The sequence below is a fragment of the Aliiglaciecola sp. 2_MG-2023 genome (assembly GCF_030548145.1).
Classification (GTDB): domain Bacteria; phylum Pseudomonadota; class Gammaproteobacteria; order Enterobacterales; family Alteromonadaceae; genus Aliiglaciecola; species Aliiglaciecola lipolytica_A.
The window spans coordinates 1-57,671 of record NZ_JAUORY010000008.1 but is presented as its reverse complement, the minus strand read 5'-3'; the positions used below and the strand labels follow the sequence as shown (position 1 = coordinate 57,671).

55 protein-coding genes (1 of these 55 running past the window's edge) are annotated in these 57,671 nt (G+C 42.1%); 17 read left to right on the top strand and 38 right to left on the bottom strand.

The genetic code is table 11. From position 1 onward, the window contains the following. Window positions 1-916: the 3' end of a Tex family protein gene (locus Q4567_RS10180; RefSeq protein WP_303500283.1), read on the top strand. Its footprint begins 1,433 nt before the window's first position; 916 of the gene's 2,349 nt are visible here — the last part of the coding sequence; its start codon lies off the left edge, out of view; it ends in the stop codon at window positions 914-916. 168 nt (window positions 917-1,084) lie between these two features. Here Q4567_RS10180 and Q4567_RS10175 read toward each other — a convergent pair whose 3' ends face one another. From Q4567_RS10175 to bioH, 3 genes are read right to left on the bottom strand one after another with little or no spacing between them, the layout of a single operon-like run. Next, window positions 1,085-2,059, bottom strand: coding sequence for a putative metalloprotease CJM1_0395 family protein (locus tag Q4567_RS10175; RefSeq protein WP_216047795.1), 975 nt, complete (start codon window positions 2,057-2,059; stop codon window positions 1,085-1,087). Window positions 2,060-2,077: 18 nt separating this feature from the next. Beyond that, window positions 2,078-2,398 carry a hypothetical protein gene (locus tag Q4567_RS10170; RefSeq protein ID WP_216047794.1) on the bottom strand — a complete coding sequence of 107 codons (321 nt, stop codon included), beginning with the start codon at window positions 2,396-2,398 and terminating at the stop codon, window positions 2,078-2,080. Between the two features lie 54 nt (window positions 2,399-2,452). Next, on the bottom strand, window positions 2,453-3,232 hold the full coding sequence (gene bioH, locus Q4567_RS10165) for a pimeloyl-ACP methyl ester esterase BioH (RefSeq protein WP_216047793.1): 780 nt from the start codon (window positions 3,230-3,232) through the stop codon (window positions 2,453-2,455). Window positions 3,233-3,258: 26 nt separating this feature from the next. Between bioH and Q4567_RS10160 the strand changes: the two genes are divergently transcribed. After that, window positions 3,259-4,011 carry a ComF family protein gene (locus tag Q4567_RS10160; RefSeq protein ID WP_216047792.1) on the top strand — a complete coding sequence of 251 codons (753 nt, stop codon included), beginning with the start codon at window positions 3,259-3,261 and terminating at the stop codon, window positions 4,009-4,011. 7 nt (window positions 4,012-4,018) lie between these two features. On the opposite strand, the gene Q4567_RS10155 is transcribed toward Q4567_RS10160, so the two are convergent. After that, a complete protein-coding gene (locus tag Q4567_RS10155; protein ID WP_216047791.1) occupies window positions 4,019-6,574 on the bottom strand; it encodes a M14 family metallopeptidase in 2,556 nt (851 codons plus the stop codon). A gap of 222 nt (window positions 6,575-6,796) precedes the next feature. Between Q4567_RS10155 and nfuA the strand changes: the two genes are divergently transcribed. Together nfuA and Q4567_RS10145 are read left to right on the top strand one after the other, a co-directional pair. Further along, a complete protein-coding gene (gene nfuA, locus Q4567_RS10150) occupies window positions 6,797-7,375 on the top strand; it encodes a Fe-S biogenesis protein NfuA (RefSeq protein ID WP_216047790.1) in 579 nt (192 codons plus the stop codon). Between the two features lie 31 nt (window positions 7,376-7,406). Beyond that, entirely contained in the window at window positions 7,407-7,685 is a 279-nt protein-coding gene (locus tag Q4567_RS10145) for a hypothetical protein (protein ID WP_303500280.1), read from the top strand. Here Q4567_RS10145 and Q4567_RS10140 read toward each other — a convergent pair. Beyond that, the gene (locus Q4567_RS10140) at window positions 7,630-8,976 is read right to left on the bottom strand and encodes an MATE family efflux transporter (RefSeq protein WP_252728974.1); all 1,347 of its coding nucleotides are present in this window, start codon (window positions 8,974-8,976) and stop codon (window positions 7,630-7,632) included. The genes Q4567_RS10145 and Q4567_RS10140 overlap by 56 nt on opposite strands. Between Q4567_RS10140 and Q4567_RS10135 the strand changes: the two genes are divergently transcribed. Together Q4567_RS10135 and Q4567_RS10130 are read left to right on the top strand one after the other, a co-directional pair. After that, entirely contained in the window at window positions 8,976-10,061 is a 1,086-nt protein-coding gene (locus tag Q4567_RS10135) for a polysaccharide deacetylase family protein (protein WP_303500278.1), read from the top strand. The two genes, Q4567_RS10140 and Q4567_RS10135, sit on opposite strands and share 1 nt — an antisense overlap. 27 nt (window positions 10,062-10,088) lie before the next feature. Next, a complete protein-coding gene (locus Q4567_RS10130; protein ID WP_216047787.1) occupies window positions 10,089-10,574 on the top strand; it encodes a GNAT family N-acetyltransferase in 486 nt (161 codons plus the stop codon). On the opposite strand, the gene Q4567_RS10125 is transcribed toward Q4567_RS10130, so the two are convergent. The 7 genes from Q4567_RS10125 to Q4567_RS10095 all read right to left on the bottom strand — a co-directional run bounded on the left by Q4567_RS10125 (window position 10,571) and on the right by Q4567_RS10095 (window position 15,990). Further along, window positions 10,571-11,458 carry a dienelactone hydrolase family protein gene (locus tag Q4567_RS10125; RefSeq protein WP_303500276.1) on the bottom strand — a complete coding sequence of 296 codons (888 nt, stop codon included), beginning with the start codon at window positions 11,456-11,458 and terminating at the stop codon, window positions 10,571-10,573. The two genes, Q4567_RS10130 and Q4567_RS10125, sit on opposite strands and share 4 nt — an antisense overlap. 46 nt (window positions 11,459-11,504) lie before the next feature. Further along, on the bottom strand, window positions 11,505-12,068 hold the full coding sequence (locus Q4567_RS10120; protein WP_216047785.1) for an N-acetyltransferase: 564 nt from the start codon (window positions 12,066-12,068) through the stop codon (window positions 11,505-11,507). A gap of 88 nt (window positions 12,069-12,156) precedes the next feature. After that, the gene (locus Q4567_RS10115; protein WP_303500274.1) at window positions 12,157-12,798 is read right to left on the bottom strand and encodes an SCO family protein; all 642 of its coding nucleotides are present in this window, start codon (window positions 12,796-12,798) and stop codon (window positions 12,157-12,159) included. Next, complete coding sequence (gene cyoE / locus Q4567_RS10110; RefSeq protein ID WP_216047783.1) at window positions 12,795-13,709, bottom strand: heme o synthase; 915 nt, start codon at window positions 13,707-13,709, stop codon at window positions 12,795-12,797. The genes Q4567_RS10115 and cyoE overlap by 4 nt, the downstream gene beginning before the upstream one ends. 9 nt (window positions 13,710-13,718) lie before the next feature. Further along, complete coding sequence (locus tag Q4567_RS10105) at window positions 13,719-14,696, bottom strand: heme A synthase (RefSeq protein ID WP_303500273.1); 978 nt, start codon at window positions 14,694-14,696, stop codon at window positions 13,719-13,721. A gap of 12 nt (window positions 14,697-14,708) precedes the next feature. Next, on the bottom strand, window positions 14,709-15,275 hold the full coding sequence (locus Q4567_RS10100) for a hypothetical protein (protein WP_216047781.1): 567 nt from the start codon (window positions 15,273-15,275) through the stop codon (window positions 14,709-14,711). Beyond that, the gene (locus Q4567_RS10095) at window positions 15,268-15,990 is read right to left on the bottom strand and encodes an SURF1 family protein (RefSeq protein ID WP_303500271.1); all 723 of its coding nucleotides are present in this window, start codon (window positions 15,988-15,990) and stop codon (window positions 15,268-15,270) included. Before Q4567_RS10095 ends, Q4567_RS10100 begins: the two co-directional genes overlap by 8 nt. Window positions 15,991-16,011: 21 nt before the next feature. Here Q4567_RS10095 and Q4567_RS10090 point away from each other — a divergent pair, with 21 nt between their 5' ends. Continuing rightward, the gene (locus tag Q4567_RS10090; protein WP_216047779.1) at window positions 16,012-16,221 is read left to right on the top strand and encodes a DUF2909 domain-containing protein; all 210 of its coding nucleotides are present in this window, start codon (window positions 16,012-16,014) and stop codon (window positions 16,219-16,221) included. 25 nt (window positions 16,222-16,246) lie between these two features. Here Q4567_RS10090 and Q4567_RS10085 read toward each other — a convergent pair whose 3' ends face one another. The 5 genes from Q4567_RS10085 to lexA form a co-directional block, all read right to left on the bottom strand. Then, entirely contained in the window at window positions 16,247-17,140 is an 894-nt protein-coding gene (locus Q4567_RS10085) for a cytochrome c oxidase subunit 3 (protein WP_216047778.1), read from the bottom strand. 11 nt (window positions 17,141-17,151) lie between these two features. Beyond that, window positions 17,152-17,721: a cytochrome c oxidase assembly protein gene (locus Q4567_RS10080; RefSeq protein WP_216047777.1), complete on the bottom strand. Its 570-nt coding sequence runs from the start codon at window positions 17,719-17,721 to the stop codon at window positions 17,152-17,154. A gap of 12 nt (window positions 17,722-17,733) precedes the next feature. After that, entirely contained in the window at window positions 17,734-19,323 is a 1,590-nt protein-coding gene (gene ctaD, locus Q4567_RS10075; protein ID WP_216047776.1) for a cytochrome c oxidase subunit I, read from the bottom strand. Window positions 19,324-19,334: 11 nt separating this feature from the next. Beyond that, window positions 19,335-20,480, bottom strand: coding sequence for a cytochrome c oxidase subunit II (gene coxB, locus Q4567_RS10070; protein WP_303500385.1), 1,146 nt, complete (start codon window positions 20,478-20,480; stop codon window positions 19,335-19,337). 495 nt (window positions 20,481-20,975) lie between these two features. Beyond that, window positions 20,976-21,599 carry a transcriptional repressor LexA gene (gene lexA / locus Q4567_RS10065; protein WP_216047774.1) on the bottom strand — a complete coding sequence of 208 codons (624 nt, stop codon included), beginning with the start codon at window positions 21,597-21,599 and terminating at the stop codon, window positions 20,976-20,978. Between the two features lie 467 nt (window positions 21,600-22,066). On the opposite strand from lexA, the gene plsB reads away from it, so the two are divergent. After that, window positions 22,067-24,517, top strand: coding sequence for a glycerol-3-phosphate 1-O-acyltransferase PlsB (plsB, locus tag Q4567_RS10060; RefSeq protein ID WP_303500270.1), 2,451 nt, complete (start codon window positions 22,067-22,069; stop codon window positions 24,515-24,517). A gap of 62 nt (window positions 24,518-24,579) precedes the next feature. Here the strand turns inward: plsB and ilvA are convergent, their stop codons facing one another. Together ilvA and ilvD are read right to left on the bottom strand one after the other, a co-directional pair. Further along, entirely contained in the window at window positions 24,580-26,121 is a 1,542-nt protein-coding gene (gene ilvA, locus Q4567_RS10055; protein ID WP_216047769.1) for a threonine ammonia-lyase, biosynthetic, read from the bottom strand. After that, entirely contained in the window at window positions 26,122-27,969 is a 1,848-nt protein-coding gene (ilvD, locus tag Q4567_RS10050; protein ID WP_303500269.1) for a dihydroxy-acid dehydratase, read from the bottom strand. It abuts the gene before it with no gap. A gap of 434 nt (window positions 27,970-28,403) precedes the next feature. Here ilvD and Q4567_RS10045 point away from each other — a divergent pair, with 434 nt between their 5' ends. Then, window positions 28,404-29,915, top strand: coding sequence for a YifB family Mg chelatase-like AAA ATPase (locus Q4567_RS10045; protein ID WP_303500268.1), 1,512 nt, complete (start codon window positions 28,404-28,406; stop codon window positions 29,913-29,915). On the opposite strand, the gene ilvY is transcribed toward Q4567_RS10045, so the two are convergent. Next, window positions 29,909-30,775, bottom strand: coding sequence for an HTH-type transcriptional activator IlvY (ilvY, locus tag Q4567_RS10040; RefSeq protein WP_216047766.1), 867 nt, complete (start codon window positions 30,773-30,775; stop codon window positions 29,909-29,911). The two genes, Q4567_RS10045 and ilvY, sit on opposite strands and share 7 nt — an antisense overlap. 183 nt (window positions 30,776-30,958) lie before the next feature. Between ilvY and ilvC the strand changes: the two genes are divergently transcribed. Further along, complete coding sequence (gene ilvC, locus Q4567_RS10035; RefSeq protein ID WP_216047765.1) at window positions 30,959-32,443, top strand: ketol-acid reductoisomerase; 1,485 nt, start codon at window positions 30,959-30,961, stop codon at window positions 32,441-32,443. A gap of 652 nt (window positions 32,444-33,095) precedes the next feature. Then, the gene (locus Q4567_RS10030) at window positions 33,096-33,428 is read left to right on the top strand and encodes a hypothetical protein (protein ID WP_008846084.1); all 333 of its coding nucleotides are present in this window, start codon (window positions 33,096-33,098) and stop codon (window positions 33,426-33,428) included. Window positions 33,429-33,484: 56 nt separating this feature from the next. On the opposite strand, the gene Q4567_RS10025 is transcribed toward Q4567_RS10030, so the two are convergent. The 4 genes from Q4567_RS10025 to Q4567_RS10010 form a co-directional block, all read right to left on the bottom strand. After that, the gene (locus tag Q4567_RS10025) at window positions 33,485-34,741 is read right to left on the bottom strand and encodes a multidrug effflux MFS transporter (RefSeq protein WP_303500266.1); all 1,257 of its coding nucleotides are present in this window, start codon (window positions 34,739-34,741) and stop codon (window positions 33,485-33,487) included. Between the two features lie 212 nt (window positions 34,742-34,953). Then, window positions 34,954-35,544, bottom strand: coding sequence for a carbonate dehydratase (gene can / locus Q4567_RS10020; RefSeq protein WP_216047763.1), 591 nt, complete (start codon window positions 35,542-35,544; stop codon window positions 34,954-34,956). Window positions 35,545-35,795: 251 nt separating this feature from the next. Further along, the gene (locus tag Q4567_RS10015) at window positions 35,796-36,377 is read right to left on the bottom strand and encodes a hypothetical protein (RefSeq protein ID WP_216047762.1); all 582 of its coding nucleotides are present in this window, start codon (window positions 36,375-36,377) and stop codon (window positions 35,796-35,798) included. Then, a complete protein-coding gene (locus Q4567_RS10010) occupies window positions 36,370-36,867 on the bottom strand; it encodes an RNA polymerase sigma factor (protein WP_216047761.1) in 498 nt (165 codons plus the stop codon). The genes Q4567_RS10015 and Q4567_RS10010 overlap by 8 nt, the downstream gene beginning before the upstream one ends. A 216-nt stretch (window positions 36,868-37,083) precedes the next feature. Between Q4567_RS10010 and Q4567_RS10005 the strand changes: the two genes are divergently transcribed. Beyond that, window positions 37,084-37,356, top strand: coding sequence for a hypothetical protein (locus Q4567_RS10005; protein ID WP_216047760.1), 273 nt, complete (start codon window positions 37,084-37,086; stop codon window positions 37,354-37,356). 57 nt (window positions 37,357-37,413) lie between these two features. Here Q4567_RS10005 and Q4567_RS10000 read toward each other — a convergent pair whose 3' ends face one another. Further along, entirely contained in the window at window positions 37,414-38,325 is a 912-nt protein-coding gene (locus tag Q4567_RS10000; RefSeq protein ID WP_216047759.1) for a DMT family transporter, read from the bottom strand. A gap of 117 nt (window positions 38,326-38,442) precedes the next feature. Here Q4567_RS10000 and Q4567_RS09995 point away from each other — a divergent pair, with 117 nt between their 5' ends. Further along, window positions 38,443-39,927 (top strand): M20 family peptidase, encoded by a 1,485-nt coding sequence (locus tag Q4567_RS09995; RefSeq protein ID WP_216047758.1) that lies wholly within the window; start codon window positions 38,443-38,445, stop codon window positions 39,925-39,927. A gap of 279 nt (window positions 39,928-40,206) precedes the next feature. Here Q4567_RS09995 and Q4567_RS09990 read toward each other — a convergent pair whose 3' ends face one another. The 10 genes from Q4567_RS09990 to Q4567_RS09945 all read right to left on the bottom strand — a co-directional run bounded on the left by Q4567_RS09990 (window position 40,207) and on the right by Q4567_RS09945 (window position 51,480). Further along, on the bottom strand, window positions 40,207-41,457 hold the full coding sequence (locus tag Q4567_RS09990) for a glutamate-5-semialdehyde dehydrogenase (RefSeq protein ID WP_216047757.1): 1,251 nt from the start codon (window positions 41,455-41,457) through the stop codon (window positions 40,207-40,209). 17 nt (window positions 41,458-41,474) lie between these two features. Next, the gene (gene proB, locus Q4567_RS09985; protein WP_216047756.1) at window positions 41,475-42,572 is read right to left on the bottom strand and encodes a glutamate 5-kinase; all 1,098 of its coding nucleotides are present in this window, start codon (window positions 42,570-42,572) and stop codon (window positions 41,475-41,477) included. A gap of 93 nt (window positions 42,573-42,665) precedes the next feature. Further along, window positions 42,666-43,082, bottom strand: a complete 417-nt coding sequence (locus tag Q4567_RS09980; RefSeq protein WP_216047755.1) for a hypothetical protein — start codon at window positions 43,080-43,082, stop codon at window positions 42,666-42,668. Between the two features lie 112 nt (window positions 43,083-43,194). After that, window positions 43,195-43,569 (bottom strand): TerB family tellurite resistance protein, encoded by a 375-nt coding sequence (locus Q4567_RS09975; RefSeq protein ID WP_303500263.1) that lies wholly within the window; start codon window positions 43,567-43,569, stop codon window positions 43,195-43,197. Between the two features lie 117 nt (window positions 43,570-43,686). Beyond that, window positions 43,687-45,378: a Mur ligase family protein gene (locus Q4567_RS09970; protein WP_216047753.1), complete on the bottom strand. Its 1,692-nt coding sequence runs from the start codon at window positions 45,376-45,378 to the stop codon at window positions 43,687-43,689. Then, window positions 45,378-48,194 (bottom strand): cyanophycin synthetase, encoded by a 2,817-nt coding sequence (gene cphA / locus Q4567_RS09965; RefSeq protein ID WP_303500261.1) that lies wholly within the window; start codon window positions 48,192-48,194, stop codon window positions 45,378-45,380. Before cphA ends, Q4567_RS09970 begins: the two co-directional genes overlap by 1 nt. Before the next feature lie 203 nt (window positions 48,195-48,397). Next, window positions 48,398-49,213, bottom strand: coding sequence for a cyanophycinase (locus Q4567_RS09960; RefSeq protein ID WP_216047751.1), 816 nt, complete (start codon window positions 49,211-49,213; stop codon window positions 48,398-48,400). Window positions 49,214-49,215: 2 nt separating this feature from the next. Continuing rightward, window positions 49,216-50,385 (bottom strand): beta-aspartyl-peptidase, encoded by a 1,170-nt coding sequence (gene iadA / locus Q4567_RS09955; protein WP_303500260.1) that lies wholly within the window; start codon window positions 50,383-50,385, stop codon window positions 49,216-49,218. Between the two features lie 235 nt (window positions 50,386-50,620). Next, a complete protein-coding gene (locus tag Q4567_RS09950; protein WP_216047749.1) occupies window positions 50,621-51,061 on the bottom strand; it encodes a VOC family protein in 441 nt (146 codons plus the stop codon). A gap of 116 nt (window positions 51,062-51,177) precedes the next feature. Further along, window positions 51,178-51,480: a DUF6482 family protein gene (locus tag Q4567_RS09945; protein WP_303500257.1), complete on the bottom strand. Its 303-nt coding sequence runs from the start codon at window positions 51,478-51,480 to the stop codon at window positions 51,178-51,180. Window positions 51,481-51,866: 386 nt separating this feature from the next. Here Q4567_RS09945 and Q4567_RS09940 point away from each other — a divergent pair, with 386 nt between their 5' ends. The 4 genes from Q4567_RS09940 to Q4567_RS09925 all read left to right on the top strand — a co-directional run bounded on the left by Q4567_RS09940 (window position 51,867) and on the right by Q4567_RS09925 (window position 55,573). Beyond that, window positions 51,867-52,712 carry a DUF3014 domain-containing protein gene (locus Q4567_RS09940; protein WP_216047747.1) on the top strand — a complete coding sequence of 282 codons (846 nt, stop codon included), beginning with the start codon at window positions 51,867-51,869 and terminating at the stop codon, window positions 52,710-52,712. Window positions 52,713-52,748: 36 nt separating this feature from the next. Next, window positions 52,749-53,285 (top strand): DUF1285 domain-containing protein, encoded by a 537-nt coding sequence (locus Q4567_RS09935; RefSeq protein ID WP_216047746.1) that lies wholly within the window; start codon window positions 52,749-52,751, stop codon window positions 53,283-53,285. Between the two features lie 95 nt (window positions 53,286-53,380). After that, window positions 53,381-54,688, top strand: coding sequence for an amidohydrolase family protein (locus tag Q4567_RS09930; protein ID WP_303500254.1), 1,308 nt, complete (start codon window positions 53,381-53,383; stop codon window positions 54,686-54,688). Between the two features lie 117 nt (window positions 54,689-54,805). Next, entirely contained in the window at window positions 54,806-55,573 is a 768-nt protein-coding gene (locus tag Q4567_RS09925) for a class I SAM-dependent methyltransferase (protein WP_303500253.1), read from the top strand. A 179-nt stretch (window positions 55,574-55,752) separates the two neighbouring features. On the opposite strand, the gene tusA is transcribed toward Q4567_RS09925, so the two are convergent. The 3 genes from tusA to rph are packed head-to-tail and all read right to left on the bottom strand — an operon-like array spanning window position 55,753 to window position 57,377. Further along, complete coding sequence (gene tusA / locus Q4567_RS09920; RefSeq protein ID WP_303500252.1) at window positions 55,753-56,013, bottom strand: sulfurtransferase TusA; 261 nt, start codon at window positions 56,011-56,013, stop codon at window positions 55,753-55,755. Continuing rightward, window positions 56,003-56,644: an orotate phosphoribosyltransferase gene (gene pyrE, locus Q4567_RS09915; RefSeq protein WP_216047742.1), complete on the bottom strand. Its 642-nt coding sequence runs from the start codon at window positions 56,642-56,644 to the stop codon at window positions 56,003-56,005. The genes tusA and pyrE overlap by 11 nt, the downstream gene beginning before the upstream one ends. Before the next feature lie 19 nt (window positions 56,645-56,663). Beyond that, on the bottom strand, window positions 56,664-57,377 hold the full coding sequence (rph, locus tag Q4567_RS09910) for a ribonuclease PH (protein WP_216047741.1): 714 nt from the start codon (window positions 57,375-57,377) through the stop codon (window positions 56,664-56,666). Window positions 57,378-57,671: the final 294 nt, after the last annotated feature.

The following is a 57,671-nucleotide window of genomic DNA, read 5'->3' as shown; positions in this document are numbered from 1 at the left end:
TAAATCTCTAGAGCATGTTATTGAAGATTGTGTAAATGCGGTAGGCGTCGATGTGAACACCGCATCTCCCGCACTTTTATCTCATGTATCTGGTTTGAACCGGACGTTAGCGCAAAATATAGTGATGTTTCGTGATCAACATGGCGCGTTTACCCAACGAAAAGATTTATTGAATGTTGAAAGATTGGGCCCAAAGGCCTATGAGCAGGCAGCTGGATTCTTAAGAATCGTTAACGGCAGCAATCCATTAGATGCCTCAGCGGTGCACCCTGAAGCTTACCCTGTGGTGAATGAAATCGTGGATAGAACAGCTTGCGCAGTGAACGACCTGATTGGCAACAAAGAAGTTCTTAAAGCGTTATCTCCCGAGACCTATACCAACGAGAATTTCGGTTTACCCACAGTCACCGATATAATCGCCGAACTTGAGAAGCCCGGTCGCGATCCCCGTCCTGAGTTTAAAACCGCTGCATTCAAAGAGGGGGTTGAAAAAATATCTGACTTGAAAGAAGGCATGATTTTAGAGGGTGTAGTCAGCAATGTTGCTAATTTCGGTGCATTTGTCGATGTAGGTGTGCATCAAGATGGTTTGGTACACATCTCCGCTATGACTAACAAGTTTATTTCTGATCCCAGAGAAGTGGTAAAAGCTGGTGACATCGTTAAGGTCAAAGTCATTGAAGTGGATGAGCAGCGTAAGCGAATTGCTTTCACCATGAAGTTAGATGACAACACTGCCAAACCTCAAGGGGCTAGAGACAATCATTCAAAAGCCGACAATAGAGGCACCCATAAACACGCCAAGCCGATTAAAAACCAAGGCCGAGATAATCATCGCAAAAAATCCCCCGCCCAAGGTAATGCTGCCATGGGTAACGCCTTTGCGGATGCGTTTGCTAAAGCGAAACAAAAGTAAGGTTTTTGATCTTAATTGCTAATTGTTAAGGTTGTCCTCACACATAGGGTGATACTTGTGTGCGAGGAAACTGACAACAAAAGTATTGTATGGATCAGTAGCCGGATATTGTGAGGTTAGATAAACAAAGAATATAAAAGTAAGTGAACACTTACTTTTTCAAAAAGACTAGGCGCTAAATTGCAATTGTGAAGATCGAGGTTCAGATACTTTCTGATAAAAATTTTCAATAACCGATACCCGCTGTAAAATTCCGCTATCTCTATTTTCAAGACGTTCACGGTTTTGCTCTAAGCTAGCAACATCGGCACTTTGGTCCAGCGAGCGAGTGGGTGGTTCAGCTGCAAACCCATCCACAATTTCATCTAAATTTGGGGTGTTTGCGGCAATAGGGTTTTCCGCAGACTCAATACCCTGTGAATTTAACGAGTCGCCTAGCTGTTGTTCTATATTGTTAGTGACGGCTTGTTTAGCACTCTCTGCTTTTTCTCGCGCAATATCAGAACGTGCTTCCGTCGCTATCTTAGTTGCTTCACTAGCAACTCGTAAATCTTGTGCGGAAGGATCAGCTGGAGCCAGCGCAGCAGCCCGTACTTGCTGCATTTTGCGGATGGTTTCTTCTGGGGTATCTTCCTCAGAAATGTCGATAGACACTTCCCCCCCAACAGCATATTGATTGCCATCAGGTCCATTTTCATATTCATAGGTAGGTGATGCAGCATATTGCCCACCCACTGCCGCATGTGCTTGTTCATGTGAACGTACTTCGGCATCACGGCTTTTAAGTTCTTCTATCTCTTGTTGATCTGCTAATTGTTGTTGTTGCTGTTTGCTTTCAGCATCTTCTTTGCCCGCACTAGGATCTTCAGCATTATCTTTGTCAGCTAAATTTTCTTGTGTGCGGTCATTTTGTGTTTGATTATTTTGTTGTGCTTGAGGTCGCTCATAGGTGACCTGAACTTGCTGACTGGGGGTTTTAACACGGTCTGACTCCGAGCCCAATCCACTTTCAGCCGCAGAATTTTCTGCATTACTAGTTTGCGGGATGGTTTCTCGTTGTTGATTGTCGCGCCGAGCAGCATCAGTACTGACATTATTCGTGGGGAATAATATTGCTGTTGGAGTTGGGGTGACAATATTCATCAGAAACGGCCTTGAGCCCTAAGCCAACTCATCAATGATACGACCGACCGTATCATTGGCCACTTCCAATACTTTGCCAGATGCCAAAGCATTGCGACTATTAATTTGAAGGGAAAGTAAGTTATCAGTCAAGGAGTCGCCGCCAGTAGGCAGTAGTTGACTAACTTGGCCTAACTGCTGAGTTGCAGCATTAGCTAACACGTCTTGCGGCGTTTGAGCTTGACTATTGCTTTGCGCAATACTCAGCGAAGCCTCAGTGATACCTTGCTGCGCACGGTTCAACCCAAGCGTCCCAGATATGATCGCTGAATTCACATTATTGCTTACATCAAATGCCATAGATAACCCCCATTACCTGTGCAAATTATAGCCTATTCCAATTAAATTGGAAACCTAGCTCGTTATGTTTAAGCATTTAAACAAAATAGCAATAAACTCATCCGGATGGGAAATGAAAGGCGCATGGGAAGCATGGGGGAAAACATGCGTAAAATCAGACAATTGCGAATTCTCAATGAGAGGGATCGCTTTGGCTGGCACTAAACTATCGAGGCGTCCATACAGGCGAAACGTAGGACACTTAATACCACCTACTTGTGCTCTTAAATCTGTGTTAGCTAGAATACTTAGCCCTGCCCGTAACGCAATATCATCTGGAATCGGATATTGCTGAATATGTGATTTGATTAATTTTATATCCTGTTTAGCAGATTCACTTCCCATCGCTTGAATCGCCATGAATCGGTCGAGTGTTTTACTGAAGTCTTGTTCCAGTTGACGTGTAAATGCCTGTAGAACATTTGCTTTTATTCCGGGCCACCCCTGTGCTTCGGAAAATTTTGGCGAACTAGCCACTAGCACTAAATTTTCGCATTGTTCAGGTCGGCTAATGGCAAGTTGTTGAGCGACTAAACCGCCAAGAGACCAACCGATAAAACTAGACTTGTCCGGGATGCAATCAGCAACCATACTGCAAACTGAATCTAAGTCATATTGAGCCGGTAATACATCTGCATTGCGCCCAAAACCAGGCAAATCAAGCAGAGTGATACGAAAATATTGTTCCAAAATGTGGCTAATAGGTTCCCACACACCGCTGTTGAGCCCCCAACCATGTAGTAAGACTAGATTGGGACCTTGTCCACGAGTTTCAAAAAAAAGGGAGTTGCTCATTGGGCTCTCATTTAATAAGGAATTTTATGGGACTAAGTCACTTTTACTTTACGTCAGCAAATATTAGCAAATGGCGCAATTTTAGTAAAAAAGTAACAACTTGGTTGGAACTAAATCAGCACTGTGTTTTATGTCACCAACCTAGTGGATATTTAATCTGCGATTATTGCGATAGTGATATTACATATTTCGAGCTTGAAAAATACCAATTCGACCTACTAAACAATGTTGCAGTGTGTTTAGGATTATCTTCTGCAAATTTCGACAGTTTAACTGCACTTGCCGAATACCAATGGCCGCTCTCAAACTTAATAACCCAGTTAAAATTTCACAACAAAAGCATCCATGCCAGAGGCTTAGCACAATTATTCTGTGCGCACGCTAGGCCACCACAATCCCAGTTACCACAAGCAATTATTCCTATTCCACTGCACACATCTAGGTTAGCGCAAAGAAAGTATAATCAAGCCGCCATAATTGCGTTAGAAATAGCTAAACAAAGCGGCATCCCCTGTTTAACCGATACCCTAGCGCGACCGAAAAAAACCTTAGCACAAACCGAATTGACAGCGCAGCAACGACAAAAAAACATTAAAGATGCATTTGCGATTAATCAGCCATTAACGAAGCAGGTTAATCATATTGCTTTGTTTGATGATGTTGTAACAACGGGAGCAACCTTGAGTTCTGCTGCCGAAGCTATTCGCAGCGAATATCCGCAAATGCAAATTGACGCGTGGTCAATTTGCATTACTCCGAAAAATAATAAACCTGACTAATCTTAAATTAATCAATAAATCCGGACATGAAAATTGCGTTCCCCATTAGTCGGCTAGTCCCGTACCAAACACCACGGAAATTGGGATTATTCACAAATCCAATGACTCGCCCCTTGCCAAATCGATGAGCAACGATGGCAGCTGAATCGGATATAAGATCTTGCATCTCATCAGAGGCATATCCAGCCATTAATGGCTTTTCGGCGTACTGAGCGACGGTAATAAAGGGTTTGTCGGGCATCATGAGTATGTCAGTAGTATTGCGAAACACCGGTAATAACGCTCGGCTATAACCAAACCCAAGGGGATGACTAATATCTAGTTTAGTTTCGAATACAGCCCCTGCAATACGTTGTTTTGCAGCAAATGCTTCTCTGTCAGCAAAACTAAGATTACTAGCATTGAAGGCATCCTGTATTTCCGATTTTTTCATGAAATTGGCTTTTAACCAGCCATTATCACTTAAAAATTTAGTTCCAGATTGTTGACCAATTAACACTCCGCCTTGATCAACCCATTCGGCGACTTTCTCAATGACATCGTCTGGCAATTTTGAGTATTTTCCACTGACCCATATCATGTGAGTGTAACTAGACATATCTAATCCAGATAGACGGTCCATATCAATAATAGATACAGGCATTCCCACTCGAGTATCTAAATAATGCCAAGTTTCACCTGCTTCATATTGATTGACACCTAAGCCGCCAACAATCATCACTTTAGGCAAGGTAACCGGGGCCATTTTAGAACTTCCTAAATCAATACCTTGGCCTGTTAAACCACTTTCAATTGACCAAACAGGTATATTCAGCTCGGTAGATAAGGATTGAATTTTTGCAAACATATCGTCTGGCTGATTAAGCCCTGTAGGTATGACGATTGAACCTGATGAAAAGCTAATGGTTCCACTACTGGTTTTCGCCGAAAATGCCGTTTCTGCGGCACGGACTTTTATGCCACTTTGCAATAACCGCTGCAGTAATTTAGGCGCCTTGTAATCTTGCCAACTGAAGCCATATGCATAAGCCCCCGATTTCAAGGCTGGTAATTTATCTACTCTCAATTCAGCTTGCTTATCAGCATAAGAGAGTTTTCGGAAGTCGCCTTTGTCTACTTCAGTGTATTGAAGGTTAAAAGCTAAGGGTAAATTCCAATTGGAAACATCGTAAAAGGTATTATCGACAAAACGTTTACGAGTGGAGAATATCGATTTAACCAAACGGTATCTCGGCTGATCCGTTGGCACAAATATGCTGTCCACTGAGTGATAAGTCAGATCATCTATTTCAGCATTTTTGTTTAATGGATAATGTTCAATTTTATGTTGCTGTAGTATTTTCATCAGCTCATTAAAGCGACTTTTGTCATGACTTTCGCTGATTAAATAGCCTTTTACTCGATCATCTTTAATCAATTCTTTGGTTTCTTGATTGAAACTAGACTGATACTCAATAAGCGCTTGTTTATTCGCAAGTGCGCCTTTGAAGGTAGATAACGAAGTAGTGACCTGGTTTTGAATCGTATCTGAGAATGCAAGAGGTCCATTTACGGTATCTTGTAAATGCCCACGACTACTGGCTTGCTCAAATAAAATACCTATAGATCCTAGCGCATCGGGATAAGTTGAACCTTTCCCGTAGTAGAAGTCATCATAGGCTTCTTGAGTGAAATACAACTGTTTGCTGTCATCTAACGCAGCCGCATGGAAATTGGCCAAGGCCTCGGTGAGCTTGACGTTTTGTTCTGGTGTCCAAGGGTTTTTGCGCGACGAAATACCTGGTTGGAAAAAGAAAGTGCTGTTAGATCCCATTTCATGAAAGTCAGTTAATACATGGGGACGCCATTGTTGAAACTGCTTGATACGCGCACGAGATTCAGGATGGGTCAGCAATAACCAATCACGATTCAAATCAAACCAATAGTGATTTACCCTGCCTCTAGGCCAGCGTTGACTTAGCTCTCGACTATTTGGATCAGATACAAGGTTTTGACTTTTATGCATATTCGCCCAATGAGCAAATCGCGCTAAACCATCAGGGTTAATAGATGGGTCTAGCAACACCACATTATTTTCTAATAATTTATCTACTTCAGGCCCTTGTGCTGCCGCCAAGTAGTAAGCGACTAGTAAAGATGCATTGGAACCTGACGATTCGTCACCGTGAACACTGTAACCCATCCAAAGTACCAGCGGGTCGCTACTGTTTGATTTGGCCCCTTGCTCAATCACTTGTAAATGACGTTTCTGGATGTCTTTTATATTTTTTTGGTTATCAGCAGAGGTGATAGTCATTAACAGCAGACGGCGATTTTCATGGGTTCTACCGGTGTCAGTTAAACTAACCCGATCGGACGTTTCAGCCAACACTTCCATATAGCGAACTATTTGATCATGTCTTGCATGCCAAGTTCCTACAGGAGTACCTAAGATATCAGCTGGTTTGGGAATATTCGTGTCATAACTAACGGCTTTTGGAAGATAATCTAAGTCAGTCAAAGCGGAAGCTGAAAACGATAAAAACAAAAAAAGTACAGTGGCGCAATAACGCTTTAAATTCATATAAAACTCTTTAAAGTAGATTTAATTATTATTTTGACTAACCAGTAAGGTTTAAAACTCACTCAGCTTCTACTAAAGTAGTAGAACACCTTGTTTGGTGTACAGTATGCCTCAATTCTTTGATAGTTAAAAATTTCATAACAGAATCACATTACTTGAGTGTTTTACTCAGGTATTTCTGTTAAACTGTTCGCCTAATTTTATAAGCATCAGGAATGATTGATGATTAATATTTCTGAAAGTGCACAAGCTCACTTCACTAAACTGCTTGAAAAACAAGAACCTGATTCAAATATTCGTGTATTCGTAGTCAATCCAGGCACGCCAAGTGCGGAATGTGGTGTTTCTTATTGTCCACCGGATGCCGTCGAAAAAACCGATATATTGCTTACATTTAATGGTTTTGACGCAGTCGTTGATCAAGAAAGTGCACCATTTTTAGAAGAAGCTGAAATTGACTTTGTAACAGACCAGATGGGCTCTCAACTTACCTTGAAAGCACCAAATGCAAAAGCCCGCAAAGTTGACAGTGATGCGCCCTTAGCTGAACGCATCAGTTATATGATTGAAGCGGAAATAAATCCACAATTAGCCAGCCACGGCGGCAAAGTTATGTTGATGGAGATCACTGATAAAGGTGAAGCCATATTGCAATTTGGTGGTGGCTGTAATGGCTGTTCAATGGTTGATGTTACTCTCAAAGATGGCATTGAAAAGCAAATGTTAGAAGCTTTTTCCGGTGAGATAACTGCTGTCAAAGATGCGACTGAGCATACTGCCGGCGAACACTCATATTACTAAAAATAGCACTTCACATTTTTAACGCTGGATAATGCTTAAAAACTGGCTGTATAAAATGGGCAGTAATCCCCACAAAAGTTGGGCTGATTTTAAAATCGGCCTAACTGTTTTTATTGCTGGGGTTATTTGCATTTTCGGCGGCTTAAAACTGTGGATTTGGTTACAGATACCCGGCGTTTTATTAATGGCGTTGGGTCTGATTTTCGCAGCCAAAGGTTACCTAGGCATATTCGCCAACCGTTTCTCGCAAACCCTTAGTCAGTTTGAGAAGGCGAGCGATAAAGCCAAACGAAATACCCAGAAAGACTAATACCTCTGGCTCCTAGAAAAGCAAGCATGGCTATCCATAACGCCCAATTCCCTAGATCTTGCCACAACCACCACACTGGAAAATACACCAATAGCGCACTAATCAACATGCTATCACGCATGGCATTGGCACGGGTCAACCCGACAAATACTCCATCCATTAAAAAGCACCAATGTGCCACTAATGGCAATAACCAGATAATAGGCAAAAACGCTCCCGCCGCCTTTTGCAAGGATTCTAAGTCAGTGAGCAGTTGAATAATATTATTACCCCAGATAACAAACACTAAGGTGTAAAGTATTGCAAAAGCACTCGACCAAAAAAGTCCTAAAGTGACATTTGCTTTCAGCAGTTTATCGTTTGACGCACCTTTGGCTTCACCCACTCTAGCTTCAACAGCAAATGCCACAGCATCCAACCCTAAAGCGATGAGCACAAAAAACTGCATTAACAGCGCATTAATCGCAGCCGTTTGAACCCCTAAACGAATACCTTGAAAGGTCATAAAAACTAAACAGGCTTGCAAAGCTAAGTTTCGAATCAACATTGCACTATTAAGACGGGTCAAAATAGCTAAACTTTTTAATCCTAGCCATTCTCGTTTAGGTAAAACACGGTCGGCTCTAAACACAAAGAACAAACCCATGATAGTAATACAATATTCGGCAATCACCGTAGCCGCTGCGACTCCAGCAACGTGCCAATCAAACACAAAAACAAAGAGTAAGTTCAAACCGATATTCAGTAAATTGGCAAATACTTGGCTGTACATCACCAATTTATTTCGTTGTTGGCCAAGTAACCAACCAATCAACGCCAAATTAGCTAATGCCGCTGGTGCACCCCAAATACGCACATTAAAATACTCAACGATGACTTGAGAAACCAATTCATTGGCATCTGAAAAGTGTAAACCGATAGCTAAAATTGGTTGCTGAAGTAGCAACAATAAAACAGCAATGATGCCAGCACTGAACATGCTTTGATAAAACACTTTGAAACTGGCCTGGGTCGACTTTTGTCCTTTCGCTTGCGCACTTAAGCCAGTGGCAGACATGCGTATAAAACCGCAAATCCAATAAATTTGCGTTAGTATAAGTGAAGCAACGGATGCGCCAGCCAAAACATGGGTTCCATTCATATGCCCAAGTACCGCAATATCTACAAATCCCATCAAAGGCGCGGTAATATTGGCCAATAACATCGGGAAAATTAAAGCAATCATTTCTAGATGCGCTGATTTTTGCCAGAATAGAGGCTTTGAAGCAGATGACGTTGGAAGATCAGACAATGACTGGGTCCAGAGCAAGTAAACAAATAAATTTACAGTATTATTTCATTTTTTTAGTACTGGGAGGGGTTTTATTTTCTGCCTTCAGTAAAGCAGTTAACGCAACGCCGTCTCATGGCGTTGTTCTACTATATCACCATGTCAGTACAGACACGCCAGCGAGCACCTCAATTAGCCCTGAGAAATTCTCTGAGCACATGGCTTATCTGCAAAAAAATCACAATGTAATCGCCCTGCAAACATTGATTGAAAGCATTCAAAATGACTTGCCATTGCCCGAAAATGCCGTTGCTATTACGTTTGACGATGGTTATCAAAATATTGCTGACAACGCACATCCGATTCTGCTGAAATATGGTTTTCCCTATACCATTTTTATTAGCCCCGACTTAATCGGTAAGCAAAATCACCAACTTGATTGGCCACAGATAGCTAAAATGAGTAAACAAGGTGTCAGCTTCGCTAACCATACCCGCATCCACAAACACTTGCTGATTGATAACCAACAACCGGACTGGTTGGATAAAACCATAGAAAATATTGAACAGGCCGAGCAGAGTATCAAGCATCATGCAGGCTTCGATTTGAAGTATGTTGCTTACCCATACGGCGAATACAATCAAGCACTTAGTCAAGCGCTTGTCAAAAAGGGGTTTATCGGATTTGGGCAGCAATCAGGGGCTATTTCTAAAAACAGTGATTTTGGCGCATTGCCGCGTTTCCCAGCTGCGGGGATATACGCAAACCTCGAAACACTGAAAGTCAAAATGAACAGCTTAGATATGCCGATAATCAGTAAGAGTCGAGCAGAACCGCAACTCAGTCTTAGCGAACGAACACCTTCACAAACCATTAAAGTCAAATTGGACGACATGCATACAAGCCAACTATCCTGTTATTTTGGCGGGCAACCAATAGATGTAAAGTGGCAAGACAATTCGTTTACTTATGCAATCGAAAAACCGCTGCCAAAGGGACGCTCACGGGTAAACTGCACGGCACCAAGTATCACTTATTCAGGTAAATATTACTGGTTTTCTCAACCTTGGTTTGTTCCTGATGAAAATGGTAACTGGCTCGATTAAACTCGCTATTGATGGGAATGTTTGTGGATGGAAATTAAATTAGAAAAGCCAATTTCTGCTCAGCTGATTGCGCTTTTAAAAGCACATCATCAAGAAATGTTTGAACATTCACCGCCAGAGAGTGTGCACGCTTTGGATGAATCTAAATTCAATGCCGATGATCTGACATTCTGGGGATTATGGCAGCAAGACGAACTAGCCGGATGTGGCGCATTAAAAGTCTTATCCGCCAAGCACGCAGAGATAAAATCAATGCGCACATCTAAGGCATTTTTACGCCAAGGGATCGCAGCAAAAATTCTCACTCATCTTATACGCGAAGCAAAACAACGAGGTTATCATCGCTTGAGTTTAGAGACTGGTAGCATGGAATTTTTTGCACCTGCCAGAGCCTTATACGCGAAAAACGGATTCATAGAATGTTCGCCGTTTGCCGATTACGTTGAAGACCCCCACAGTGTTTGCATGACCCTAGATATTCGCAGAGTAGACAGCGAACCACACAAAAGTTAGGCTAAAAAGTCCTTAAAAAAAGCCAATGTGCGCTGCCAAGCTAGCTCTGCAGCCTCTTGGTCATAACGGCTCGTTGAGTCATTATGGAAGCCATGGTTAACCCCTTGATAGGTATGAGCAACATAATTTGCATTGTTCGACTCTAGTATTTTTTTATACTCTGGCCAACTACTGTTGACCCGTTTATCCAAGCCAGCAAATTGTATCATTATAGGTCCTTTCACCTTGGCTGCGATCTCGTCTTTCGCTGGTGTCCCGTAGAAAGGAACAGCCGCATCAACTAAGTGAGGCAAAGTACCAGCTAACATGTTGCAAATATATCCGCCAAAACAAAAACCAACTACGCCCAATTTACCATTGCTTTTCGCATGGATCTTTAAGAATCTAGCGGCCGCAATAAAATCCTGCTCAACCTTTCCTTTATCCAAGGAACGTTGCATTTTACGCCCTTCGTCATCATTGCCAGGATAACCGCCAAGGGGAAATAGCGCATCGGGTGCAAATGCGATATACCCTGACTTTGCCAAGCGACGAGCAACATCTTTGATATAAGGGTTAAGACCACGGTTTTCGTGCACCACCAATACGGTTCCGGTCTTTTCATTGAGCTCTTTGGGCACAGCCAAATAACCACGGCCTTTTCCATGCCCTTGGGGGGAATCAAATTCTAAATATGAAGCTGTAATATCAGGATCATTAAATGAAACTTGCTCGGCTTTTGCATAATTAGGAGTTAAAGAAGCAGCAATTGTCGATATCGCCAAGCCTGTAACGGCCAAACTTGATATTCGCGTTAAAAAAGTCCGTCTATCTATATCACCATGGGCGTATTCATCGTACCAATCGAAGGCTTGCTGGGGAATTTTAACCGTATTATCACTCATCAGTTTAACCTCTATATTTGGGCTGCTTATATAATTTAGGATCACTTTACACTAAAGTTTTTTGCATGTGAACGTGGGGTAAAAAACCCAAGTTTGTTCCTTTCTCACTTGGATGAGATGTGGATTTTTGTACAAAGCCAAATTTAACGTATGCCTGAATCGCAGCTTGATTTTCTGCCATTACATCTAAAACTAGCTTTGTCTTGCCTAACTTTGTTGCCGTTTCCGAGCAATGTTCCAAAAGACTGGTTGCAATTCCTTGTCTGCGGCTTGAGGGCTCAACAGCCAAGTGTCCTATACAAAGATCGTGAAAAGTTGGCGCTTTCACTAGATAAGATAGATCTTCACTATTATTTAGAATGGCGGCAGTTTCTAAAGGTCCAAAATGTACAATTAAACTTGCTAAAGTTTGTTGTTTAAACAAATCGGTTATCGGTGCTTGCCAGTAGCTCACGCATCCACATAACAATCCATCTTGTATCGCAACAGTTTGATTTAAAAAACCAAACTGCCCCTCAGGAATTTGTAACGCGGTTTCTAAAAAATCCAAACAAATTTTTTGTTTTTCAGACAAGCTTAACGCTGTGTGATGGCCGGTGAGTAAACTCATTAGGTTGTCCGGACCAGACAAAAAAAGCAATTTGGCAAGAGTTTGATAATGACTTGCTTGGGCCCGCGTAATTAGCATGTTTTTAGAATTACATCATAGTAACGATTTTGGGCATATCTTCTAATATCTGTGAACCTTCACTCACAGGTATTGAACCAGGTTCCATTTTAGGTTTGAAACGGCCAACAACCTCGCCACGGGGATTGATAACAGTGATTGAAGCACTATGGTCGACTAAATAATTGGGATCGTCGGTGTTATCACTCATAGCGTACATCATGCCCATCGCTCTAACCAATGGAAATAATTGTTTATGCTCGCCAGATGTGGCCCAAAAATCAGGATTAAAGAAGTTAACGTATTCTTGCAAACGCTCAGCACTATCACGTTTTGGATCAACTGATAAAAACCAAATTTTGACCGGATTTTCAGTTTTGATCGCCTGTAATTGCGGATAAATCCCTTTCAGTTCTGCCAGTGTAGTCGGGCAAATATCGGGGCAAAAAGTGTATCCAACAAACGCCAAGGTCCAATAACCCTTGAGTTGTTGATTATTAAATACCTCACCATTTTGGTCGTAAAGTTCAAACTCTGGCAGCGCTCGCTCCACCGGATATTTTTGAAGATACTTCACTTCTTCCACTTCCGGTGGCGCAATAACCACCGAAAAGTACAGGCCAGCAGCCAAAGCTACTACCGCGACTATGCCAATTAATAGGTTTTGTTTCATAGTGTGAATTTTAAATAATGGTCAACCAGTAATACTACAAAGAGTACCATTAAGTGAACAATTGAAAAACCAAAGGTTTTCATCGCAGTGTTTTCATTACAAGCATATTTCAATTTCCACGCATAGTACATGAAACCAACATTCAACAGGCCTGAACCTAATAAGTAGATGACCCCAGACATACCCGTTAGATACGGAAGTAAACAAACAATGGTTAATAAAAGGGTATACAGTAAAACCGAGGTTTTAGTGAACTCAACACCATGGGTAACCGGTAACATTGGAATTTCAGCCTTCGCATAATCTTTCACTCGATGTATGGCTAACGCCCAAAAGTGCGGTGGCGTCCAAGTGAAAACAATAAGCACCAGTAGTAGCGCATGAGAATGAATTTCGCCGGTTACAGCCGTCCACCCTAATAATGGTGGAGCAGCTCCAGCCAATCCTCCAATCACAATATTTTGAGGGGTAGCACGTTTAAGATACATAGTATAAATAACCGCATATCCCACCAAACTAGCTAAGGTCAACACAGCGGTTAATCGATTAACCCAAAGCTCAAGGCAGACAAATCCGGCTACACCGAGAACAATTGCAAATATAGTTGCGCGCAGCGGACTAATTTTTCCTTTCGTTACGGGGCGATTAAAGGTTCTCGCCATCTTGCCGTCTATCTTGCGGTCGACAACATGGTTGATAACTGCAGCAGATGACGACAGCAAGCCTATGCCTCCTAGACCAGCAATTAGCACTTGCCAATTCACCCATGTTTCAGTTGCTAAACACATACCAACCAGTGCGGTGAGTAATAACAACATCACCACTTTGGGCTTAGTCAACTCGTAATAATCACGCCAACTAGCTAATTGTGAAGATGATTTTGAATAATTTGCCTGAAGTGTTTTACTCACTTTGGTCTCCTAAGTCTTTCTGTACAGGGTGTAGCAAAGTTTCACCATAACTAACAGCAAACATGCCGCGACTGCATTGTGCAAAACAGCGACAAATAATGGCAGGCTAAATACCACGTTACTCACCCCAAGTATTACTTGTAACCCTAAAATCAATACCATGCTGACTGACAATTTTTTGATCAACTGTGAAGCTGCCGAGCTATATAAACGGATTGCCAACCAACATAAATAAATAAAAGTAACTATCGCACCGAACCTATGGGTCACATGCATAGTCATTCTTTCTGCCCAGTCGTGTACTCCGAACTCATAGTTATCTGCATGAGGAATGCTATACGCTCCGGCAAAATCGAGACGGCTCACCCAGTCACTTTCGCAAAAGGGTAGCTCTGTACAAGCGAGGGCAGCATAATTGGCAGAAGTCCATCCACCTAAGGCGATTTGAGCAACTAAGATCACAATCCCCAATGCGCTGAATTTAGCAAATCGTTTCATGTCCGAGTCGCCACCTGGTATCCGATAAGGCGTAACGCGCAGATACAATAAATACAGGCAGGACAACACCGCAAAACCACCGAGCAAATGGCCCATAACAACTAAAGGCATCAAGTTGAGTGTGACTGTCCACATCCCTAAGGCAGCTTGAAAACAAACTAAACACAGCAAAAAGAAGGGTAATTTTACCGGACTGTGAAACGACCGTTTTACCAAACTAATTAGAAATATAAGCAGTATAAATAGACCCAAGGTACCAGCGGCATAGCGGTGAATCATTTCGTTCCACGCTTTATGGGCTTCAAATGTTCGTTCAGGAAAAGCATCCTGTGCAGCGCTAATATGAGACTCGGTAGCAGGTACGCTTAAATGTCCGTAGCAGCCAGGCCAATCTGGACATCCCAATCCGGCATCAGTTAAACGGGTATAAGCCCCTAACACAATAACCACAATTGCTAGCACCACTGAAGCCAGCACTAATTTTCTCATTGCTATCATTCCTTAACCAATGCGAGACAGCTTTAACAACTTGCGTAAATCGGCCAAAATATCGCGACTTTGTTGAATAGCATCTTCTTGTTGTAATTTTATTGGATACTTTAAAATGACATTTCCTAATGTATCAGCAATGAAAATACCATCTGTCGATGCATCTTTAAACACATTATTTACATTTTGCTCATCTGTACTTAACACTTTAATGTTCGGATGACGCTGCATATCAGTTAATTCAATTTTTTCACTTGTCTGATGGGCCAAAACCAAGGGCTCCACCCGGTCAGATTCCTTACCTAAAGCAACCCATATCTGGTTTAGGCTATAAAGAGCATTTTCACATCCCTGGGCGCATTCTTGCGGCATAACAAATAACAGTCGCCACAGTGGTTCTCTATCGCTAACAACAGAGCTCAAATCAAGGGGCGGCGTGAGCAACTCACCTTTATTTGTGGAACCTTTGTTGAACCAATCGAAAGTTAACGCTAGGTATGCTAAAACCACAGGAAGAACAAACACAATAAACATAATTAATGGCGTTTTAGACTTCTTTTTAACGGCTGCTTCAGACATCTTTTCTGACCTTCCTTTTTCGTAATGCAACAATATAAATAACTGCGCAAGCTATAGCTAAACCAAACCACTGCATTGCATAGGCATAATGTTTTTCGGGCGCCATTACCACAGCAACCCAATTTCGGGTAAATCCAATGGGAAACTCAGGATCTAACTGCAAAACCACGGGTAAAACCTGTGTTCCGGTAAATTTTGCGATCAAGGTTAAATCAATACTTTGCAACAACACTGGCCATTTATCATCCATTTGTGCGGTTTCTGTGACCATTGGGTTCACTGTAGGCACAGAGCTAGTACCATAAAATACTTGTTCATAGGCAGGTAAATCAAAGCGAGGCAATTGATCGCGATATTGACCAGCTTTAACCCAGCCCAAATTAACCATTACATCGCCAAACTCGGTTCTTACAGGTATTAAAACTTGGTAGCCAACCTGTCCATTCTCGATTCGATTATCAAGCAAAAAAACCTTGTTGACTAACAATTTACCTTTAAATTGAAGGGGTAAATCTCGCTTATCTTGACGCGCTAAAAGATCTTCAATATTTAATGGATTGGAGGTTTTACGATGCTCAATTTGTTGTATACGTGCCTCTTTATAGTGAGCTCGTTGCAGTTGCCATACTCCCAGAGAGCATAAGATTATAACTGCCAACAGAATGAAAAATGTGGCAAAGTAAGGATGCTTGGGAATATCCGGTCTATTGGCCATAACTTTGAGGAGTGATCGATTTTGATAGTAAAATTATTAGTCGGCGGTTTATTACTGTTTATGCTCTATAATCTTTTTCGCGCGATGATAATAATGTTAAAAAACGACCCTAACCAGCCTCCTATGAGTAAATTTATTGGCCGCAGGGTGATGACCTCTGCAATTATAGTGATTTTGTTATTATTGGCTGTGGCAACTGGTTTGATAACACCGAATCCGCGCCCCTATTAAGGGACACAGAACCGTGAGCGTAAATCTACAGAATGTATACAAAGAAAAATAACATAACCCAGACTACATCAACGAAGTGCCAATACCAACTGCCGGCTTGGAATGCAAAATGATTCTCTGGCGTAAAGTGACCTTTTAATACCCTTAAAAACAAGACAATTAAAATGATCGTACCCAAAGTAACGTGCATTCCATGGAAGCCAGTTAATAAGAAGAATGTATTGCCGTAAACGCCTGATTGCAGTGTCAGGTTCATTTCACGATATGCGTGCACATATTCTTCAACCTGCAGGGTTAAGAAGAAACAACCCAGTAAGATAGTCCCTCCTAAAAACGCAATTAGCTTGCCGCGCTGTTCCTTCTCTAGCGCCACATGAGCAAAGTGACAGGTGACTGAGGAAATCAACAAAATAATAGTGTTGTACAGAGGTAAGCCCATCCAGCCCATCGCGGTTGTCTCAACGCCACCAGGGGTTTTAGTCAACGGCCAAACTGCTTCAAAATTAGGCCAAAGAACCTCGGCAGTCATGGCATTGTTGCCAGCCCCATCAAGCCAAGGCATAGCGATTACGCGAGCATAAAATAGTGCGCCAAAAAAAGCCGCAAAGAACATGACTTCAGAAAAAATAAACCACGCCATACCTTGTCGATAAGAGCGTCCCAACTGAGCACTGTACATTCCTGACATAGATTCGTGAATCTGGTTTCTGAACCATCCCACTAACATGACCAGCAAAGTTACAATTCCGGCAGCCAGAATCCAGCCACCATAACCACTTTCACCTTTGGTTTGTTCAACCACAAAATTTCCTGCGCCAAAGGCAATCAGAAATAATGCTACCGCGCCGACAATCGGCCAAGGGCTTTGGTCTGGAACATAATATTTTTCGTACACTTGTTGTTGCTGTTGTTGTGCCATTTTGATTCCTTTTATCCTTGATTCATTGCAACGCCTTCGGCACTTGCCGTTACGTCATACAAGGTATACTGAAGGGTAAAAAACTTAATATCTTTTGGAAGCTGCGGATCAACATAAAACTTCATCGGCATTATTGCTTCTTCGCCAGCACCAAGAGGCTGATTATTAAAGCAAAAACACTCGGTTTTATTCATATACAGAGCGGCAGTGCCCGGTGAAACAGAGGGAACAGCTTGTGCCACATAGTCTTTGTTGGTGGTATTTTTAACGTAAAAATCCACCTGATTCATTTCACCTGGATATACTTCCACTTTACGAGTTTGAGCCCTGAATTCCCAAGGCATTCCAGTATTGGTTCGGGTAATAAACTCAATGCTAATCGTGCGAGAACGATCTATCTCGATTGATTCGTATACAGCAGCTGTATCACTGGTTTTACCGTTAATTCCCGTCACCTGACAAAAAACCTCATAAAGAGGGACTAATGCAAATGCGAAACCAAACATACCAATCACAACAACAACCAGCTTTAAAGCCAGTTTGCCGTTGTTAGATTGGTTGTCGTTTGAACGCTCAGTCATGTCAAATCACGCTTACTTAATAACAGGAGGCGTATCAAATGTATGATAAGGAGCTGGAGACGGGATTTCCCATTCCAAACCCTCTGCACCTTCCCACACCTGGTCAGATACAGGCTCACCTTGTTTGCGACATGCTTTAATAAGAAGTGCTAGGAATATCAGTTGCGATAAACCGAATGCAAAACCACCTAAGCTTATCCACTTATTGAAGTCAGCAAACTGCAGTGCATAATCCGGAATACGACGAGGCATGCCAGCTAAACCAACAAAGTGCATGGGGAAAAACAGAACATTAACGGAAATCAATGAACACCAGAAATGCCATTTAGCCAATGTGATATCGAACATCTTCCCAGTCCATTTAGGCAGCCAATAGTAGACCGCTGCCATAATCGAAAATATTGCGCCTGTTACTAATACATAATGGAAGTGAGCGACGACAAAATAGGTATCGTGATATTGGAAATCCACAGGTGTTATCGCCAACATCAAGCCCGAAAGACCACCAATGGTAAATAACACAATAAAGGCTAAGGCAAACAACATTGGCACCTCAAATGACAAGGAACCCCGCCACATAGTGGCTACCCAGTTGAAGACCTTCACCCCTGTGGGCACCGATATCAGCATAGTGGCGAACATAAAGAACAGCTCGGCCCCCACTGGCATCCCCGTGGTAAACATGTGGTGCGCCCAAACGATAAAAGACAACAACGCAATTGACGTAGTTGCATATACCATAGACGCGTAACCAAACAGTTTTTTACGGGAGAAGGTCGGCACAATTGCGGAAATAATACCGAATGCCGGAAGAATCATAATATAAACTTCAGGGTGTCCGAAGAACCAAAATATGTGTTGGAACATAACCGGATCACCGCCACCAGCAGCATTAAAGAAACTAGTGCCGAAGAACTTATCGGTTAGTACCATGGTCACCGCACCCGCTAAAACAGGCATAACGGCGATCAGCAAGAATGCAGTAATTAACCATGTCCACACGAACAACGGCATCTTCATCCAAGTCATGCCAGGGGCTCGCATGTTGAAGATAGTTACAATGACGTTAATCGCTCCCATGATGGATGAAATCCCCATAATATGGACCGAGAAAACGAATAACGCTGTGGTGTCATTACTGTATGTTGTAGACAAGGGCGCATAGAAAGTCCAACCAAATGCTGGACCGCCACCTTCCATAAACAACGAAGCTAACAAAATGGTAAATGCCATTGGCAAAATCCAGAAGCTCCAGTTATTCATTCTTGGTAGAGCCATATCCGGCGCACCAATCATCATCGGAACCAGCCAGTTGGCTAATCCGGTAAATGCAGGCATAACAGCCCCAAATACCATGATAAGTCCATGGACTGTCGTCATCTGATTAAAGAAATTCGGTTCAACTATTTGTAATCCAGGCTGAAATAATTCAGCACGAATTACCATAGCCATGGCACCACCAGTTAAAAACATGATGAATGCAAACCACAGATACAGCGTACCTATGTCTTTATGGTTCGTAGTAAATAACCAACGTTTTATGCCGCTGGGAGCATGATGGTGATGGTCATCGTGATCTAGTTCTGTCGTCGCTGTGCTCATAACCGCTCCTCCTATTGACCTGTAATTACGGCGTTAACATCTTTAGCTTGGACCATGTCACCGGTATTGTTACCCCAAGCATTACGTTCATAAGTGATAACTGCTGCCAGCTCACTCATAGTTAATTGTTTTGCAAAAGCTTGCATGGCAGTACCCGTCTTACCGTTTACAACGATTTCAATGTGCGCAGGCATATCAGCCAGAACCATTTGGCTTCCAGCCAATGCGGGGAAGACCCCTGGCAAACCTTGACCATTTGGCTGGTGACAAGCTGCACAAGCGCGCATATATACTTGCTCACCAGTGCTCATTAGCTCTTCCATGCTCATATTCATGGCCAACAATCTTTGCTCTTCTTCTTTCGCTTTGCGCTGTATTTCTTCTTGCGTGTTTATCCATTCTTCATATTCAGCGGGTTCTTTGGCGACCACAACTATTGGCATGAATCCATGATCTTTCCCGCAAAGCTCTGCACATTGACCGCGGTATACACCAGGTTCAATCACATTTGCCCAGGCTTCATTGATAAAACCGGGATTAGCATCTTTTTTAACGGCAAAGTCAGGAACCCACCAAGAATGAATCACATCATCCGACGTAACCAAGAAACGCACCTTTTTGCCTGTTGGAATAACCAAAGGACGATCAACTTCTAAGAGGTAGTTATGGCCTTTTTCAAACTTGTTGTTTATCTGTTCTTGCTGAGTTGCCATCACAGAATAATATTCAACGTCGTTTTCCATGTACTTGTAATGCCATTTCCATTGAGACCCAGTAACAAGAACAGTTACTTCTGAGTTTTCGGGATCTTCCATTGCAATCAAGGTTTTAGCCGCTGGGAATGCCATTACGACAAGAATGATAAAAGGAATTATTGTCCAAGCGATTTCAACTTTCACACTCTCATGAAAGTTAGCAGGTTTAGCACCGCGAGATTTACGGTGGAAAATCATGCTCCAAAACATGACACCAAACACTAATACTGCAATGACTACACATATGAAAAACATGAGCATGTGCAGATCATAAACTTGTCCACTGATTTCAGTCGCGCCTTTGCGCAAATTCAATTGATACTGATCAGCAGTCGAAGTCGAATCTGCAGATACTGTAAATGCAATTAGACTGGTCAGTATTACCAATATGCCGGACCATATCTTTTTCACTCAACACCTCCTGTTGATTTAAGCCGTTCCCAAAGGAGCAAAGCAGAGTAAACAACCGCAAAAAACTCAGCTATGGTAAATGACTTGGGATCTAAATGTTATGAAGCTGTAAAAACTAGTATAAGAATTACTCAACTAAAGTCTAACGTCTAGTGTTTTTTGTTAAAATTATAAACAACCGGTTGATTTTCAATCAAAATAGGCAAAAAAGTTATTTTTTATATCAATTGCAAATAGCTTTGGTTACTAAAGATATTAAAATCGGTAATTTTCCATCCGCAAAAAACAAAAATGCTCGCTCGGAGAATAACTAGACATTCTGAAATGGATTTTTTAGGATATTTTTTGAACAGAAAATGTATTCACTGGCAGAATACAAAATAGAGAAATCGTGGTTCGCAGTTTTAGAAAACTAACATTCAAAATAATAAAAAAGGTGACCAAATAGGTCACCTTTTTTAAAGAACTTTGCAATCAACCGCGTAATTACATCCAATCAGCGTTGCGAATAACGCCCACAGCAATACCTTCAATATTAAAAGGTTGCGACGCTAGATCCACTTTAATAGGGTTAAATTCATCGTTTTCAGCATGCAGAATCACTTCTCTACCACGCTTTTCAAGACGTTTAACAGTAACGTCTTCATCGACTCTTGCCACAACTACCTGACCATTGTGAACATCGGTTGTACGATGAACTGCCAGCAGGTCACCATCCAAAATGCCGATATCCTTCATACTCATACCGCTTACTCTAAGCAAAAAATCGGCACTGGGTTTAAATAGATCAGGATCGACTTTGTAATGACATTCAACATGCTCTTCCGCCAATATAGGTTCACCCGCAGCAACACGGCCAATCAAAGGTAAGCCAACTTCTTCCAAATCATCTTCTAGGGGAACATTAAGTTTAATCCCTCTAGATGTGCCAGGTAGAATTTCAATGACCCCCTTACGCGCCAGAGCTTTTAAGTGCTCTTCTGCCGCATTAGCTGATTTAAAACCTAATTGTCGCGCAATTTCAGCACGGGTAGGTGGCATACCTGTAGCCAACATAGTGGCTTTAATTAATTCGAGAATTTCGCTTTGTCGTGGAGTTAGTGGACGCATAAACAGCCTGTTTTTCTATACAGTTTAACTGTCAGTATATACAGTTACAAAGATAAAACAAACTTTGTTTTTCATTTACTAAGTAATTTTCAAAGCAGTCTAATATTCCAGCTGAATGTGTGCCTTTTGATTTGTCGGCTTGCGTATTACAGCCAAATGAAGCAAGTCTGCAAAGCTTTTTTGTTGAGATTATTTTGCGTTTATTGGAAACCAATTTAATCTGCTTTTGAACTAGCTAGGAGAATCCGCCTCCAATTACTATCAGAAAATACGAGTCGCGAACTTCAACATTTGTCTGACAGCAGGTTATTCACCTAATTAGGGTGACTTTACATGCGCTAACAATATAAAATAGCAGTACGACTCAAGAGTCGTTAGTCTGCGTGTTTTGGTGTGCAAACATGAACAGAATTCCGTTCTTCATGCTATGCTTTTAACGATTTCGAAACCTCAAGGTGTTATATAATATGGATTGGCTGCATAATTTGCTGCTTTCGATTTTTGCTTTTCCCGTAAAATGGCTGGTCAAAGTCAATAGTATTCCAACAGACATTGAAAGTGAGCTGGGTATAGATAAAAGTAAACCTATAGTTTATTTGCTCAGAACTCACTCTATTACTGACCAACTTGCGCTTAAAATGTCGACTAAGAAAGTGGACTTACCCAGCCCTACCAAGAAAATTCTCATAGGTGGAGAAGAGCACAGCGCCAGTGTATTTCTTGAGCAACCTCAATCTGTTATTGGTAGGAAGATCAAAGGAACCAAAATAGCAGCAGATTTAACCCATTTATTCCAACTTCACAAAGACAACGCAGATCTCGATTTACAAATTGTGCCGGTTACTGTTTTTTGGGGTCGCGCGCCAGGCAGAAAATCCAACGGATTAGCAGATCTGTTAGCCGACAAGGCTTCACCGAGTTGGTTACGCAAATTTTTTATCGTGTTATTTTTAGGTCGCGATAATTTTGTGTCTTATAGTAAAGCTGTATCGTCTAAAGACATGACCAAATTACCTGGTACAGAGTCTGAAATCGCGCACAAATTAATTCGCCTAGCAGGCACCCACTTTCACCGCAAAAGACAAGCATTTAACGGCCCAATGCTGTTAGAAAAACAAGAGTTATACAATTCGATTCTTGGTTCTGTGTCTGTTATCAATGCAATCAACGAAGAATCCAGACAAAAGAAAATTCCTTTGTCTAAAGCCAAAGCAAACGCTAAATCTTATATAAACGAAATTGCTGCAGATTATCGTGAAGGTTTGATCCGCTTTGGAGACAGGGTGTTAACCCGTATTTGGAACAAAATATACGATGGGATCGAAGTTGGCCACGCCGACAAAGTGAGAAAATTGGCACAAAATGGCCATGAAATTATTTACGTTCCCTGCCACCGCAGCCACATGGATTATCTGCTGTTAACCTACGCAATTTACCATCAAGGGTTAGTGACACCGCATATCGCTGCAGGTATTAATCTAAACTTTTGGCCTGTGGGCGGGATTTTCCGACGAGGCGGTGCGTTCTTTCTACGTCGCAGTTTTGCCGGTAATAAACTCTATACTAGCGTGTTCCGTGAATATCTAGAGCTATTATTCAACAAAGGGTATTCAGTTAAATATTATGCCGAAGGCGGACGCAGCCGCACAGGAAGGTTGTTACCACCGAAAACGGGTATGTTGGCCATGACGTTACAAGCGATGATCAAAGGAGTGAATCGTCCAGTGAGTATAGTTCCGGTTTACATTGGATATGAACACGTCATGGAAGTAGGCAGTTATCTAAGTGAGCTAAAGGGCAATACCAAGAAAAAAGAATCTGTTTTTGGACTGTTTTCAGTGGTTAGAAAGTTAAAGAATTACGGCCACGGATTTCTTAATTTTGGCGAACCCATACAGCTCAATAACTTCCTTGATGAACAAGTACCTAATTGGCGTGACGCCCAAAATAGTGAAGTAGATAAAAAACCCAGTTGGCTTACTCCCACTGTCAATATTCTTGCTAACCAAGTGATGGTACGAATCAACCAAACGGCAGCCATTAGTGGTATGTCACTGTGTGCATTGTGTTTGCTCTCTGCCAAGAAAAACGCGATGGGCCAAAAAGAGTTAGAGCAGGCAGTCGACGATTATCTTCACCTCTTAAAGTTATCGCCCTACAGTGAACTGGTTAGCTTACCAGACAAAAACGGCCATGAAATTGTAGAGCAAACCCTGAAACTAGGGAAAATGAATGTATCTGAAGATAGTTTTGGCAAGATTATTTCGTTAGAGCAGCGCAATGCCGTTACCTTAACTTACTATCGCAATAATATTTTGCACCTGTTCGCCATTCCTGGATTAATTGCCGCTATCGTTTTTGCGCACAATGGAATCGAAAAAACTAAGCTGCTTGATCTGATTATGCGTTTGTATCCAATGCTACAACGTGAATGGTTTCTTTACATGTCTCCTGAGCAAGCACAGGAATACGTGGAAGGTCTGATTGAAAGCATGTTGGAAATGGGCATGATAGTCACCGTCGGAGGTAATTTGGCGCCTGCACATCCAACAGCGCAGTCTTTTTATTCGCTGTGGTTGCTAAATCGCTGCGTTCAAGAAACCTTGCAGCGTTATGCGCTAGTGTTATCTTTGTTAGCCAAAGAAAAGAAAATGAGTCGTGCCGCATTAGAACGTCAAAGTGCTAAATTTGCAGAACGATTAGCCGCACTCCATGGTATTAGCTCACCTGAATTTTTCGATAAAAACGTGTTAGCAACCTTTGTTAATGCACTTAAGGAAAATCAACTTTTAGCAGATAGCGAAGACGGGCAATTGCAACATTCAGAAACCAGTGAAAAATTGCGTCAAGATATCATTGCTTTGATTGCGCCAGAGATCGCTCAACGTCTAGAGAAGCTCTACGCATTGCAAAACTAATATGCTAGGCAACAAATAATAAAGGCTCCTACTTAGGAGCCTTTATTTTATACCAAACGCAATTACTTACCTAAATCGGATAAAAAGAACTGATAAGCGGGATTACTTGTCTGTTCATTATATTGGTAGCCAAGTTTATCTAAATGCTGGTCAAAGTCCGCTCTGGCGCCTTCGGGTAAATCAAAGCCCGCAAGCACTAAACCTTCCGCTGCACCATGATTACGATAATGAAACAAGGTAATATTCCATGACTCCCCAAGGGTATTCAAAAATTTCATCAACGCCCCTGGATATTCTGGAAACTCAAATGAGAAAATATGCTCATTGAGTAACGTGGGAGGACGGCCGCCTACCATGTAACGCACATGTAACTTTGCCATTTCATTTTCAGACAAATCAAAACATTGATAACCACTATCTGTAAGCAGCTTTTCTAATTGATGATACTCTTCCCGTCCAAAACGCAATTTTATCCCAACGAAGATATGTGCTTCTCCATCACTGGAATAACGGTAGTTAAACTCGGTAATAGTTCTGCCACCTAGCAACTCACAAAAACGTTTGAACTCACCTTTTTGTTCAGGGATTCTAACCGCAAAAACAGCTTCTTTTTGTTCGCCCAGTTCACATCGCTCAGACACATATCGCAAGGTATGAAAATTGATATTGGCGCCACACAATATGCCACCAATTTTTTTACCGGAAATTGAATGTTGAGAGAGATACTTTCGAATACCAGCCACAGATAACGCACCTGCTGGTTCAGCTATTACCCGAGTATCATCAAAAATGTCTTTGATTGCGGCACAAATTTCATCCGTATTGACAGTGATAACTTCATCAACAAATTGTTGGCATAATCGGAACGGTTCTGTACCTATGGTCTTCACTGCCACGCCATCAGCAAATATACCCACCGATGGCAACGCCACAGGTTCACCAGCTTGCAAAGCAGCCTGTAAACATGCAGATTCATCAGATTCTACCGCAATGATTTTCAAATCAGGTCGTAATTGCTTGAGGTAAACACTGATACCCGCAGCCAAACCTCCACCACCGACAGCAATGAATAGCATATCCAAGTCAGGTAACTGCTCAAGTAGTTCTCTACCAATGGTTCCTTGACCAACAATCACGTCTTCATCATCAAAAGGCGCAACCATAGTGTAACCATTGACTTCAGATAGGCGCAGCGCTTCGGCTTTTGCCTCATCGAAGCTGGTGCCATGCAGCACAACGTGTGCATATTCACCACCAAAACGTCTAACCGCATCCACTTTAATATCTGGTGTGGTTTCCGGCATCACTATTGTGGCTTGTATTTTTTTAATCTTGGCAGAATAAGCCACACCTTGAGCATGATTTCCTGCAGACGCAGCCACTACGCCGGCCTGCAATTGCTGCTGAGTCAAACAAGATAATTTATTGTAAGCACCGCGCAGCTTAAACGACTTCACCGGTTGTTGATCTTCACGCTTCAAGTAAATTTCATTACCTAAAGCAGTAGATAAACTGGTTAACCGATTCAGTTCGCTATTCACTGCCACATCATACACCGGTGACAGTAGAATACGCTTCAAATAATCATTAGCAGATAAACTCATTTAATCTTCCAATTTTGAAGCATCACGTACTCCGCCTTTATCGGCACTGGTGGCTAACAAGGCATATGCTTTAAGTGCCAATGAAACCTTGCGTTGACGGGTTGCCGGCTTCCATGGTTTAGCACTGTTATTCATGTTGTCACGGCGAGTTTGCAATTCAGCGTCACTGATATCTACGCCAATTTTGCGTGCAGGGATATCAATGATGATAGTGTCACCTTCTTCAACCAACCCTATACCACCGCCACTTGCTGCTTCTGGAGCACAGTGACCAATAGATAAACCTGAAGTACCACCAGAGAATCGGCCATCAGTGATTAGTGCACAAGATTTACCTAGGCCTTTAGCTTTAAGATAAGTGGTTGGGTACAACATTTCTTGCATTCCTGGACCACCTTTAGGACCTTCGTAACGAATAATCACAACGTCACCGGCAACTACCTTATCACCCAAAATAGCAGCAACCGCATCATCTTGGCTTTCAAAAATACGCGCACGACCAGTAAATTTATGAATCGACTCATCGACACCTGCGGTTTTTACAATACAACCATCTTCTGCAATATTGCCGAATAAAACCGCTAAGCCACCTTCCTCACTGAAAGCATGCTCACGATTACGAATACAGCCGTCTTCGCGATCTGTGTCGGCGGTAGGCCAACGACAATCTTGGCTAAAAGCTTTTGTTGTGCGGATACCAGCAGGGCCTGCTTTATAAAACTCGATCGCCTTTTCGTTGGCCGGATTTGTAATATCCCACTCAGCGATAACTTCACCAATAGATTTGCCCAACACATGAGGACAGTCATCATGCAATAAACCAGCGCGGTTTATTTCAGCTAAAATTCCCAATACGCCACCGGCACGGTGAACATCTTCCATATGGTATTTAGGTGTAGATGGTGCCACTTTACATAAATGTGGAACTTTACGAGATAGGCGATCGATGTCATCTAGGGTAAATGGAATCTCACCTTCTACCGCGGCTGCCAACAAATGCAAAATGGTATTGGTTGAACCGCCCATGGCGATATCCAAACTCATGGCGTTTTCAAACGCTTTAAAATTAGCAATATTGCGAGGCAAAACAGACTCGTCATCTTCTTTGTAGTAACGACGACAAAGCTCAACAATTTGTCTTCCAGCTTGTTTGAATAAACCTTCTCGGTCCGCGTGCGTTGCTAACATAGAGCCATTGCCTGGCAACGACAAACCTAAGGCTTCAGTCAAACAGTTCATTGAGTTCGCCGTGAACATACCTGAACATGAGCCACAAGTAGGACAAGCGGAACGCTCCACTTCGTTGCTTTCGTCATCAGTTACATTGTCATCCACACCGGCGACCATGGCGTCTACCAAATCCAATTTGATAAGTTGATCTGAAAGCTTGGTTTTACCTGCTTCCATCGGTCCGCCTGAGACAAAGATTACCGGTATATTTAAGCGCATCGACGCCATCAACATTCCTGGGGTGATTTTGTCACAATTAGAAATACACACTATGGCATCGGCACAATGGGCATTGACCATATACTCTACCGAATCAGCGATGATTTCTCGCGACGGCAAGCTGTATAGCATCCCGCTATGACCCATGGCGATACCGTCATCTACGGCGATAGTATTAAATTCTTTAGCAACACCACCGGCTTCTTCGATGCTACGAGCAACCAATTGGCCCATATCTTTTAAATGCACATGTCCCGGAACGAACTGAGTAAATGAGTTAGAAACGGCAATAATGGGTTTGTGAAAATCGCCATCTTTCATGCCAGTGGCACGCCACAAAGCTCTGGCTCCGGCCATATTGCGACCTTGAGTGGTTGTGGATGAACGTAACTTTGGCATGGTAAAACCCTCTAAATTGAAATCATTTCGACTAATTAAATATGTTTTTGTTTAAGCCTTTAAAAACAAAAACCCCCGCGTTTGATTGCGAGGGTTTTGGCAAAACTAAGAATACACCTACCCTCGCTGGGGCAACCCCCACGCGTCAATAATCACAATCAACACTTGCTCGATAGTTGTATAAAACATGGTATTCATATTAATAAGATCGTCACTGTTGTATAGAAATATCATGTAACCCCCCGCAGAATCAAGTTTTCAAAGGGTATATATTATTCTTTAGGCGTCGATTAATCGTTGTAAATGAAAATATTGTGATTAAACCAGCCAAGCATTTCAAAACTAGACTATAAACTGGACCTCGCTTTCTGGCACTTAGTAAAAACTTTCTCTAGTTTAATAACATAAGTTAGGCAGTACGTAGGGAAATGTAAATGTCATTAGCCGTTGTATACTCTCGGGCATCAGTGGGCATAGACGCGCCACTGGTAAGTATTGAGGTGCATCTAGCCAATGGTTTGCCAGCATTTAACTTGGTAGGATTAGCAGATGCTGCGGTACGGGAATCTAAAGAGCGGGTAAGAAGTGCGTTACTCAATTCAGGTTTTGAATTTCCTGCTAAACGAATAACAATAAACTTAGCGCCAGCCGATTTACCCAAGGACGGCGGGCGTTTCGATATCCCCATCGCGATCGGCATTATCGCTGCCAGCGGCTTGATTGCAATTGAACACTTAGAACATTTTGAGTTTGCAGGGGAGCTAGCGCTGACAGGAGACATTCGCCCTATCTCAGGCGCACTGCCGTTTAACTATGCCTGCCATAATGCTAAACGAACAGCTATTTTACCCACCGAAAATGCATCAGAAGCATGCTTAATTCAACATAGTAAAGTTTTAGCTTTTAACACCTTATCGCAACTGTATCTGCATTTATCTGGTCGCCAAACCGTGTCCTTACAACAACCACAAACCACCGCTAACACGCAGCAGTATGATTTTGATATGGCAGATATTAAGGGCCAACAGTTGGCTAAGCGCGGATTAGAAATTGCCGCAGCTGGAAGTCATAACATCCTTTTTGTAGGGCCGCCAGGCACTGGCAAAACCATGCTAGCCCAACGTTTACTGACAATTTTACCGGAAATGTCACAACAACAAGCTTTAGAAACTGCCACCGTCTATTCCATAAGTGGTCACGAAGTTGACCCTAAAACTTGGCGATTGCGTAAATTTCGACAGCCTCACCATACGTCTTCGGCAATTGCCCTTGTAGGTGGAGGCGGCAACCCTAAGCCCGGTGAAATTAGCCTAGCCCATAATGGTGTGCTGTTCTTAGATGAGCTGCCTGAGTACGAGCGCCGCGTATTAGATGTGCTTCGCCAACCGATAGAATCTGGGTTTGTTTCCATTTCTCGCGCGTCAAAACAAGTAAAGTATCCAGCTCAATTTCAACTGGTAGCAGCGATGAATCCCAGTCCAACTGGCAGTTTACGGGATGGAAGAAGCACTTCAGAACAAGTATTGAAGTACATTAATCGAATTTCTGGTCCGTTTTTAGACCGTATTGATTTGCAAGTTGATGTACCAAAATTAGCCAACAATGAGTTGTATTCTTGCGCTCAAAACACCGCTGAGAGCAGCGCTGAAATCAAAACCCGTGTACTTCATGCCAGGCAACAGCAAATGGAACGAACTGGCAAGTGTAATGCTCAGTTAACGAATAATGAAATGGACATTCACTGCTCACTACATCATGAAGACCGTTTATTTTTGCAATCTGCAGTGGAACAATTAGGTTTATCGATGCGCGCGTTTCACCGAGTTATTAAAGTTGCACGCACTATTGCAGATTTAGCTTTAGAGCCGCAAATTACTCGAACTCATTTAGCAGAAGCCCTTGGCTATAGGGCGCTAGACAATATCATCAACGAATTGCGCTACTGAAACTCTGGTTGATTAAAGAACTCTTCAATTAAGGTTTCCGATTGCCGTGACTTTAAACAACATAGTCCAAGTTGATAGGGTTCGATATTGTTAATTTTTATGCGATTAACACGCCGACTCGCTAAGGAATTATCAAGGACCACTTGCGGTACAATGCCCAACCCACAACCCAGCCCAACCATACTAACTATCGCTTCATTGCCACCGACAGTACCATACACTTTAGGTCGAATACCCATTTCCGAAAACCAATGATGAACAATACGCTTTGAAGGTCCACCTTCAGGTAAAACAACTTTGTGATCACGCCAGTCCACCTGTTCAAGACTGGTGATTTGCGAATCTTTAGGGGAAATTAACAGCAGCGGAATAGTATCTATAGGTTGAAACTTGATATCTTTAGGCATGTCAGGTGCAAAAATCGCAATGGCTACATCCACTTCTTTATTGGCGACTTTTGAAACGGATAACCATGGATCCCCAGTAGTCAGCTGTACTTCGACTTGCGGATGTTTCTGTCTAAAAACATTTAAAATAGTGGGCAAATGGCTTTGGCTAGCCGTGACTGAGCAATATAGCTTGATTTCACCGGTTAACATAGGGTTGAGCATATCAAGATCGGCTTTCAAACTATGCCAATTCGATAACACCTCCTGACTAAATGCCAACATTTTCTCTCCAGCCAGAGTCATTTTTACCTTTCGGTTATCCCGTAAAAACAGTTCCGCGCCACACTCTTCTTCTAAGCGCTGGATTGCCCTGCTCAGGGTCGATGGACTGACGAATAGCGCATTAGCGGTTTTACCAAAATGTAAACTCTGAGCGAGATGCTGGAATAATTGTAAAGAGCGAAAATCCATAACGTTTCATTTTTTGCAACACTGTATTGCGAATATATCATTTTATTCAACAGAGCGTAAGCAGTAGACTCTGTTCATCACAAGTCGTCACTGACTCGATAGAAGAATTAAACACATATTTCCGTTCACTAATTATCAACGGTAATGAATATTTTTATAAGTTGAAAAGACAGTAGGTACACAATGGCAAATTACTTCAATACATTATCTCTGCGTCAGCAGTTAGACCAATTAGGTCGTTGTAGATTCATGCAAAAAAGTGAGTTTGCTTCAGGTTGCGACGCGCTTAAAGGACAAAAAATTGTCATCGTTGGATGTGGTGCTCAAGGTTTAAACCAAGGTTTGAACATGCGTGATTCTGGTTTGAACATATCTTATGCATTGCGTCAGGCTGCAATTGATGAAAAACGTGATTCATACCAACGCGCTACCAGTAATGGTTTTGAAGTGGGTACTTATCAGCAATTGATCCCAGAAGCAGATGTTGTTTACAACCTAACACCTGATAAACAGCATTCAAGTGTTGTTGAAGCTGTTATGCCACTTATGAAGGATGGCGCAACACTCGGTTACTCTCACGGATTCAACATTGTTGAAGAAGGTCAACAAATCCGCTCTGATATTACAGTGGTAATGTGTGCACCTAAATGTCCGGGTACTGAGGTACGTGAAGAATATAAGCGTGGTTTTGGTGTACCAACACTGATTGCTGTGCATCCTGAGAACGACCCTCAAAACAAAGGCTGGGATATCGCCAAAGCATTAGCTTCTGCTACAGGTGGAGATCGTGCCGGTGTTCTAGAATCATCTTTTGTTGCCGAAGTTAAATCTGACCTAATGGGTGAGCAAACAATTTTGTGTGGAATGCAGCAAACAGCTGCGATTCTTGCCTATGAAAAAATGACTGCCGACGGTATGGATCCAGCCTACGCTGGTGCACTAATTCAATTCGGATTAGAAACCATTACCGAAGCACTTAAGATTGGTGGTGTAACCAATATGATGGATCGCTTAAGCAATCCAGCTAAGTTGAAAGCATTTGAGTTATCAAATCAATTAACTGCAATGTTACGTCCACTTTTCGAGAAGCACCAAGATGACATCATCAGTGGAGAGTTCTCCAAAACGATGATGGAAGATTGGGCAAATGGAGACGCAAATCTTCTTAAATGGCGCGAAGAAACGGGCCAGAGTGCGTTCGAGAATGCACCTGAGTACTCAGGAAAGATTGATGAGCAAACTTTCTTTGATAAAGGCATCTTTATAGTTGCCATGATCAAATCAGGCGTTGAACTAGCATTTGATGTAATGGTCGAAGCAGGAATACTACCTGAATCAGCTTATTATGAGTCGTTACATGAAACACCGCTTATCTCAAATACAATTGCTCGTAAGCGCTTGTATGAAATGAACGTAGTTATTTCCGATACAGCTGAATACGGTAACTATTTGTTCGCCAATGCTGCAGTTCCACTATTGCGTGAAAAATTGATGTCAACTATCTCATCAGAGTTAGTCGGTAAAGGTTTAAGTAACACTTCAAATAGTGTCGACAACAAAGCATTAGTTGAAGCAAACAAAGCTATTCGTTCAAGTGGAGTTGAAGCCATAGGTGAGACTTTACGTGGATATATGACAGATATGAAAGCAATTGTTGATGTTGCCTAATTCATAGTGTCATAGACAGTACCAGTTTCTGTCGTTAGGTGCTTAAAACTAAGCCCTTTTTGCCCGGTCATTTGACCGGGCTTTTTCTATTTTGAAGAGTCGATATGCTTAGTGTGAGTAATTACCTACTACTGATTAAGAATATATATAATTTAAAAATATGTGATTTCTTTGTTTTATACTTGATGATATTTTAATCTATCGTAATAATGTGAGAAAATTATTATCCTTAAATATTTAAGAATTGTTTTGAACAATAAAAAATCCAGTTTTTTTGGCAAAAATAGTGAAATTAGGCTGGAAAAGTAACTAAAAGTCGTATTAACTCTACGTCTTGATCAAAAAGATCGAACTTCTTTTAGCAATAAAAGCAGATAATAATAAATAGTCGCTAAAGCGATACAATAATAAAAACTAAAGTTAAAATATTTAATTTATTGATTTACATAAAATAAGCCGTAATTTGTAACCTTAAGTTGAATCATAAATTGATTCGAAGACACTTTTTAGTCTCTGATCAGAAACAAAATATTTAATTGAATTTTCCCGAGGCGTTATATATCGGGCTTTTAATCATTGGCCTTTTTTTTGCATTTGATGCAGGAAAATAGCGGTATCATAATAATAAAACATGTTCTAAGTGGAGAGCACTATGAATTCATCAATATCAAGATTCACTCAAATGGGCGACTGGATCTTCGAAGTGAAAATGGTTAGAGCACTTCGCGTAAAAAAGTATGGAGAGCCTTACACTGCTTTAGCGACATTGACAGCGAATGGGGAGTCAATGTACATAGATAGTCAACTTACCCGAGAGAATGATGACTTTTCCCGAAAAGACTTTCTAACATTTTATAAATTCTGCCAAGCCTTAGAAATGAAAAATGTAATTTATGATAAAGTCAAAAACGGCGTAAGACATCCTCGAGTCGTAGATATAGTCGAAAACGTCAAACCCTCTCCAATAGTGCGTCTAGTCAAATAATTCCAACCTATCAAAAGTAACAAAATAGAAAACAGTTAGATTGAATGTAGCATTATCTATTTTGTTATTTTACGGGTATTACAAACTGGTGCTTGCTCAGCACCAGTTCCGGCAAATCGGAAGCAAATCAACGTAATCAAACCAAACACCATAAAGCCAATTGCTATGGGCGTAATGTCAGTTTTGACAAAACTGCCAATAAACATAGCAACGGGAACGGCAAATGCACTGCTAAGTGAACCTGTAATCGCTGCTCCTAAGCCCGCCACATGTCCTAATGGCATCATCGCCAGTGAATTAAGATTGCCAAACAGAACACCAATAAAGAAGAAATTAATGAACATAATTACGATAGTGACCAACAAAGGTGGCAGACCTTGATAGTGTAAAGTTGCAAGCACAAAAATCGTCGACATTACAATCGTCCCGTAAATCGCTAGGGTGCAAAGTTTACGCATTCCCATTGTCATCACTAAAGTACCGTTAATAAATGATGCAATGCCGATTGAGAAAGCCAGTACAGCGAAAATCAGGGGGAACATATCCCCTTGTGAGTAAAAATCTTCAAAGATGGTCTGAGACGCACTCAGATAAGCTAGGAACGATCCAAAAATACAGCCCATAGACAAGGTGTACATCATCACAGCTCGGTGAGTCAGAACATACTTACTTGATGCCCATAAGTCGGAAAATGCAAACGGCTTTCGTTTTGATTTAGGTAAGGTTTCAGGTTGACGACTGAAAAACCATATCGCCAAACCAAAACCGATAATCAAGAATGAAATAAATATTTCGCGCCAAGATGCGAAAATCAATATTGCTTTACCGAATGCCGGTGCAATCATTGGAACCAAGATAAATACCATCATGATAAACGACATCACTCTGGCCATGGCTTCGCCTTCAAATTGATCTCGAATTAGTGCAATACTGGCGATTCTGGGCCCAGAAACACCAAATGCTTGAATCACTCGGCCAAGCAACAACATTTCCATTGATTGCGAAAACAAACAAATTACCGTACCCAAAGCAAAAACGATCAAACCGGAAAGAATCGCCGCTCTTCGACCCTTGGTATCGGAGTAGGGACCATAATAGAGTTGCCCAAACGCCATTCCCAAAAAGAAGATGGAAATAATCATGTGAGTGTATTGCGGACTTTCACTGCCTAAATCACTGCCAATTTGATTGAGTGCTGGCAGCATGGCATCGATACTCAAAGCAACAATCGATGTCATAAATGCCATTAGGGTAACAAACTCAAACAATCCAAGTTTAGGTTTAGAGTGTTCGACAATCTCTTCAGTGGTCATTAGTACAATTAAATCCTTTTTGTAAAGAAGCTACATACAAAATTGTAGATAGACAGTTACAGATAGAGTTATGAGTGAAATTATATAGGAATAGTAGTTTCAATTTGAAGGCAAACGCTATAACCCAGATTAAAATCGTATTATAGCGTTCACATTTCCAATTGGTACTTGCTAAAAGTCATGGATAAAAAAATTCATTTGTGAAGCAACGATTAATCTACGCTCAAATCCGTTACCAAACCATTTTTAAGGCTATAAACCCAACTGTGAATCTTTAATTTCTGCCCACGGGCAAGGGCATCTCTTATAATTGAGTTACGCTTAACATTTTCAGTCTGTTCAAGCACATTGATTTCACAGAGTCGCGCCGATTTGGCAGCACCACTTAGTTTACTTAACTCTTTTTCATGTTTGCTGGCGATATCCCGAATGTGTCCCAACCAGTTGTCTACCAAGCTTAAATTTAGAGGCTCTTTTTGAATTGCCGCATCAATACCGCCACAACCGTAATGACCACACACAATGACGTGTTCAACTTTCAACACATCAATGGCGAACTGCAAAACCGAAAGACAGTTAAAATCAGTGTGCACAACTAGGTTAGCCACATTGCGATGCACAAAAACTTCGCCTGGGGGTAAGTCGACTATCTGATTTGCAGGGACTCGACTATCAGAACAGCCAATCCATAAAAATTTGGGATTTTGTTGTTGCGCCAATGACTCAAAAAAGTGAGGCGTGACCTTTGTGGTCCTTTCCGACCACTTGCGATTATTTTCTAACAGCTGTTCGATTTCATTCATGGGAATTTACCTATAACTCAAGGTTACGCCATGATACAAAAAGCAACGCAGATCGCCTAGGAAAATAATCCGATAATGACGTTCTAAAGTTTATGATTTTTCACAACTTATAGGTAATCAAAGGATTTAACAGATGATTAGCAAAGGGGGCTCTTGTCGGCGCCGTTCGACTAAACTATTGCATCAATGAATCACTTTTAGCATATTGATCTCAAGGTTAACCAAGGAAGGGTAAGATTAAATCAATTCCCTCAATGATTTGTCCATTGAGATTCAAACTCAACCAACAGACGTTTAAACTTAAGCTCTCTTTTGTGCATCCATACCCATATCAATGGCATACAAACAAGGTTCAGAATCAGCATTAACTTTGCTTTCCTCAGTAATTCTTGTTGATCAACGAAATCGCCAAAATACGCGATTAGCAAATAACTTATAAAGAACAATGGCGTGAAGTAACAAAGTACTTTGTTGACATAAGCAATTTTAATATTTTGCCGATATTGCAGTTTTACCCGCTCAATAAACTCTGAGGTTGTTGCAGATTCAGATTTAAAGCCCAGAGAGAAGCGTCGCAGCCATACAAGATAAAAGAACCAAACAAAAATAAATAGAAAGATACTCCAAATCCAAATTGTTTCGAAGGTTGACATTTTTCTGGGAAAAAAGAAGAACGCGATTGGCACAGCGATTGTCGCCAGCGCATCCATTAAAATATACAGATATTGCTTCATTCTCATCAACCACCACTGTCGTTTTAGTGATTGCGTGTCGACTTTAACCACATCTTGTTGCTGCCAGATTTTGTCTAAATCAAAGTCGTCATTATTCATGATTGATTGTCTCCATTAAGGATTTTTTGGCGCGATTGAGAATAACCCCCACATTGACTGGACTTATGCCACATACCTCAGCAATTTCTTGGTACCCCAACCCCTCCATTGACATTGTGACTATTTGTCTTGATTGCATGGGTAATTTGCGTACGGCCTTGAGCAATAGAGTGACTTTGGATTGCTCGGCTAATTGGGATTCAGGAGAGGTGTTATTGGTAGAATGGGGGCTTTCGATCTCACAATAACTTTCACTAAAAGGTTGTTTAGCGTGATAAGCAACGTGGGTTACCGCTTTATTGTGAGCAACACGTAATATGTAGGTTTTAAGGCTGCTATTTCCCTTAAAGGCTTTCAAGGATTGCCACACCGCTAAGCTGATTTCTTGCAATAACTCTTGTTGCAAGTGTTGGTTGGCCTCATAGCTTGATGCGACTCGGCTCAGTAGCGGCCCATATTCAGCAACAATGGCATTAAAATCCTTGCTCAACGGTAATTCCTGCAACCTAAATATTTAAAAACTAATGTATTAGTGTGTCGCTTTCAAAAAATATTACAAATATCTGTAATGTTTTTTAAAAGCCCAAGACTAAAGCATTAAACGGTGAATAAAACAGCGTTAAAATGTTAGCCAAAGCGATGGAAGTTTACATATCGCAACGGTCAAACTGAACAAATCATTACCCACTAACAATAGGAAAAGAACATGAGCGGATTAACAATCACATTGCTGGTCTTAGGCAGTATAACCTTATATTTAGCTGCGGCTTGGTTAGATACCAAACATAACTGGAAACTCATTGATTGGTTCAATGGAGATACACAAAATCCATTTAAAACCTCAAAAGAACAGCAATTTAAAACAACTATCAACCATAAAGATCAAGAAATTAAAGACTTAAAAGAACGTATACAAGTGCTCGAAAAAATCGTCACAGAGCCCGCCTATGAGCTCAATAAAAAGATTAATTCCCTTTGAAAACACAAATACCTGCGCAGTTCATCTTGTTAGTGGCTGCGCTATGTTTGTTTATGCCTAATCTTTAATCTGACGAGCCTTAAATGCGGCTATGCTCAGCGGCACTTTCCCCATGGCTATGGCGTTCCCCAGTAACACCACAAGTACACCAATCAAAGCAGGCAATCGCCACTGATAGCCTTCAAATAAAGTGGAAATAAACAACGCGACCAAAGGATACATTAACACCACATAAGCGGCCTTATCTGAGCCAATTTGCTGTACCAGCTTCATATATGCTCCAAATGCTAAGACTGAGCCGAACACCGCTAGAAATAAAAGCGAAAGGTAATAATCAACTGAGCTAGGAAAGACTAATTCAGCGCCATTTAAAAAAGCGTAGCCATACAAAAAAACCAACGCATAAGTCATTGCCCAAAAATTCATTTGCAGTACTGGGGTGCCATGGTCAAGTATGCGTTCCGAAATCACGTTACCAAATGCAGCGCAAACAAAGGCAATACAAGCCAGAGTAATCCCAAGGGATAAAAACATATGAGTCTGTGCATGTTCAAATTGCGGCACAAAAATCATCGCCATTCCCAGCAAGCCAAAAGTTGCGCCAAGCACTACCTCTAAACGTATTGGCTTTTTTAAAAATAGACGACGCATAATGACATTAATATAAATAATGCATGAACTCATAAGCGCAACCACTGCGCTCACTAAATATTTCTGACTTTCATATAAAAAGCTGTAGTCGAGGGTGTAAAGGCTTAATCCCACTGCGGCCATCTTTATATGGATATGCATGGGTAATTTCAGTGACAGCTTTTTAAACCAACACACACACCCAAGTAAAATGGAAGCGATAGTAAATCGATACGCGACCGACAATACAGGGTCTACTTCACCTAATTGAAAGGTAATTGCTATCCAAGTTGAGCCCCAAATTAAAGTGCAGCTAATAAAAAGTTGAATATTTGACACTCAAAGGCTCTCATGCAAAATGACTAGGTAGGCATAGTAGCAAAACGTTTTAAAAGCGACTAATAAAGAGTATTCTGTTTAGAAATATTGTTTAAATTGACAAAGGGAATTGAAAAAATGAAAAAGTTGTTAGGTTTGTTAGTATTACTTTTAGTAATCCTCGCTGTGACTTTATGGATTCGTTCAGAAACTGTATTTGAAGATAACCAACTACAAATTAAACAATCGAAACAAGAGTTACCCTTAGATACAGATGCCGCTGTTGCGAGATTTGCCAAAGGCATCCAAATAAAAACAATATCCCACGACGATCCAGCACAATTTAATCCTCAGCCTTTCATTGAATTTAGGCAGCACATCAAACAAAGTTACCCACTTGTGCATCAAGCTTCCCAACAAAAAACATTTAGTGAACATAGCCTGTTATATTATTTTCCTGGCACAGACAACTCTCTCAAACCAGCTCTATTTATGGGCCATATGGATGTAGTTCCAGTAGACGATGCAACCCTAGATAAATGGCAACAACCGCCTTTTAGCGGCGCAGTAGTGGACGATATTATATGGGGAAGAGGCACCATAGACGACAAAGTAACGGTATTTGCGTTGCTGGAATCAATTGAACTGTTATTGCAACAAAATAAGCCTTTTAAACGAGGGATCTATTTAGCATTTGGTCATGATGAAGAAATAGGTGGCAGTCAAGGCGCTGTAAAAATTGCAGAATATTTACAACAACAAGGTGTAGAGTTTGAATTTGTGTTAGATGAAGGGGGCGCCATTACCGACGGTATCATGCCGGGCATAGAACAACCTGTAGCAATTGTTGGCGTTGCCGAAAAGGGATTTGTAAACCTCAGACTAACCGTCAATTCCGAAGGTGGGCATTCTTCGCAACCACCAGAACACACAGCATTAGGTATATTGAGTGAAGCCATTGTCAAAGTCGAAAATGCCCAATTTGATACCGATTTAACATTTAGCAAAATGACCTTTGATGCGGTTGCTACGCACGCACCACTGAGCAGTCGTTTACCTATGGCTAATTTGTGGTTATTAGAACCTGTTGTAAGCAATGTAATGCTAAAAACACCATCAAGTGCCGCAAGCATCCGCACAACTATTGCAGCAACCATGGCCAGCGGCAGCTCCAAATCTAATATTCTGCCCTCTCAAGCGTCAGCAGTGATTAATTTTCGAATACTGCCTGGAGATAGCATTGAAAGTGTTAAACAACATGTTATCAGTGCCATTGATGACGAACGCGTATTGATTAGCGACTTTATGGGCATTAACCCTTCAGGGGTTTCACCCACAGATAGCGTTGGTTTTAAGTTAATCGAAAAGCATATACGTCAGCTCGATAACGATGTACTAGTGGCGCCCTATTTAGTCGTTGGCGGTACAGACTCACGCTATTTCACAAGTCTGTCAGATAACGTTTATCGTTTTATGATGGTGCGCTTAAATCCAGAAGGTTTAACACGCTTTCACGGCATAAATGAACAACTACCAGTGCAAGATTATCTCAATGCGATTAGTTTTTTCCATGCAATGCTGCAAGAAACCAGTGGCATCGAAATGCCGCAAAGTAGCCATTAAGAGTAAGCCAAGGCTATAAATAGGAATAGACTAAATAGAAAAGCGGCGCGCAAATTAACCACCCTACAAAAGTGCATTTGAAAAAGCCATCACACGGCGCATCAAAGGTAAAAGAAGTGGGTTGCTGCCGCGTTTCAGGGAAAGGTTTTAGCAGTCGATAGAGTTTGAAGAATCCCAATCCTACTAGGATTGGGACCACTACAATGGCAATAATGAATAGCACAAACATCCAAGTTTCAGGTGAGTTCCTGAGCATGCTAGATACTCAAAAACGCAATATTAACCGCGGATTTCACCGTCACCATAAACCACAAACTTTTCAGTAGTTAAGGATTCGGCCCCCATTGGTCCGTAGGCATGCAATTTACTGGTAGAAATACCAATTTCCGCGCCTAAACCTAATTCACCCCCATCTGAAAAGCGTGAAGAAGCATTGGCCATAACAACAGCAGAGTCGACAATCCGAATAAACTCATTTGCCGCAGAATAATCTTGGGTCACTATCACTTCAGTGTGCCCAGAACCGTATAAACCTATATGCTCAATCGCTTTATCAAAATCTTCCACTACGCGCACTGCAATCTCCAGCGCTAAATACTCGGCATGCCAATCATCCACAGTGGCTGCTTCGGCATCTTTAAAATAACCGATGCTATTTTCACAGGCATGCACTTTCACTTTATGCTCAGACAACATTTTGGCGGCCATTGGTAAAAAGGTGTCGGCGACAGATTGGTGCACCAGTAAGGTTTCTAGGGAATTACACACGCTAGTGCGCTGGGTTTTGCCATTTTCGAGAAGCGATAAACCTTTGTTTAAATCTGCTTGTTTATCAATATATAAATGACAAACACCTTTAAAGTGTTGAATAACCGGAATACGACTATTTTCAGTAACAAAACGGATTAAACCTTCTCCGCCTCGGGGAATAATCAAATCGATAGAATCATTTAACGTCATCAATTCATTCATTACACTGCGGTCGGTATTGGGGACAACCACCACCACATTCGGGTCTAATTGATGTTTTTCTAACGCCACCTGAATGCATTTTGCCAATGCCAGATTTGAATGAATCGCTTCTTTACCACCACGCAATATCACCCCATTACCGGCCTTAAGACACAAAGCCGCGGCATCAATTGTCACATTCGGACGAGACTCATAAATCATTGCTATTACACCCAAAGGGATACGCATTTTACCGACGCGAATTCCACTTGGACGTTGTTGAACATGGCTAATTTCCCCCACAGGATCAGCTTGTTGAACGATTTCAAGCACCGCGCTGCGAATGGCTTCCAGCCGCTCTTCGGTTAAGCGTAAGCGATCTTGCATAGATGCATCGATTTGATTTTCCTGAGCTGCATCCAGATCTTTTTGGTTAGCACTTAAAATCTGCTCTTTTTGCACAATCAGTTGATCGGCTATTTCTGTCAGCAGGGCATTTTTTGCCTGACTTCCTAAAGACGAATAAGCTCGTGCTGCTTTTTTTGCTGCCACTGCTGCTGCAGCGATTGAAAATGTCATATAAATTTACTCACTTTTTATAACAGAACCATATCATCTCTGTGCACCACAGCTTCGCCAAAAGTATAACCTAGAACACTTTCGATTTTGCTGCTTCGCATCCCTTTTATACTGTTCAAATCAGATGAATTATACAATGCCAAACCCTTGGCAAGTGCGTTATTTTGATACTCGATGGTTACTGCATCGCCGGAACTGAACTGACCAATCACGTCGACGATGCCACTAGGCAACAAGGAAGCTCCTTTGTTAAGAATGGCCGTTTTAGCGCCCGAGTCAATGACAATTTTGCCACCACTTTTTAAGGTATGTTTTAACCATTGACGCCGCGCATTTTCCCGACTTGCAACAGGAATAAAACGTGTACCTTGGATCTTTCCGTCTAATAGTTGATCAAACACTTCGCCTTTTTGACCGTTAACTATTAGGGTTTGAATACCACTTTGTGTGCACTTTTGAGCAGCCTGGAGTTTGGTTATCATTCCACCTGTGCCCATTTTTGTGCCCGCGCCACCAGCTAAAGCAAACGTATTATCATCGATACAAGGTACTTCTGATATCAATTTAGCATCAGGGTTTGCACGGGGATCTTGATCATATAGGCCGTCAACGTCTGAACAGATAATCAAAGTATCAGCTTGGGCGATAAGTGCTGTATAAGCCCCTAAATTATCGTTATCACCTACTTTGAGCTCATTCACTGCCACTGTGTCATTTTCGTTCACAATTGGCAAAGCTTGATGATTCAACAGCTCGCGTAATGTATTTTTTATATTTACATAGCGAGTTCGGCTATGTAAGTCGTCGTAAGTTAACAATAACTGGGCACAGGGAAAATCAAAAAAGCGCGACCAGTTAGACATCATCTGCATTTGCCCGATGGATGCCATTGCCTGTTTTTCAGCAATAGACGGGGGATGATGAATAGGAATACTGCCGCGACCAGCAGCAACACTGCCAGAAGAAACCAAAATAACTTCTTTGCCCTGTTCTCGGCTTGCGGTAATAAAACGCGCGATTGCCAATAAATAACGTCCACTGCAATGCTGACCATCAGGCGCAATCAATGCGCTACCGACTTTTATAACAGCACGCTGCCACTCAAACTCATGCATCAGTTTTCTCTACTTAAATAATTATTCGTAGATTACGACAATTCACAAACTAAACAAGGCATTGGGGTTATAAGTTATGGAAAAATAGGAGGGTTAATCTTTAGCAGCCTTAGCTAACTGTTGTTTTAACCAAATTTCTGCGGTATCAACATCATCAAAAAACTCATAATGTTCCCCAGCGTTTTGATAAATCTCACCAATATGTTGTTTGGCGAAATTGGGTGAATCACAATCATTAACTAAAATTGCAGTGGCGATTCTATTCCGCTGCTTTTCAGCTCGTACAATCTCCGATAAGCGTTGCCCTGCGGCGTGCACATAGATACATTCGCCGTGCATAATGACAAGAACCGCCCAAGGTTCCTGAGCAAGCAGTTCGATCATTGGATCAGCTTCCTCACCAGATTCATCTAGTGATTCAAGATTCCAAGGACCAGTTCCCTCTAGTCGTAAGATTCGATCTTTGACGAACAAATCTAACGTACCGTGGGCCTCAAACATTCTATGCACAATTACGCCTATGCGGTTAATTTTATACCCGTTAGTTGAGTATATTTATTTTTTACCATTGGTGCCAACATTTTAAGGATATACCTAATATCTCGATTAACTACTCTGACCTTTAATTAATATCGTTTTTATCCAAAAATTTGGCTAATACTCTCAGTTTAAGATAATCAAGAATCTCTTGTTCCTGATCTGCAATTTCACCATCGATAAGGCATATACCTTGAGCGAGCGCTAAGGCCTTTTTAGCATTAAAGGATAAGGGGTCCTTCAATGACATAACAAATTTTTTTGCTTCGCCATTTTCTACGACCTCTCTGACTTGATGAATGGATTGGCGCTGGAACTCTTCCATATCCTCCTCACCTTGCCAGTTAATGTGGTGAAATATAGAGTCGTAATAATCTTGTTCAGATAGGGTGATTTTGCCATCTATACGATAGAGCAACATACACAACTTTAATAACGCTTCATTGAAAGACTGTTCCATTTCAACTTTTACTCCAATTCATAATAAGAGTTTAATCTGCACTATTAAGGGAAGTGCACTTATGAGTAGAAGATGAAATGGGGACTAAATCTGTTTTTCCAATTCAGTTGAAAACTGTTAACTAGTATTTTTCTGCAGTAATTGATCTATCTGTTCACGTTGGTCAAGACAAAACAACACAACCACATCACCAGGTGATGATATCTGCAGTGCCAGTTTAGCCCCAGCCAAAGGTGAATCAACGCAGTCAATTATTGATTCATCAACACCTTTTTGCTGCAAATGTTTAGCAACGAGATCGAGCAGCTCTTTTGGTTGCCTGCCCCGTAAATATCGCTCTAATTCTGCGACTATGTAACGGTCGGCCTGCAATTTATAAATTTCATCGCTAAGCTCTTTAATATCCGCATCAGCTCTATCGCCAGCGTTACTGAACATAACAATATAGCGCTTTGCAGGGATGTGTTTTGCCGTGTTAATCATGGCTTTAACACTATGCGCATTATGCGCAAAATCGACCATTACTGTTGAGCCGTTATATGTATATAAATTGCCCCGTCCAGGATTATCCTTGGCTGAGCTACCAAAGCGCATTAAACCTTGCTTGATGGCTTGCAGTGGAATGTGTAAAGCCATACTCAGACCAATCACCCCCAAGGCGTTTTGGATATTGTGCTGAGCAGCCCCTTGCATAGTCATTGGAATTGACTTTACCTCTGCAATAGGGACAGGCGTTCCATCGGCTTGCATATACACAAATTGCTCATTATCGACAAATACACAAGGCAAACCAGCCTGCTGACTTTGCAGAATCAGAGGGTGTTTTGCATCTTCACTGAACCAACAAATTCGACAACTAACCTGCTTAGCTTGCTCAACCACCAATTTATTATCAGCATTGAGAACTAAAGTCCCAGAATTATCTAAGCCTTTCGCCACCACAAACTTTACTTCGGCCAATTCTTCAACCGTATTAATACCGTATTGTCCAAGATGGTCACTGGCAACATTGGTAATAAGCGCGGCATCCACATTATCGATTGGGATCCCCCGGCGTAAAATACCGCCCCTAGCTACTTCTAAAAAGGCCATCTCAGTGCGTTTGTCTCGCAACAGCATTCTTGCTCCACCAGGGCCCGAATAATCACCTTTATCAATAATTTCATCACCCACTTTGATAAAGTCAGTGGAAGTCACACCGGCACAAATTCCCGCCGCTTTAGCGATCTCGCTAGCCAATCGTACACTCGTTGATTTGCCATTGGTGCCGGTGATAAATGCACGGGGAATATCTTTGTATTGTTGCCAATCCAACGTTGCGCTTTGCGGCAGTTCAGCAATCGGCCAAACGTCAACCGTTGGCCCAGTGCCTAGACTAAATTCGTCGTCATCACTAATAGCAGTAACATTATGAGCATGGGCTTGAGCCATGAGATTTAACAACTCAGAATTTTGCTCCTGATTAAGCGTAATTTGCAATTGTTTAACTCGACTAGGCAAATCAATTTCTGGTTGCTGACAAAGTTGTGAAACGGTTAACTCCCAAGCAAGCTCAGCTAGGTCACATGCAGTATAAAGTGCATCCATAGGGGCGCTAAGTGCCATACTCGCACCGCCGGTGTAAAGCCGAAATGTATAGGTCTGCTGCCAGTTTATTTGCGGCAACAACTTATCGACCCAACTCTGCCAAGTGTTGATAACAAGATGACTATCAATGTCGTCGATAAAAACGTCTAAGATAGCCCCAGGTTTATCCCACAATAAGTTGGGACCGGTCAGTCGTCTGACTTCATCTAGCTCTAAACGCATTAATCTGAATCTTCATCACGTTCAACGACTAAGCGCACACCTCTTTCATCTTGAACGAGGGTTTGACCAGCATCGAGTTCAAATTTGTGTTCGACAGGTTCAAACAGTTTTTCCGGATAGTCACGAGAAGGCACTTCATCTTTTTGGGTCAAGTCACGATCCGCTTGGAAATGCACAATTTGTTTCCAGCAACGGGTAATGTTGTCGCCAAGAATAATCAACAAATCGCCTTTTTGACAATCAGCTAAAGCCTTATCGATAGCGTCTTTTTCAGACGGAATCACTTGTATATCGTCGTCAAACAATCCCTGTTCTAAATAGGTTTTGCGCAACAACTCTGGTATTTCATCATGACCTCGGCCACGACGATCATCGTCCGCTTTACAAACGATAGCATCGAAACCTTTGGCTGTAATAGTGGCCGCTTCAATCACGTCTTCATCCCGTCTATCACCCGGCATTGCAATAACCAATCGACGTTTTCCGGTGACATCTAAGCGCATCGCTAAATCGGTGATAGTTTGAATCGCCGCAGGATTGTGCGCGTAGTCCAAAATCACTTTAAACGGATGTTCGTCATAAATATTGAGACGGCCAGGCGCTTGATAGAATGAGGTATTGAAGATACGTAACCCTTGGCGAATATCTTCCAGTGAAGTGTTAAAACAATATGCCATTGCAGTCGCGAACATAGCATTTTGCACGTTATGCATTGCTTTGCCTTCAATGGTCGCTGGAATAAGGTGAGTCCATAACAGCGGGATATGTGAGCCCTTGTCGTAAATGGTGATCATGTCACCATTAATACCTTTTTCCAAAACCACAGCCAAACCACCACTGCGGATATGCTCCCGCACCAAACCATGGCCAGAATCAGTGGTCACATAACAAATGCGCTTCGCGGTACAAAAGTCTGCCATTTCTAAACAGTGTCTATCATCTGCGTTAAGTACCACACAGTCTTTTGCCACTTCCACAACCACACGCTTAATCTGGGCAAGCTGCTCTAATGTGTCTATACCCCGCTGACCTAAGTGGTCTGCGCTGATATTCAAACAAGCACCCACATCACATTCGCTGTAACCAAGACCACGTTTGAGTATGCCCCCTCGCGCGGTTTCCATTATCGCGAAATCAACACTAGGGTCGCGCAACACAATTTGTGCTGAGGTGGGACCTGTCATATCCCCTTTTACGGTTAAATGACCGTCAATATACACCCCATCTGTCGAGGTCATTCCTGTGGTATAACCAACACTCTTCATTATGCTAGCTAACATGCGAGAAGTGGTGGTTTTACCGTTAGTTCCGGTAATTGCGGCAATTGGTATGCTTGAATGGGCACCAGGAGGAAACAACATATCCATCACTTTACCAGACACATCCCTAGGCGTGCCTTCACTAGGAGCAACATGCATTCTGAAGCCAGGCGCGGCGTTACATTCACAAATGCCGCCGCCAATTTCTTTATATGACTTACTGATATCATCAGTAAGGAAATCAACACCACCAATATCTAAGCCGATGGCTTTTATCGCCCGTACTGCCATATCTCGGTTGTCTGGGTGCACAGAATCTGTGACATCGATGGCTGTGCCGCCGGTAGATAGATTTGCCGTTGAGCGTAAGTAAAATTCCTGCCCTTCTTGCAACACCGTATTTTTGTCATATCCGGCTTCCGCTAATAAACGTTCAGCTTGATTATCCAATTCTAATCGGGTCAAAACTTTTTCATGACCTATACCGCGACGGGGATCTTTGTTCACAATATCCACCAGCTCTTCAATCGTGCTGCTGCCATCTCCCACCACATGACCTGGAACCCGTTTAGCCACCGCCACTAACTCGTCATTCACCACCAACATACGGTGATCAAAACCAGTTAAATAACTTTCCACCAGCACTGCTCGGCTAGTACCAAATTTCTGGGCTTCATTAAATGCGGTTACCACTTCCTCATCGCTCGTGAGGTTGATGCTGACGCCTCTGCCATGATTAGCATTAAGCGGCTTAATCACCACTGGGAAACCAATTCGATTGGCCGCACGCACCGCTTGTCGTTCACTATAAATCATCAACTGTTGAGGTACAGGCAGACCTAAGTCATTTAAAAGATTGTGGGTGTCTTCTTTGTCGCAAGAAATTTCAACGGCGATATGTTTTGTTTCACTGGTGATAGTAGCTTGAATACGCTTTTGATATTTGCCGTGACCAAATTGCACTAAGCTGTAATTGTTTAAACGTAACCAAGGAATATCACGCTCTTCGGCAGCTTTAACCAAACTACCGGTACTAGGACCAAATTCTTTCTTCTGTGCCATACGCACGAAATCTTGAAGCTCTTGGCTGAAATCAAAATCATCATCAATATCGGCATCAATCGCAGACTGTACATTTTTAGGTAAAAGGTGAGTAAGTAGTCGCATACCCAAAGAGCCAGCCTCTAAACCAACGTCTTGTTGTTTGTATTGATACACAACGTTGTAGCAACCGGGTTTATCTAAACTACGAGTGCGACCAAAGCCCACAGGAGATCCCGCTAAGTTTTGTAACTCAAGGGCGACGTGTTCCCAAATATGTCCCATCCAAGTGCCTTCGTCATCGCGCAAACGACGGATAAAACCACCTTCTTCCTGGTAAGAACAACCGTGGCTGTGCAAACTTGGAATCGCATTGATTAAGCCATTGATGAAATCCTCACCTAATTTTACTGAAGGCCAATTCTCCAACTCGCCTAAATCGATTTGATATCGAATAACAGGAAAATTAGCGTAAACATTTGGGCCGACATAAACGTTTCTACTGAGGATCTTCATATATTTGGGCTTCCTTGTGTAAGTTGCTCTAAAACTATTAACAACACGCTAAACGTGAATCACATTGATGAAAGGAGAGTGAAAACAATACTACAAGTAACGGACTTAAGATAAGGATGTTTTAGCTTATAGAATTGTAGTAACTAGGCTATATAAAAACAGTGGTATTCGCCACTGTTTTTATATTCAGCATAAATGGAGGATTAAGCGAATGCTTGGCGCGTACTGATATTGTAACGACTGCCCGATGCGAGGATATGCACCTTTAAATTAAGTAAGGTCAAAGCATCACCTCTGCGTGCTTCAGCCATTGACGAATATTCGATATCCGCAGGGTCAACAACGGTTATTGCACCACTGCCTACCACTGTAAATTCATTATTCTCATCAATAAATGCGGCGGTATCTTCGTCTAATCCAATACCCACTAAAAACGGATTATAGGAAACAGCACTTAGCAAACGCGATAAACGATTGCGTTCATTAAAGTGTTGATCCACCACTACCGTGTTGATCAAGCCCATACCAGGCGCTAAATTCACCCCATCTTCAGTGGGCACAATACCAGTACTGCCACCGGTAATCATGTGTTGTGACACTATTGCCGCACCCGCAGAGGTGCCAGCTACATGCACACCTTTGGCATTAATTTGACGAATCGTCTTAGCAATGGGAGTACCACCTAATATGGTCGACAAACGCAATTGATTGCCGCCGGTGATAAACACAGCCGTGCATTTTAAAAGTTGTTCAACATAATCAGGGTTTTGCGCATCAGCGCGCTCGCGAATAGGTAATGAAATAGTTTTACCCGCACCTAGTTGGTGAAATAAGTTTTCATATCGTTCGCCGGTATCATCTAGTTGAGAAGCCGTTGGAATCACGCAGATCACTGCATCTGCACCCCCAGCGAGCTCAACAAATTTTGTCAGTATTTCAGGGTTATCTATTTTCTCTTCGGCGCCGCCGATGGGGATTACATAACCACGTTGCTGCCCTTCAATATTAGGAGACGGCATATTCAATCCTCAAACGTACCTTTTTTTACAAAAGATTTATCAAAAATGTGCCACACACCAAGTGCCATGACATGGCTGATGCGAGACGAATCGTCAAGTATAACAAGATCTGCGTCAAACCCAGCGTGTATCTTGCCTTTTTTATGAAAATTCATCAAAGAAGCTATATTTGAGGTAAAAAATGGCAGGCAGTCTTGCAGCGGCACACCATTATCGAGCAGTTCATATAGCACTTGGGTCATCGATTCTGAGTTGGCGAAGTCCATTTTGGTTAAATGTCCTTGTTTATCAAAACACGGTAAACAGCCACCGCCGTCAGAACTAATGGTGAGTTTGTCGTTGGGAAAGTCACTGGCGAGATATCGACTTAGCGCGTCCGCAGGTTCATAACCCTCACCATCGGTTTCAAATGCAGTTACGTCAATCCAACAACCTTGTTTGGTTAGCTCACAAGCCTCTTCAAACAAAAACCGCTGTCGATTTACATGGGTTGGATTAAATGTTCTGGCCGGTATTTCTGAGCCTGATAACGCTTCTCGTACCAAACTCAAGCCACGTTCGCCGTCACCTAAATGCAAATGCACAGTACCGGCCTTACCAGTCATTAATCTTGCCACATGGGCTTCAGAAGCGACTTTTAACAGTTCATTAAGGGTTGGTTGACTAGAGCGATGGTCGCTGATGGCTAATTCACCCACCGCCACTATGGGATCAACAAACACGATATCGGTTTTAATGGAACCGGTTAAGGTAGTGGGCGGTAAATGATAGCCCCCAGTGTAACAATAAGCAGATAAACCTTCCTCACGCAGACCGTACACCTGAGCAACCAAAGACTCAGTGCTGCGCGTTGTATCATCAGTACCTAAGAGTCCAACGGCCGTAGTAACACCTGCGCGGGTAAATTGGCTCAGAGGAACCGGTGGCACACGGGTGGCAAATCCAGCTTCACCGCCACCACCGGTAATGTGAGTGTGCGCATCTATTAAGCCTGGAATGACAGTCGCTCCTTGCAAATCGAGCTGCTGAACATCAAGTTGAGAATCAAGCTTAGGCAGGCTATCTAAAATCTGTAAAACTCGACCGCCTCCCACTAAAAGGTGACGAATACCAAGAGCCTGCGGGGCGAAAATATTGGCATTTTTCAGTAGAATTAATGACTGCTTGTTCAACCCGATCTCCAAATAAAGTGTTGATGCCTAAAACTGGTGTTTTAGGGCTAAATCGTAAAAATCGGATTATACACTAGCTATAAGCGATAGTTTATCGCAGCCATAGAATTACTAGACATTTTACCGGATCGTAAGCGCCTTTGGTTTTGTAACCTGGCCTTTAGGCCATGGAAAGGTTCATTGTGCAAGCGGGCCTAAAGCACCCGCCTACAGGGAACGCTTTGTTAACGAATAATTACCACTCGCCGGTATTTTCCATCGATGCCCAAGGCTCTTGAGGGGCAAGAGCCTTACCTCGTTGCAGTAATTCAATGGAAATATTATCCGGTGAACGCACAAAGGCCATATGACCGTCTCTAGGCGGACGATTGATAACCACACCGGCATCACTTAGTTTCTGACATAAACCATAAATGTCATCAACCAAAAACGCTAGGTGTCCAAAGTTTCTGCCACCAGTGTAAGTTTCTGGATCCCAATTATAAGTCAGTTCCACTAAAGGAGCGTCATCTTTCTCTGCACGCTCTGCGTCTTCGGGAGCGGCTAAATAAACCAAAGTAAACCGACCTTTCTCATTTTCGATTCGCTTGCTTTCTTGCAAACCTAATTGCTCACAATAGAATTTTAAAGATGCATCTAAGTCTGCGACTCGCACCATAGTATGTAGAAATTGCATGAAAAACTTGCCTCTTGGGTAACGTTAAGCTTGTGTTTAATAACACCAATCTAGACAATATTGTCATTATTAACCGGCACCTCTAGTATGGTGGGTGATTTTAATTATTCAATCCTTTAGAGGGGTTGTTGCAAAGAAAATGGCAGTTTTAAACTCGCGCCTGTTTTAGCTGGATTACCGATCATTTCGTCATAAGGCGAGTCATGCACCATAACTGCCTGCAACACATCAATATCTGCAAAAGCCTCGCGAACTTGTTGAGTGCTATTAAAACGCATTAATTCGTTGCCGTTGTATAACATGCCTTGCTCATTACCAATCCGTAATTTAAGTAAATAAATACTCATTTCAAACGATTGTAATTCAAGTTCATCTATACTTTGGTTTTGGCTTATCAATTGTTGATAATCGAATTTCATCTGCACTTCTCGACTAATGACAACTCTAGCGTGGTTTAGGATATTTACGTTTAATCAGCAGATTTAGTTCATAGTCGCGAATAACGCTCAGTCGACTCTACAATTGATTGAACAACAAGCCCTTGTTTTTGATTGTTATATCCCAATCAAAATAGTAGAAACAAATAGTGACATGAGATTTGGAAGTAGTAGTATCTAAGAAGTGTTTATCTTTATCTGTATTTTTTAGTAAATGTCTGCCACTTAAAAGGAAGGCAATTACTTTAGCCGCTGAACAAATTGGCTGAAATAGATAAACAATTTACAGACTATTATTAAAAAAATTCAACGATTTGCTTCCTAGCTTGTCATAATATTATCTAGTTGCGTGTAATTTAGGAAAGAAAATGACTGACGAATCAAACCCCAAATCCATTAAGCCGCACATTATTCTAGCTGTGATTGTGATCTGTGTTGCAGTCATAGGTTATTTTGCTTTAAGCGGCAGTAATGAAACCGAAGAAGTCCCTGAGCCGATAATTGAAGCTCCCATTCCAGATCCAATCATTGACGAAAATGAGCAACAGCAATTCGACGAGTACGCTGTAGAAGACGAAGCTGAAATGATCGAAGAAGAACCTGTGCTTGTGGATTTACCGCCACCTGAACCGATTCCAGAGCCACTCGATACCAGCGATGCAGCGGTTAAAACATCGATTATTAGTTTAGCCAATTATGAAGCTGCGGCGAGTTTACTGGTAAATGATGACTTGCTTAGACGTTTTGTGGTTATGACCGAAAACGCTGCCAATCATAATATTGCGACTAATCATCAAGTAATAGTGCCGCCGGAACAAAAGTTTCGGGTGTATGAGCAATCTGATAAAAGTTTTATCGATGCAGCCAGTTTCAAACGGTACACGCCCTATGTAGAAACCTTAGATTCTATGGATACAGATTCGTTGATATCACTATACGAAACCTATAAACCGTCAATTACAGATATTTACGCTGAAATTGGCGATCCTGATGACGACTTTACCTTTGTATTAATGGATGCAATCAATCATCTGCTGGATACCCCAGAAGTTCCTGTGCCCATCGAAGTTTATACTGATAGTGTGATGTACAAGTTTGCCGATGACCGTTTAGAAAGTTTAACCGCCGTGCAGAAGCAACTGCTGCGCACAGGGCCAGAAAACATGCGTCGCATCAAAGCAAAATTGCGCGAAGTCAGAGATGCGTTGCAATAACAGCAATTCCACTAGGATGATTAAGGCTAGTATCTAATGGACTTATCTAAGCTACAAAGCCAACTTGCTCAGCAGCAGGGCAAAATACCGCCAGTAGAAAAGTGGAATCCAGATTTTTGTGGTGATATTGATATTCACATCAAGCATGATGGAAGCTGGTTTTATATGGGCACGCCCATTGGACGTAAACCACTAGTGAAATTGTTTGCTAGTGTTTTACGCAAAGACCAAGACGAATATTTCTTGGTCACGCCCGTGGAAAAAGTACGCATTAAAGTCGATGACGTGCCCTTCATTATCACTCAGTGGGACAAACAAGACGATTTACTCACCTTTAGCACACAAACTGACGATAGTTTTGTGGTCAGCACCGACAACCCAGTTGAAATACGCCAAGACGCAACGACTCAAGCAATGCTTCCTTATGTCAAAGTAAGACGTAACCTTTGGGCTCGCCTACATCAAAACGTATATTACCAACTTATCGAAATAGCCGAAGAAGTGGCCATAGATGGCAAGCAACAATTGCAACTTAGCAGCGGCGAATACACCTTTACTTTAGGCACATTTTAAACAAAAGTTTACAGTTGTTTAAGACGCTATTTTTGACCTGCTAAACAAATTAACCTAATGTTGATAACTCTTACAATATTGGCAGGGACTCCTTGATGATTAGCCGTAAATCTTTATTTTTAAAAACATCTTTTCTACTTATTACCACCGCGATACTGAACGTTAGCCATGCCGCAACCATTATTCATGCTGGCAAGCTGATTGCTGCGGATAATAACGACGTTCAAAACAAAGTATCAGTGATTGTTGAGGGCAATAAAATTAGCCGCATCGAAAAAGGCTTCACCCCAGCAGGTGATAATGATGAAATCATAGATCTTTCAGAGTACACGCTAATGCCCGGCTTGATGGACATGCATACCCATATCAGCAGTCAATTTGAAGGCCCTAGTACCTACATGGAACCCTTTGTTTTAAATGAAGCAGATTTTGCGATTAAAGCCGTGGTCAATGCCAAGAAAACCCTAGATGCAGGTTTTACTACCGTGCGTAATTTAGGAGACGGCTACAATGAAACCATAGCACTGCGTAAAGCTATCGATAGTGGCAAAGTCCCCGGTCCAAGAATATTCACCGCAGGTCAGTCGATTGCCACTACTGGTGGACACGCCGATTCGACCAATGGGCAAGCAAAAATAATTCGCCGCGATCTAGGCCCAGAAGAAGGTGTTATCAATGGTGTAGCAGAAGCCAGAAAAGCGGTTAGACAGCGCTATAAAGACGGTGCAGACTTGATTAAGATTACTGCCACCGGTGGCGTTTTATCAGTGGCTAAAAGTGGCCAAAACCCACAATTTATGGATGATGAACTACAAGCAATTGTCGACACCGCAAAAGACTATGGCATGACAGTCGCCGTGCATGCCCATGGTAAAGAAGGTATGCGCCGCGCTATTTTGGCCGGTGTTTCGTCCATCGAGCACGGTACTTACATGGATAAAGAAATCTTCAAACTGATGAAGAAACACGATATTTATTATGTACCTACTATTATGGCTGGAAATTGGGTGGCAGAAAAAGCCAAAATTGACGGTTTCTTTCCTGATTTAGTGCGTCCTAAAGCCGCTAAAATAGGTCCACTAATTAAGGCAACCCTTGCAAACGCATATAAATCAGGGGTCAACATTGCTTTTGGAACAGACTCTGGGGTTTCGGCCCATGGTGATAATGGACTTGAGTTTGTGCTTATGGTCGATGCTGGAATGAAGCCCATAGAAGTAATTCGAAGCGCGACCTATCATGGCGCGAAGTTGCTCAATGAATTAGACACCTTAGGCACGATAGAAGCAGGTAAGTTTGCTGATATGGTTGCCGTACATGGTGATCCGTTAAATGACATAAAAGAGATGCAAGATATCGATTTTGTTATGAAAAACGGGGAAGTTTTTGTACATAAACAGTAATCTCGGGCATCTTTTTCAATCTTCTGGAATGAAATTTGGTTATGCTCGGGTCTCTAATTATAAGTAACAATAAAACCGTAAACCACTAAGTAATCAAACATATACATGGAGAAAAGAATGAAATTACGTTCAACAGCTATTGCTTTGCTTACCACCCTTGGGTTAACTGCAAGCCTACCTTCTATGGCAGCGCATCACGAAGTTGGTGATTTAATTAAGTCAGCTATGGCATCAGATGTCAGAACTGAGGCAGAGAAGGAACGGGACCGCAACAGAAAGCCTGTTGAAACATTGGAATTTTTCGGTCTTGAAGCTGATATGCGTATTCTTGAATTGTTGCCTGGCGGCGGTTGGTATACAAAAATACTTGCGCCAGTAGTGCGTGACAAAGGCGAATATTATGCTGCGATTGGGACTGGCAATATTAAAGAGTCCCTTAGTAATCAGCCTGGTTTCGACAAAATGAACATTGTCGCTGAAGAAGCAAAACTGTATCGTAAAGACGGGGCACGGTTCTATTCATTAGATTTAGATTCGTTCGGCGTGAAAGATCTCGATATGGTATTGACCTTCAGAAACTACCACAACTTCTCTGAAGAAGGACGTAAAGCTATGAACGTTGCCGCATTTGAAGCACTGAAGCCAGGTGGTATTTATGCGGTTGTCGATCATACTGCACGACACATGGAGCCAGCAAACAGTTCAAATGGTAGACGTGTTGACCCAGTTTTAGCCATCAAAGAAATTATCGAAGCTGGGTTTGAATTTATTGATTACAGCGACCTTCACTACCGCGAAGACGATGAACTAGAATATGAAGTAGGTGCAAAATCAGTAACCGGTAATACCGACCGCTGGACGATTAAATTCCGCAAACCGGAATAATTTCAGTACCAATCTCAAAAATGCAATATCTGTTGTAGGCGGGTGTTTTAACCCCGTGCAATTGTGCGATACTCCATGGCCTAAAGGCCGCGCTAGGGGAGCAATGTCTCTTGTAGGCGGGTGTTTTAACCCCGCGCAATTGTGCGATACTCCATGGCCTAAAGGCCGTGCTACGGGAGTTACACGCCTTTACGGATGAGATAAATATAGGGGGCGGATTCGGTATGGGAACACACTAATGTATGCCCCATGAATCGACAAAAACTCGGCATGTCGCGAGTTGTCGAATGGTCATCAGCTATCACACTTAATGACTCACCTTCTTGCATATTGCGGACCTTCATACGAACCATCATTACCGGCTCTGGACATCTAAGCCCCAGCGCATCAAGATGATAATCAGCGGCAAACTGCTCCGGAATCGTAAAATCAGATCCCATAGTCCTGCCGATATTGTTCGATGTTAGCCAAATGTTCCGCCATTTCAGGTTTCAGTTTTAAGTACTCAACTAAATCACCGAGATTAATAATAGACACAACTTGCGTACCAAAATCACGCTCGACTTCTTGAATAGCTGACAGCTCACCTTTGCCTTTTTCTTGGCGATCCAAAGCGATTAACACACCAGCAAGCGTTGCGCCGTGGGCATTAATAAGTTGCATTGATTCACGGATAGCCGTACCTGCGGTGATCACATCATCCACCAGCATGATTTTGCCGTTAAGAGGACTGCCCACCAAAGTACCACCTTCACCATGAGCTTTGGCTTCTTTACGATTAAAGCAATAAGGTGTATCGATGTTATGTTTGTCAGCTAATGCAACCGCCGTAGTGGTCGCAATAGGAATGCCTTTATAAGCTGGACCAAACAACACATCGAATTCAATGCCAGAATCAATTAAGGCCTGTGCATAAAATTGCCCAAGTTTAGCCAAGTCATTGCCGGTATTGAATAAACCAGCATTGAAAAAATAAGGGCTCAATCGCCCTGATTTCAATGTAAATTCACCAAATTTCAATACATTGCGAGCTAAGGCAAATTCAATAAATGCTTTTTGATAATCTTGCATATCTTTTTATAAACCCGTTCTAGTTTAACGAACTTTTTTGAACATCGAACAACTCACGCAGACCATGTTTAGCTAATTCAAGCATCTCGCTCATTTCGTCAAAGCTAAACGGTTCGCCTTCGGCAGTGCCTTGAACTTCAATTAATTTGCCAGTTTCAGTCATCACCACGTTCATGTCTGTTTCAGCGTCAGAGTCTTCCAAGTACTCTAAATCAGCGATAGCGTTACCTTTATAAACACCCACTGATAATGCGGCAATCATAAACTTAAGCGGATTCGCTTTTAAAATACCTTTGCTGCGCATATAAGTTAAAGCATCAACTAGAGCAACACATGCACCGGTAATAGACGCGGTACGAGTGCCACCATCAGCCTGAATAACGTCGCAATCTAGGGTAATCGTATTCTCACCCAATAATTTTAAATCAACCGCTGCGCGTAAAGAGCGAGCAATTAAACGTTGAATCTCTAAAGTACGTCCGCCTTGCTTGCCACGAGCCGCTTCACGACCTGAGCGAGTATGGGTAGAGCGTGGAAGCATGCTGTACTCAGCAGTTATCCAACCTTTACCTTGGCCTTTCATAAAGCGCGGCACACCTTCTTCAACGGTAGCGTTACAGATAACTTTGGTATTACCAAATTCAACCAACACCGAACCTTCAGCATGACAGGTAAACTGGCGAGTTATAGTAACAGGACGGATTTGACTGGCAGTTCTTCCACTTGGACGCATTTTTAAACTCCTAATTGATATGGCGCAGGATTATAACGTAACTCAACCAAATGTTGCAGTGAGCAATGAAATAAATCCCAAACTTGTACAAAGCGGCTTTAACCCGCCGATATGCTAGGTCAAATCCCATGGCCTAAAGACCATGCTACAAGATAAATTTACCATCCTACCCTGTAGGAGGCAGCTTTAACCCCTCAACATTCCGGCGCAAATCCCGTGGCCTAAAGACCATGCTACAAGATAAATTTACCATCCTACCCTGTAGGAGGCAGCTTTAACCCCTCAACATTCCGG

What these genes read in the sequence shown, in the direction of transcription:
- Q4567_RS10175 (WP_216047795.1), bottom strand. Translation starts at nt 2,059, where the DNA reads ATGAATATTGTCACCCCAACTCCAACAGCAATATTATTCCCCACGAAT.
- Q4567_RS10170 (WP_216047794.1), bottom strand. Translation starts at nt 2,398, where the DNA reads ATGGCATTTGATGTAAGCAATAATGTGAATTCAGCGATCATATCTGGG.
- bioH (WP_216047793.1), bottom strand. Translation starts at nt 3,232, where the DNA reads ATGAGCAACTCCCTTTTTTTTGAAACTCGTGGACAAGGTCCCAATCTA.
- Q4567_RS10160 (WP_216047792.1), top strand. Translation starts at nt 3,259, where the DNA reads ATGGGACTAAGTCACTTTTACTTTACGTCAGCAAATATTAGCAAATGG.
- Q4567_RS10155 (WP_216047791.1), bottom strand. Translation starts at nt 6,574, where the DNA reads ATGAATTTAAAGCGTTATTGCGCCACTGTACTTTTTTTGTTTTTATCG.
- nfuA (WP_216047790.1), top strand. Translation starts at nt 6,797, where the DNA reads ATGATTAATATTTCTGAAAGTGCACAAGCTCACTTCACTAAACTGCTT.
- Q4567_RS10145 (WP_303500280.1), top strand. Translation starts at nt 7,407, where the DNA reads ATGCTTAAAAACTGGCTGTATAAAATGGGCAGTAATCCCCACAAAAGT.
- Q4567_RS10135 (WP_303500278.1), top strand. Translation starts at nt 8,976, where the DNA reads ATGACTGGGTCCAGAGCAAGTAAACAAATAAATTTACAGTATTATTTC.
- Q4567_RS10130 (WP_216047787.1), top strand. Translation starts at nt 10,089, where the DNA reads ATGGAAATTAAATTAGAAAAGCCAATTTCTGCTCAGCTGATTGCGCTT.
- Q4567_RS10125 (WP_303500276.1), bottom strand. Translation starts at nt 11,458, where the DNA reads ATGAGTGATAATACGGTTAAAATTCCCCAGCAAGCCTTCGATTGGTAC.
- Q4567_RS10120 (WP_216047785.1), bottom strand. Translation starts at nt 12,068, where the DNA reads ATGAGTTTACTCACCGGCCATCACACAGCGTTAAGCTTGTCTGAAAAA.
- Q4567_RS10115 (WP_303500274.1), bottom strand. Translation starts at nt 12,798, where the DNA reads ATGAAACAAAACCTATTAATTGGCATAGTCGCGGTAGTAGCTTTGGCT.
- Q4567_RS10105 (WP_303500273.1), bottom strand. Translation starts at nt 14,696, where the DNA reads ATGAGAAAATTAGTGCTGGCTTCAGTGGTGCTAGCAATTGTGGTTATT.
- Q4567_RS10100 (WP_216047781.1), bottom strand. Translation starts at nt 15,275, where the DNA reads ATGTCTGAAGCAGCCGTTAAAAAGAAGTCTAAAACGCCATTAATTATG.
- Q4567_RS10095 (WP_303500271.1), bottom strand. Translation starts at nt 15,990, where the DNA reads ATGGCCAATAGACCGGATATTCCCAAGCATCCTTACTTTGCCACATTT.
- Q4567_RS10085 (WP_216047778.1), bottom strand. Translation starts at nt 17,140, where the DNA reads ATGGCACAACAACAGCAACAACAAGTGTACGAAAAATATTATGTTCCA.
- Q4567_RS10080 (WP_216047777.1), bottom strand. Translation starts at nt 17,721, where the DNA reads ATGACTGAGCGTTCAAACGACAACCAATCTAACAACGGCAAACTGGCT.
- ctaD (WP_216047776.1), bottom strand. Translation starts at nt 19,323, where the DNA reads ATGAGCACAGCGACGACAGAACTAGATCACGATGACCATCACCATCAT.
- lexA (WP_216047774.1), bottom strand. Translation starts at nt 21,599, where the DNA reads ATGCGTCCACTAACTCCACGACAAAGCGAAATTCTCGAATTAATTAAA.
- plsB (WP_303500270.1), top strand. Translation starts at nt 22,067, where the DNA reads ATGGATTGGCTGCATAATTTGCTGCTTTCGATTTTTGCTTTTCCCGTA.
- ilvA (WP_216047769.1), bottom strand. Translation starts at nt 26,121, where the DNA reads ATGAGTTTATCTGCTAATGATTATTTGAAGCGTATTCTACTGTCACCG.
- ilvD (WP_303500269.1), bottom strand. Translation starts at nt 27,969, where the DNA reads ATGCCAAAGTTACGTTCATCCACAACCACTCAAGGTCGCAATATGGCC.
- Q4567_RS10045 (WP_303500268.1), top strand. Translation starts at nt 28,404, where the DNA reads ATGTCATTAGCCGTTGTATACTCTCGGGCATCAGTGGGCATAGACGCG.
- ilvY (WP_216047766.1), bottom strand. Translation starts at nt 30,775, where the DNA reads ATGGATTTTCGCTCTTTACAATTATTCCAGCATCTCGCTCAGAGTTTA.
- ilvC (WP_216047765.1), top strand. Translation starts at nt 30,959, where the DNA reads ATGGCAAATTACTTCAATACATTATCTCTGCGTCAGCAGTTAGACCAA.
- Q4567_RS10030 (WP_008846084.1), top strand. Translation starts at nt 33,096, where the DNA reads ATGAATTCATCAATATCAAGATTCACTCAAATGGGCGACTGGATCTTC.
- Q4567_RS10025 (WP_303500266.1), bottom strand. Translation starts at nt 34,741, where the DNA reads ATGACCACTGAAGAGATTGTCGAACACTCTAAACCTAAACTTGGATTG.
- can (WP_216047763.1), bottom strand. Translation starts at nt 35,544, where the DNA reads ATGAATGAAATCGAACAGCTGTTAGAAAATAATCGCAAGTGGTCGGAA.
- Q4567_RS10015 (WP_216047762.1), bottom strand. Translation starts at nt 36,377, where the DNA reads ATGAATAATGACGACTTTGATTTAGACAAAATCTGGCAGCAACAAGAT.
- Q4567_RS10005 (WP_216047760.1), top strand. Translation starts at nt 37,084, where the DNA reads ATGAGCGGATTAACAATCACATTGCTGGTCTTAGGCAGTATAACCTTA.
- Q4567_RS09995 (WP_216047758.1), top strand. Translation starts at nt 38,443, where the DNA reads ATGAAAAAGTTGTTAGGTTTGTTAGTATTACTTTTAGTAATCCTCGCT.
- Q4567_RS09990 (WP_216047757.1), bottom strand. Translation starts at nt 41,457, where the DNA reads ATGACATTTTCAATCGCTGCAGCAGCAGTGGCAGCAAAAAAAGCAGCA.
- proB (WP_216047756.1), bottom strand. Translation starts at nt 42,572, where the DNA reads ATGCATGAGTTTGAGTGGCAGCGTGCTGTTATAAAAGTCGGTAGCGCA.
- Q4567_RS09975 (WP_303500263.1), bottom strand. Translation starts at nt 43,569, where the DNA reads ATGGAACAGTCTTTCAATGAAGCGTTATTAAAGTTGTGTATGTTGCTC.
- Q4567_RS09970 (WP_216047753.1), bottom strand. Translation starts at nt 45,378, where the DNA reads ATGCGTTTAGAGCTAGATGAAGTCAGACGACTGACCGGTCCCAACTTA.
- cphA (WP_303500261.1), bottom strand. Translation starts at nt 48,194, where the DNA reads ATGAAGATCCTCAGTAGAAACGTTTATGTCGGCCCAAATGTTTACGCT.
- Q4567_RS09960 (WP_216047751.1), bottom strand. Translation starts at nt 49,213, where the DNA reads ATGCCGTCTCCTAATATTGAAGGGCAGCAACGTGGTTATGTAATCCCC.
- Q4567_RS09950 (WP_216047749.1), bottom strand. Translation starts at nt 51,061, where the DNA reads ATGCAATTTCTACATACTATGGTGCGAGTCGCAGACTTAGATGCATCT.
- Q4567_RS09945 (WP_303500257.1), bottom strand. Translation starts at nt 51,480, where the DNA reads ATGAAATTCGATTATCAACAATTGATAAGCCAAAACCAAAGTATAGAT.
- Q4567_RS09940 (WP_216047747.1), top strand. Translation starts at nt 51,867, where the DNA reads ATGACTGACGAATCAAACCCCAAATCCATTAAGCCGCACATTATTCTA.
- Q4567_RS09935 (WP_216047746.1), top strand. Translation starts at nt 52,749, where the DNA reads ATGGACTTATCTAAGCTACAAAGCCAACTTGCTCAGCAGCAGGGCAAA.
- Q4567_RS09930 (WP_303500254.1), top strand. Translation starts at nt 53,381, where the DNA reads ATGATTAGCCGTAAATCTTTATTTTTAAAAACATCTTTTCTACTTATT.
- Q4567_RS09925 (WP_303500253.1), top strand. Translation starts at nt 54,806, where the DNA reads ATGAAATTACGTTCAACAGCTATTGCTTTGCTTACCACCCTTGGGTTA.
- tusA (WP_303500252.1), bottom strand. Translation starts at nt 56,013, where the DNA reads ATGGGATCTGATTTTACGATTCCGGAGCAGTTTGCCGCTGATTATCAT.
- pyrE (WP_216047742.1), bottom strand. Translation starts at nt 56,644, where the DNA reads ATGCAAGATTATCAAAAAGCATTTATTGAATTTGCCTTAGCTCGCAAT.
- rph (WP_216047741.1), bottom strand. Translation starts at nt 57,377, where the DNA reads ATGCGTCCAAGTGGAAGAACTGCCAGTCAAATCCGTCCTGTTACTATA.